The organism is Kordiimonas lipolytica, from assembly GCF_042651265.1.
Taxonomy (GTDB): Bacteria; Pseudomonadota; Alphaproteobacteria; order Sphingomonadales; family Kordiimonadaceae; genus Kordiimonas; species Kordiimonas lipolytica.
Genome location: NZ_JBHSCR010000001.1, coordinates 680,845 through 730,599 on the forward strand (window position 1 = coordinate 680,845; position 49,755 = coordinate 730,599).

Below are 49,755 nucleotides of genomic sequence, written 5' to 3' on the forward strand. Positions count from 1 at the left end.
GTAGCGGATGATTATGGCGGGATCAACCAGCGCCTGAACCGTCTCAGGCCGTGCCTGCAGGATATATAGGCGACCGTCGCCAGCGTCCTTGGCCCACTCGATGTCCATGGGCGTTGCGTGGCCATAGTGGTCGCTATAGTGCCGTTCGATTTGTACGGCGGTCTCGGCAAGCGCGATAATCTCGTCATCCTGCAGACAGAAGCGAAGCTGCAGGCTGTCTGGTACAGGAACCGTCCGTGTGTCCATGGTTGCGTCGGTACCCGTAACCACTTTCTGGTGCTTGCGGCCCAGTTTATGCTGGAATACGGCTTTATATCCGGCTGCAAGGCGGCCTTTATGGACATAATATTCATCAGGCTCGACAAGCCCCTGGACGATGGCTTCACCACAGCCGTAGGCCGCGCTGACAAGCACGCAGTTACGGAATCCCGTTTCCGGGTCCAGCGTGAACATCACGCCGGAACAGGCTTCGTCTGAGGCGACCATACGCTGCACACCAACCGACAGCGAGACCGTCATATGGTCGATCTTATGATCGATGCGGTAAGAAAGCGCCCGGTCGGTATAAAGGGAGGCATAGCAGCGCTTAACGGCATCCAGCAGGCTTTCAACCCCGGTGACCGACAGAAAGCTGTCATGCTGTCCGGCGAAGGAAAGCCCCGGCAGGTCTTCCGCCGTTGCGCTTGACCGCACAGCAACAGCGCATGCTTCGCCTTTGTCATTTGCCAAAGCCCTATAGGAATTCGAGATGGCGACAACCAGATCGTCCGGAAGGGCTGCTTCAAGAACCAGATTTCTGATGGCCTGGCCTATTTCAGCAAAGGTGTCCAGGTCCTGTTTTTTTAGCTGTTTGATCAATCCAGAGATCTGGGGCACTAGCCGGTTTTGGCTGAGGAAGTGTTTGAACCCTGCGGTGGTAATGGCAAACCCGTCCGGCACCGAAATGCCGGTTTCTGGCAGGCTTCGGGCAAGCTCACCCAAGGACGCGTTTTTGCCGCCAACGAGCGGGAGATCTTTGAGGGACAGGCGGTCGAAGGGCAACGTGAAACGGGTCATGGTGGGCTCCGATGTGTTTGGATGGCTGACATGGCCCTGTATCTTAGGTGAAGAGCCATGCTCTACCATTGACAGGGATCAATATTCAAATCTGGAGGGGGATGCGCCCCAGGCCAATGGCACCTGGAATTTAGAATAGAAAATATACGGTACCCGCGATCCACTTAGCATCCAAGCCAGAGTTTCCTCCTGCCGGTCAGCGTCGTGGGTCGCGGGCCCGTTCACGATAGATCATCACGTTCCTGATCCGACAGTCCAATCGGTGCCTTGACAGACACTTTCATGAAGAGTTTTTCAGGCCTCGCTCCTCACCGTGTCCAGCCACGATAAGCTGACCTTGGAGCAGTTTCATTGATTTTAATCAATGGATGATTTTTTCATCAGGCAGATGGCCTTCTGCAATCTTTTGACAGTCTGCTGTCGCCGATTGGCCCCGCTTGTCCCTCTGGAGCCTCTCTTTTTGACTGATCAATTTGCCCAAAACTGATCAGGATCAATGTGGGCTCCGATGTCGGGGCATAAAGTCTGCCATTGTCCACCGATTAAGAGGAGACCGTTATGGCCACAAGTAAGAACCTGACCCCGAGCGGAAATGGCGGTCGTCGCCTTTCCTTTTGGAACAATGATCCTTTTGAATCTCTTCATGACGATATGGATCGGCTTTTCAGCCGCTATCTGACCCCGTCTCTCCTGCATCGTCCGTCAGCTTTGCTGGGCAGTGACATGTCGGCCCAGAATTACGCACAGATGGACGTGCGCGAAAGCGATGAAGCGATTGATATCAAGGTTGATGTGCCTGGCATGGATGTCGATGACATCAACGTGACCTTGACCGACAAGACGCTCTTGACGATCCGGGGCGAGCGGAAGACAGAATCTGAAGAGAAGCTGAAAGACTTTTACCGTGTCGAACGCGCGTACGGCAGCTTCCTGCGCCGTATCGACCTGCCGGCGGAAGTGGACGAAAACAAGATCGATGCCTCTGTCAAACGCGGCGTCCTGAGCCTGCATTTGCCCAAGACGGCGCAGGCCAAAGCGCATGAGAAGAAAATCAAGATCAAAGCTTCATGAGCCTATTGCTCGACCTCCCTGAGCAGACTTGGTGGCGCTTTCGAGCGCCGCCTTTCTTTATTATATGACATTATCTGGCCAGGTGTTTTGCGATTTGCCCAAAGATCAGGGGCACGTTCAAACCATCAAGTTCCTAACCAAGTAAATGGCTTCAATCCGGGGGCAAGGTCAAGCAAAACCAAGTCGCTTTATGAGGGGCAGAAAGGCGACAATAGCCGGAGCAGCAGATCAGACCTAGTTGACGGGTATCACCTATATAGAGACGCCTGAGAGCTTAAGTTGCCGGCTGGTTGATGCTGGCCCACAATCTCGAAGTCAGCATAAACCTGCGTGGGCATTGCCATGACAACACCGTCGCTGAGAGCTTCTTCCAGCTCCTCAATTGAGAGCGAATCAGGCGGCTGAAATCCTAGGACCGCACAAAGCCTAGACGAGACATTTTTGATTGTGTCGAGATTTCTACAGCCCAAAATACAAGTATGTCAGCAGCAAAATGTGAAAGGCCCATGGGTCCATAACACGCTTCATATGTGGCGCGTAACTTTTCCCAGTCCACTGCTTACCAACTCGCAGGCAGCCTCAACAATTTTTCCGTCCAAGCGTATATCTGCATCCTTTTCCAACTCAGAAATGACCTTGCTACGACTTAACGGTACTCGATAGGTCCTTTTGCTAACCATCGCATGAATACTGTCGGCTACTGCAACAACCCTAACAGCCTCGGAAAGGAATTCGGCCTTCAAGCCTTGCGGATATCCAGACCCATCCATTCGCTCATGATGGTTGCGGGAAATGTCTGCAATCGTCTGGCTAAACCCTAGCCCCTCTAGTATCGACCATCCATGCTCTACATGTGTTTGTATAAGGCCATACTCTGCCGGTAAAAGCGCACTTGGCTTAGAAAGCAGTTGGGAAGGAATGGCATTTTTCCCAATATCATGGAGCAGAGCACCAAGATAGATTTCTTGAACATATGACTTTTCGAATCCTAGTCGTTCGCCAATCGCCTTGGAAATATCCGCTGTTCCTCTTAAATGATATGCCGTGTATGGATCCCGCATGTTTAGCAGAGAAACGAATGACCAAGCTATCTGTTCAGTTTTATACATCACGGTTCCAATTTTCATGGTTTGGCCAGCTTGATACCTTGATCACCTGCTGATCTGACCAACTAGCCAAAATTCAGTATCACGCTATTGAACGACTGATCGATGCATCATGCGCCTCTTTAGTTGGATGGCGAAAAAACTGCTCCAGAGCAGACCATGTCGACCCCTGACCCGTCTCAATCTCGATTCCAGACGAAACTATCTCGAATATGGTTCCATGCATGGTGAACACGAAATGGTGGAGCAAACTTGGGCAGTCATATTGATGGATTTCACTGTCCGCTAATCTGCGGCGAATAATCTTAATTAGTTCCGATTTTTCAACCTCATAATGGCTAAACGGCTTTAGACCCAACTGCGAGAGCCTATGTTTGGAAACTGTGTCATCCTCATAAATTTCAGACGAAAAATGCATGACGTGCCGAAAGCGGAGTAAAGCATATTTTTGTCGCTCTAATGCGTCCGTCGGATTTGCCGCAAACCGTTCAGACCAGCCTGTTTCATCTGTATGAGCATAATACGAAAAGAGCAGATCATTTCCGATGGTTGCATAGACGGGAGCCTGAAACGTGCGATTTGACGCTGGCACCCTTGATAGGGGTTTAAGTGTCTCGCTGGTTCCGAATCGAATAGTCATTTCTGCTCCAGAATATAACTTAAGAGAGATATTTCACGACCAACAATAGATTCATTTTCAGCAAGCCACAAGTAATCATCCAATGGCCATCGCCTTGTTCCTGGCGTGAATTGCCACAGCAATTGAACTTCCTATCTAATGGAGAAGAAATGCAGTAGTATTCATTCGATGATGTGGTGAAGGCAGAGTTTCGTATCAAGTAGTTGTCGCCTGTTGAAATGATGGGGTGGACTAATGCGCTTGATAAAGTCGGTTTCGATTCTTCTTATCATCTTCATCCTCGGCACACCTTCATCTTCGTCTGGTACCCCCTTGAAATCGGAGGCGGTCATTTTCGGGGGTGATGCCATGTACCCCCCTTTTGAGTGGCTGAGGGGCGAGAAGGCAGCAGGGTTTCATGTTGACCTTGCCCTCGCCATTGGTGAGGTGAGCGGACGCAAGATCGACTATAGGCTCGGGAGCTGGCCCGACATGGTGAAGGCCCTGGAGGCCGGGACAATAGATGTCCTGCCCATGCTTGTGTCGGAGGAGCGGAAAGCAAAATTTCTGTTCTCCTCAACCATCCACAATCTGGAACATGCTTATTACGCCCACCCCGGTGCCCCGACGGTACAATCTCTGCAAGACCTTCAAGGCAAAAGAATCGCCGTGGAAGATCTTTCTTATGCCCAAGCTAAACTGATGGGCAGCGATTTCGATCTTGTTCTGACCGATAGTACCCTGGATGCTCTCAAGACTGTATTATCCGGAAGTGCCGACTATGCCATCCTGGCAACAGCTACAGCGGATTACCTTTTGGACAGGGAACGCATCGGCCTTGTACGTGTCGGGTTACCGTTCTGGCCACAGGAGTATGCGTTTGCTGTTCGGAAAGACAGGCTGGATTTGGCTGTTTGGGTGCAGGACAGCCTCAACCGTGCCATCAGCGAAGGCCTTTACCAGGAAGTCTTTGATCGCTGGGAGGACCAGATCACTCCGTCAGCAACGACCTTTTCCGAAGCATTGGAAAGGGCTGCGATCATTCTTGTTCCGCTGGTTATGGTTGCTGGCCTTGGCTGGGCTTGGATCGTTCTGCTGCGGCGTACCGTTAGGGCCCGCACCCATGACTTGCAGAGTGAGCTCAAGAGGCGTGAGGAAGCGGAAGAACAGATAAGATATTTTGCTGATCACGACACCCACACAGATCTGCCGGAACTCCACCATTTCGTGGCACTGGCCAAGGAGCGCCTGTCCAATGAAACCGAGGCTTCAGATGCGAGGGAGGTGGCACTGCTCAAGTTGGCGGAACTGGAAGACGTGATTCAGACATTTGGCTATAACACGGAACAACAATTCGTAAGTATTTTCGCGCAAAGGCTCAGAGAGGCGAACTTTGAAGGAAAGGGATATCTGGGGCGCGGCATATTTATCGTGATGTGCCAAGCCGGCAAGCTGAAGCGCCGTCTCGACGCGCTATCAGGCCAAATTCAGATCGGTGACTTGAATATATACCCTCAGCTCATAGTAGGAGCGACTCGCTGGCCTGATCACAGTAGCAACTTCGAAAAGATCGTTCAGCGCGCGGAAACAGCACTCGCTGTCGCTAAGGCCCATAATCGTGACTGGGTGATGTATGAAAAAGCTTTCGAGCCAGATGAGTTGTCGATCAGGCTGGTCACGGATTTTCGGGATAGTGCGGGAAAGGAAATTTTTCCTGTTCTCCAGCCACAGGTGGACCTTAATACTGGCCGGGTCGTTGCTGCAGAGGCCCTTGTTCGCTGGCAGCATCCCGAGCTTGGAGTGGTGTCGCCAGCCAAGTTCGTGCCCGTCCTTGAAAAAGCCGGGCTGATTGGGCAGATAACCCGCAAAATGATCGAGAACTCGGCAAGGCTCAGCAGAAACCTGGCTGAGGCGGGGATAGACTGTATCATCAGTGTGAATGTGTCCGCTCAGGACGTGATTGCCGATGGGTTGGTTGACTTTTTGACGGACGAACTCGCGCGCCACGCTGTTCTGCCACGTGTCCGTCGTCAAAACATTTGGCACAAGTTGGGTCGCGGCTTAGCGGAGTATGGGCCTCGTCTTGGTGTTGATATTAAGCGGCGTGCATTTGGTGTTGCAAGCGCCGATGTTCGATGGTCTGTCGTTTGATCCTTTCGCGTTGTTTGATGATGGTCGCGGCCCTGCCGAAGTAGGCGTCGGCAGGGGTCACATTGTTCAGGCTCTCATGGTAGCGCTGGTGATTATAATGCTCGATGAAGGCCTCGATCTGGGCTTCGAGGTCGCCGGGCAGGAAGTAGTTTTCCAACAGGATGCGGTTCTTGAGGGTCTGGTGCCAGCGCTCGATCTTGCCCTGGGTCTGGGGATGCAGTGGTGCGCCCCGGACATGGCTCATGCGCTGCGCCTCGATATAGTCGGCCAGCTCGCCTGCAATATAGCTGGGACCATTGTCGCTGAGCAGTCGGGGTTTGTGGTGGATATGGGCCTGATCACAGCCTGAGGCCGCAAGCGCCATATCCAGCGTGTCGGTAACATCCTCGGCCCGCATGGTGGTGCAGAGCTTCCAGGCGATGATATAGCGCGAGAAGTCGTCGAGGATGGTGGAGAGATACATCCAGCCCCAGCCGATGATCTTGAAGTAGGTGAAGTCCGTCTGCCACATCTCGTTCGGTCGGGTCGTTTTGGTGTGGAAGGCTTCGGCGGCCTTGATCACCACATAGGCCGGGCTGGTGATCAGGTCCTGGGCCTTCAACAGGCGGTAAACCGTGGCTTCGGAGACGAAGTAATGCTTCTCGTCGGTGAAGCGCACGGCCAGTTCGCGCGGGCTGAGTTCACTATGTTCGAGCGCCATCTCGATGATCTGGTCCCGGATGTCGGCACCGATGCGGTTCCAGACCCGGCCCGGCGCCGAAGGCCGGTCCTCCAAGGCTTCCGGACCGCCATCGAGATAGCGGTCGTACCAGCGGTAGAAGGTCCGGCGGGCGATGCCGAGCCGGTCCAGCGTGCGTTTGGCAGGCAGGTGCGACTGCTCGACGAGCTTGATGATCTCAAGTTTTTCGGGTGCGGGATATCTCATGCCTCGTCGTCCCCATCCGCGATCATGCTTTTTTTAAGCAGGCGGTTCTCCAGCGTCAGGTCGGCGACGCATTCCTTCAGGGCACTCGCTTCGCGGCGCAGGCCCTTGACCTCATCAGTGGTGGCGGCACGGGCGGTATCCCCCGTCAAGCGCCGCTTGCCGGCTTCCAGGAATTCCTTCGACCAGGTGTAATACAGGCTCTGGGCAATGCCTTCCTTGCGGCACAGTTCGGCAATGCTGTCATCACCGCGCAGGCCTTCCAGCACGATCCGGATCTTGTCTTCCGCTGAGAAGTGCCGCCGGGTCGCGCGGCGAATGTCTTTGACCACCTTCTCGGCGGTCGCTTTGGGCTTGGAGGATTTGGCTCTCATCTTCGTTCCTTCGTCTCTACGACGAGACCCAAATCCTCCTTAACTTGCAACCCTAATTCTGTGCCATAGGCGCTGACGGGGGACACAGGTCCTGAATGTCGTCCTCAGGGCAGTCATATCGGAAGTAGCCAACGGAAGCCGTGGGTTCACCATCAGTGTTTCTAAGCGGCAGAAGAAGGCCACTATAGCGCACCTTTTCGCCCTTGGAAGTCTCCACCATCTCATCGGTCACGCACCCCAAGCGATAATTCTTCAACGAGACAAAGAGGTCGTGGTACTTTTGCCGTAACTCTCCCGATAAGTGATCGACAAAGTTGTCAGCAATAATGTTTCGGCTCCACATTCGGTCATGAGCATTGCCCATCAAAAGAATGGAAAGCGTACCCTATGCCGTTCCTGTGCCGAGGGCTTTTGGTTTCTGCGGCTTCGGTGATTATAAAAGTAAGCAATCGATTACAAAAGCCGTCAAGGCAATCCTTGTATGCGGCGGCTGAAATGACGGTTCTTGTGGGCGGCATGCAGATGCTGGGCGCCAATCATGGGGGGCGAAGCATGGTGTGTTTACGGGCCGCGAAGGTGCCCTGACGACCGACTTCTTTGTCAATCTGACGGACATGGCCAATGAATGGGTGCCAACGGGCAGCAACCTCTATGAAATTCGTGACCGTGCGAGTGGCAACGTCAGATGGACAGCTACCCGAGCTGACCTTGTGTTCGGTTCGAACTCTATTCTGCGGGCGTATGCCGAGGTTTATGCCCAGGACGATAATGCGGAAAAATTCGTGAAGGACTTTGTCGCCGCCTGGATCAAAGTGATGAATGCCGAACGGTTCGATCTGGTCCAATAACAGGGAAATAGGGGTGCTGCTCCCAGCGGGGCGGCACCCTTTCTTGCCAAATCCTATTTATGGGCGATGGGCTTGTCCGTGAAGATATAGTCCCTGAGTTCTTTATCGAAACTAGGGTCTTTGCGCCTGATCCACTCAAGAACCATGGCTGCATGCTCTTTTTCTTCGTCGCGGTTGTGCGCCAGGATCGCCCGAAGGTCTTCATCCTTGCAGGTGTCAACCCGCTGGTTGTACCAGTCGACCGCCTCCAGTTCCTCGATCAGCGATGTGAGGGCGCGGTGCATGTCCCTCGTCTCATCGGACAGGTCTGACATGGCTTCACGGTATCCGGCTTCTGACATAGATAACCCCTTTTGTCTCAGTTTGGTTTCTTCGGTCATAGGCCTTTCATACCGCAAGTTTGACGTGTATCAATAAGACTTTGTTGAACATTGTGCTATCCTTCGCCATTCCGTGCAATTGGATAGCGCCAAAGGGCGAAACAGTTCGCCTTAAACCTTAAAGGGCGAAAAGGAAGAAACAGTGATCTCCTTTCAGCAGGCAAAAAATGACCCCGCATGCTGTTTCGACCATCCTGCGGATGTGGTGACAAGCGCAGACTTGTCAGATGAACAGAAAATCGAAATTTTGCAGCGCTGGGAATATGATGCCAGTGAGGAAGCTGTGGCTGAGGAAGAGGGAATGCGGGGTGCCAAGGAAAGCCTGTTGCGCGAGATTGTCCTGAGCCTGAATGCCCTCACGGGCGGCCTGGACCTGAACACTGTTAGCCCCAATAAACATCATGGTATTCCCGATTCCGCGATCAAATCTGTGAAGTAATTGAACAAGGTTGCGTGTTGCTGTTCAAGCTAATTGAGCGTCGCTATTTTCCCAGGAGGACAAGATGAACACACCTTTGAAGGACACTGAAATCATTCATGAAGCTGTTGGTGTTTTCCAAGGCCCTGATGAATTACAGGCTGCAATGGATGATTTGCAGGAACATGGCTTTATGCGGCAGGAGATCAGCATTCTGGCTTCGGACAAGGTTGTGGAAGAAAAACTGGGCCATATCTACCGCCGCGTCGAAGAGGCGGAAGATGATGCCGCAGCCCCGCGCACGGTTTTCGTGAGCAACGAGACTCTCGGGGAAGCCGAGGCTGCCCTTGTTGGTGTGCCGTTTTACCTGGGCGCTATGGCCGCAACAGGAGCTGTTGTGGCATCAGGAGGAACTTTGTTGACAGTGCTTCTGGCTGCCGGTGCTGCGGGTGGCGCTGGGGCCGCGATTGGTGCCCTGCTCGCCAGGCGGGTGGGGCAACACCATGCTGACTTTATCCAGGAACAGCTGGATCATGGCGGCTTGCTTTTGTGGGTGCATCTTCGGTCAGCGGAGAAAGCGGAACTGGCGAAAGAGATTCTGGAACGCCATTCCGGGCGTGACATTCATTTTCATGACGTGAAACTGTAGAGATTATGGAAACGTCATTATGGCCTCCCTTCATAGCGGCGACCCTTGCTGCGATTGTGACGACTATGGGGCTTGTGGCCATCCGACGTTTCCAGGCCTGGGCCGAAAGCTACAGCGTCTATTTCGCATCTTTCGCGGCAGGCGTGCTGATCTCCGTATCTTTCCTTCATATCGTGCCGACGGCTATCGGCATGAGCCCATATGCACCCATTTTTTTGTTGATGGGTTATTTTCTTCTCTATGCCTTCAACCGGTTCGTGGCGGGCTATGTATGCAGTCGCCCCGACTATGTCAGTGCGGGGCTCGGTCTTGTTCCCATGTTGGGTATCGGACTGCATTCCTTTATCGACGGTATGGTTTACAGCGTGACCTTTTCGGTCAGCATCTTCACCGGCAGCATGGCGACCCTTGGCATGATCTTGCATGAATTCCCGGAAGGCATTGTCACCTATGTGCTCCTCAGGAAAGGCGGGTTCGCGGAACGGTCTGCGCTGAAGTGGGCTTTTCTTGCCGCAGCGCTGACGACACCTGCGGGGATGCTTCTGTCATTCCCGTTTGTCACCGACATCGGCAAGCCGCTGTTGGGGGATTGCCTGGCCCTGTCGGCCGGCGCGCTGATTTATGTGGGTGCCAGTTACCTGCTGCCGGAAGTGGAGCGGCAGTCTCGCAGATATAGTGTCGCGGCATTGGGGGCGGGGGTTTATGCCGCGCTGTTGATAGTCCTAAGCGGCGCCTAGAGCGGCCGACTTGCTGCGATAGAGCGATCCGATCTTTATGGGTTGACCTGCCCAAGTTGCTTTGGCCGTATTGGGTCAATTTGGGTCTTTGAAATAGCAAAGGATGACGTCGGCTACGCTATAGCAAAGCCGACGTTAGAGTTTCTGGTGTATCGAGAAAAGTTTGATAGTATTTAGACGTTAAGTCATTCCTTCTTAGTTTCGGCCTGAATAAGGATTTGAGTGAACCCCTCATCCACAAAACCTTTGATTTCCCTTGGGTGCATCAATCGGAGTACTGCCTCAAGATGAGACCAAGGTAGCTCGATATGGTCCAGCGGACCTTTCACCTGATAGAGGCTGTTGGCGGTTCGTACATTGTTGCCATCAACCTCAATGACAGGCGATGACCGAAAGGCGTCGCCAGAGCGGAAGCGCTGGAATTTATCTTCAATCACGGAACCGCATAGCAGGCGCAAGTTTTTGTGATGCTCAGGAGCATCTGTAAAGGAAACAAGGCATGCGTCTTTGATGATACCATCATATATTTTGTTCATGTCTTGCCTTCCTCAAAACCAGTTTGTGGCTTCAGAGATCAATCCTGCTAGCACGAGCAGAATGTGATAACCGCCCTTTGCGGCTTGTTCAAAGAGCCACGCAATGAACTCTTTGTGGCAGGTGGTGAGATATTCGGCTGTCACTGCCTTTAGGGGCTGTGTGCCAGCGATTTTAGGCGTAGCAGTAGCGTGAGAAGCAGTCATTGGTGCCTCCTTTGGCGAGTCGTGGATAGGGGTGGTTAGTGAAGGTGGGTGGTTTTGAGCGGGTGGTGAGCCTGCTGACAAAGAACCCTGCTCACATCTTGAATGCCTTTCAGGCCATGGCTGAGCATATGATGGAGTGGACTTTGATCCTGAAAAGCGGGATTGTTCGACTTGAGCCACCGGACGGCTGAAGTGGTCGTGGTGCCCAATAGCTTCAACTGCCGATTTACTTCGATGACGCAAGCAAGGCGAAGATAGGTCTCCTTGCTCAGCTCAGTGAAAGCCCGCTGTTGCCATAACTGAAAGGTATATTCGTCTTTGAGGCCGGTCAGTGTGAATTGCTCGCTGTCAGACAATGCCCAACCGCGCATGATTGTGAAGGAAAGTTCAATGGCAAGTTTCTGATGGAAAGGGTCTGCCGGCAACAGTTTGGGGGCTGTTTGCTTTGCGTATTTCATCCGGGTCATTTCTTATTCCTTGTCTGTCGTGGCTCGTGGGTGGTTGAATTCAGCCTTCAATAGCCGCTCGAAAGCTGAACCGTCTTTTCGGGTCAGGTTGGGGACGTAGCGGCTGTAGACTTCGAACAGCATTTTGGTGTTGCTGTGGCCCATCTGGCGGGCAATCCATTCGGGGTTCTCACCAGCGGCAAGCCAGAGTGTGGCGGCGGTATGGCGTGTTTGGTAAGGGCGGCGCGAGGTTAGGTTGAGATGTCTCAACAGGGGATACCAAACACGTTGTGTGACATTTCGATTGTGGAGTGGTGTTCCCTCGCGAGTCGCAAAGACGAATCCCGAAGTGTTGGCAGTTTGCTCATATAGGGCTTGCAGGCAGTCATAGACCTGTGAACACATGTCCACTTCACGGGACGATCCATCCGTCTTCGTATCAACGAGCTTGCCCTGTACCAGCGCTTGCCGGACGAGAATTTGCCTCCTATCAAAGTCCACATACTGCCATTGCAAACCATCGATCTCACTAGAGCGTAGACCTGTAAAAAAGCGCACTGTGTAGTAAGTTCGGAAGTCGGCTCTGACTGTTTCAAGAATCGATTGAACTTCCTGCAGCGTAAAGGGGTCGACCTTTGGCTTTGTCTCCCGCAGTCGCTTGATGTTGACCCAGGGATTCTTAAAATCATGTCGGTCAGCGGCTTCCATCAGGATCATCCTGAGAGGGATCAGAATATGATTGACCCGCGATGCCGATAAAGTCTCTGATTTGTGGCCGGGCTGTTCCGCAAGATAAGCCCGGAATTTCAGGATTAGGGCTTTGTCGATTTCGTCGAGTCTTTTATCCCTGAAATAGGGGATAATGTAGCGATCCAGTGTCAGGCGGGTGACGTCCCGATATGACTGACGCCACTCGACCTCTTTTTCTGCAAACCATATATCTGCAAACTTTTCGAAGGCATAAGGTGCTGACCTTTTCTCAGCCTGCCTTTGTTGTTGAGCGGCAAATTTTGCTGCAGAGCGACCATCTGGGAAATAGTTGAGATAATTAAAGGTGCCGAGTGTCATTTCAGCTTCCATGCGTTTGAGGAGCTGTTCGGCCTTTCTTCGATTGGCCGGCGTATCTTGCACGCCTGTGTATTCTTTGTATCGGGCCCCTCGATATCTGAAATCGATATACAGGCGACCACTACGTGATCCGATCGTTGCCATGCTACACCGCCAGGCTAGAAAAGTTGGTGGGCACGCTTGGTTGGGCACACATGTCTTTCTCGATTGTTTCCCAGAGATAGAGAATCTTGCGGCCGCCAAATGGTCTGATGTAATGCACACCCTCAAGAAGAACGCTGTCCTTCAAGCGTTCACGAATGGTGCGGACGTCATACTTGATTCTGCTAGCCAATTCTTCTGTGGTTAAGTATGTTGGGCTCATCTTTTGGAACTCCCACGCTTGAAATGATGTCTGTACGCATCAAAATATGAAGCGTGTTGATGCTTGTCAACATCAAATGATGTTCAAACACATCATTTGATGAACAAAGGTGCGCAATGATTCGGTTTCGCTTAAGGGAATTGATGGCAGACAAGGGCTTTAACGAGGATCGCAAGATCACGTTTGAGGAAGTGTCGCGTGAAACGGGGATACATCGCACCACCCTGACGAAGGTGGCGAACCAAAAAGGCTATAACGCTTCAACCGACATTATTGATAAGCTATGTAGCTACTTCCAAGTGCCTGTACAGAAGATTATTGAGCATGTTCCAGACAGGGAAGGCTAATGAGTATAGGGCTCATTTTCGTTGGGCTAGATTTATCACTTGATTAGAGACGGGTCCCAATATGGTCCCTTTTTTGGTCCCACAAAGGAAAAGGGCCTAGGAAATGCTTCCTAAGCCCTTGTAAAATTTGGTGGAGCCGAACGGGATCGAACCGTCGACCTCTACACTGCCAGTGTAGCGCTCTCCCAGCTGAGCTACGGCCCCGTGTCTGGGTGCCCGGGAACCCCGGAACGGCGCGGACTATAGAACTGGCCCAAGGTCCGCGCAAGCAAAAAAACAGCGCATTGGAAATCAGCTTCAGAGGCCCCAGACAAGAGGCCTCCCGCCGGGCTGTTTTTAGGAATCGTCGTCCGCCAGCGATGTATCGACCATGGAGCTGACTTCATCGTCATCATCGTCGTCGAGGCTGACATCCGACAGATCGTCGTCATCAACGTCGAGATCATCATCGTCGTCGTTTGCTTCTGGCTCTTTTTCTTTCTCTTCGGCGACCGGCAGCGGCTGCTTGGTCTTCAGAATTGGCTCAGGTGTCCATTCGTTGCCGCAGTCGATGCAAACCACCGGATCGTCTTTTGTCAGGTCGTAAAAGCGTGTGCCACATTTTGGGCAAGTGCGCTTAGTGCCCCATTCGGGTTTAACCACGATTCTCTCCTTCGCGTTCATTTGCCGCGTCAGCATTTCTCTATCGGCCCTTGCGTTTTGAATGCAATTCGGCCAAGAATTCGGCGCTTCCCTTGCCATGATCGGTGGCGCCTGTCAAAGCTTTTACTCTTCGAACCCTGTCTATAGTTGGAAATGCTCCGTGCCAAGTCTTAATTCCAAGCCGAACGAACCGCTCACCGGGACAGTCAAGGTACCCGGCGACAAGTCGATCTCCCACCGGTCGTTGATGCTGTCTGCGTTGGCGGTGGGTGAAAGCCACATTACGGGGCTTCTTGAAGGTGAAGATGTGCTGGCGACGGCGGATGCCATGCGCGCCATGGGCGCAAAGCTTGAGCGACTCGGCGACGGTGAATGGCGGGTCCATGGTGTGGGTGTCGGCGGTCTGATGACACCGGACGATATTATCGACATGGGCAATTCAGGCACCTCAACGCGCCTGATCATGGGGTTGATCGCAAGCCATGACATCACGGTGACCATGACCGGCGACGCAAGCCTGCGCGGCCGCCCGATGGGCCGGGTGATGGTGCCGCTTGCGGATGTTGGTGCCACGTTTGCGGCCCGCGAAGACAAGTTCCTGCCGCTGACGATCACCGGGACAAACGACCCGATGCCGATCGATTACACGCCGCCGATGGCCAGCGCGCAGGTGAAATCTGCCGTGATGCTGGCGGGGCTCAACACGCCAGGAACCACCACTGTGCGCGAGAAGGTGGCAACGCGCGATCACACGGAACGCATGCTCAGCGCCATGGGTGCGGATATCAGCGTGACGGAGGAGGACGGCCTCCGGGTTGTGCGCCTGAAGGGCCAGCCAGAGCTGAAGCCAATCACGCTTGAGGTGCCGGGCGATATTTCGTCTTCCGCTTTCCTTTTGGTGGCGGCTTCGATCATTCCAGGGTCTGATGTGACGATTGAGAATGTGGGCATGAACCCCTTGCGCACCGGCATTGTTGATGCGCTGAAGGCCATGGGCGGCAATATTGAAATATTAAACGCTCGCACGCTGGGCGGTGAGCCCGTGGCGGATCTGCGGGTGCTGTCGGCGACCCTCAAGGGCGTCACCGACCTGCCGGTTGACCCGTCGACCATGATTGACGAATTCCCGGTGCTGTTCTGCGCCGCTGCTGTGGCCGAGGGCACGAGCCGGTTTACGGGTCTTGAGGAGCTCAGGGTCAAGGAATCGGACCGACTGGCCGTGATGGCAGCTGGCCTGAAGGCCAACGGGGTGGACGTGACAGAATTTGAAGACGGGCTTGAGATCAAGGGTGCTGGCGGCAAGGTGCCGGGTGGCGGCATGGTCGAGACGCATCTCGATCACCGGATCGCCATGGCTTTCTCGGTGTTGGGGCAGATGGCGGAAAGCGCCATCACCATTGATGACGCTGCCCCCATCCAGACCAGCTTCCCCAGCTTCATCGACTTGATGACCGGCCTGGGCGCGGGCATGAGCTTATACTCAGACAGATAGATAGTCTTTTTCGTCCAGATGATTCGACAGGTGTTCTGCAAAACCACCCCATGTCAACCAACCCGATGTTTGCGGATGAAGGATTCGGCTAATTCTGAATTGGAAACTGATGGAGGTGAAGTCGGTAGGAGATTCGGATCTGGCGAAATCCCAAAGGCTTTGAATTTGCAGGGAAATTTCTACAAAAGTAGTAGCTGAAATAAAGTAATATTTTAGTTTTTCATCGGGCGTGTAATCGCTAGGCCAGCGTCGATTTTCTCTTCCAACATATTCCGAAATTTCGTCAGAAAGTCGAGACTTGCCGACTTGGATATTATTCAAAAGAGACATCATTCTTGACCGCGGTTGATTAGGCGCGAATTCAATGCAAGCTTTTACGGTACGTATTGACTCCATGGGCAGAACTGGAGGCTCGGGTCTAGAGGTGTTGTTACTTGCCATGACTTTGGCTTGCTCGAGGCACAAATTGGCATATCCGCTAAGATCATCCAGCGCATGAGCAAGTATAGAACGTTCTGCATCAAGCCGACCTTGTCGTTGTTGCTCCTCATGTAGTCCATTTTGACGAATCTGCAGATGCAGATACAAGACTGTTGAGGCGGCAGCAATAGCAGCGATCAAAGAACCAGCTAGGGCCTCGTGCTGGTAAATCCAATCCAGCAAACCTGATTTGGTACCAAATAAATAGAGGACACCGGAGAGCACTATCCCGGTAAAGATGCCGAAGATATAAAAGTGTATGTTGTCTAAAAGCTTTTTCACAAGTGCCCCCTCTTGTTTGCCAACAAGTGGAGGCACATCGCTATTAGATGTCAACCCTAGCTTCAGTTTTCTGCCTTGAACTCTGCGAAGGTTACAATGTGGCCGCCGGGCTCCCGGTACCCGATCTCGGTCGCGCCATAGAATGTCTCTCGCCGCGACATCACAATTTCAAAGCTATCGCCCAGCGCTTTCGCGACGGCATCGATATCCGGCACGGTAACAAACAGCAAAACGGGCGACCCGCCTTCGATGTCCGTATCTGCCGCAATGCTGGTTCGGGTCTGATACATAAGGTCAATCTTGCCGTCTGAGATGATCGCAAATCCAAGGTGGTCTTCTTCCGGCACTTCGGTGGTCACCTTGAAACCGATTTTTTCAAAGAAGGTGATGGAAGGTTCGATCCTGTCCACGGGCAGGACGGGGGTGATGCTGTCGATCATCGGGTCGGCTCCATATGCTTGTGTGGCACCAGTTGTCAAAAGGCCTGCCAGCGCCAGTAGAATGATTTTCAAATTCATCTAAATGTTCCTGTTTTGTTCACTTATATCAGCAGGCGAAAAAAGAGTCGAATCCTTTGTGCCAAACTTTTTCATGCTGGCGCAACGGGGCCATTATTCCTATAAACCGGCGAACGCAGGAAGGGTGATTCGCAGTGATTATTGCAATTGACGGCCCGGCAGCAGCCGGAAAGGGTACTTTGGCGCGGCGGCTGGCGGCCGAGTTCGGCTTTGCCTATTTGGACACGGGCGCGCTTTACCGGGCGGTTGGGCTGACGCTTCTGAAACGCGGGATTGACCCAGCAGATACCACGGCCGCGGAAGACGCTTCAGCCAACCTTGACCTCAGTCTTTTTGATGATCCTGAGCTGCGGGCAGAAGCTACGGGTGGGGCGGCATCCAAGGTTGCGGCCATGCCCCGCGTTCGCGCTAACCTTCTGGATTTTCAGAAGAATTTCGCTGCGAATCCGCCAGGCGGGAAAAAGGGGGCGGTGCTGGACGGCCGGGACATTGGCACCGTGGTGTGCCCGGACGCTGATCTGAAGCTGTTTGTTACCGCGAGCGCAGAGGTGCGCGCGGAGCGCCGCAGGCTTGAGATGGAAGGCCGTGGCCAGGCGGCCGATTTTGATGCTATACTCGCTGACGTTCGCGCACGGGACGAGCGGGATATGGGCCGAAAAGATGCCCCTTTGAAGCCCGCCGAAGATGCCCTCTTGCTTGATACAAGTAATTTGGATATAGACGCCGTGTTTTTACGGGCGGCCAATCTTGTCAAAGACAGGTTGACGCCCCAATAGCCGAAGACGCTTCCACGCGGTCCCGATGGTCAGGCCCCAGGGCTTGCCCGAGCGGGATCATTTTGTTGTTGGTGTTAGAGGCTTCCGAAGTTCATGAAAAAGGTGGGATGGTCCTGTCTTTAGATACCCCTTCGGAAGAAGACCGCCGGAGCCAACCGGCAGGCAAAGAAATATATATGTTGAAAGGAAGACATACATGTCTGAAGCGGCAAAAATGCCGAGCGTTTCCGATTTTGAAGCGCTTCTGAATGAAACTCTGCCAACTGAAGACGAAGGCTTTGAAGGCCGCGTCGTAAAAGGCACCGTCGTTTCCGTTGAAAACGACTTCGCAATTGTGGATATCGGGCTCAAAGCTGAGGGCCGCGTTCCACTCAAAGAATTTGCTCCGGCCGGTAAAGCTGCTGAGATCAACGTTGGTGACACTGTAGAAGTGTACGTTGACCGCGTTGAGAACGCTCTTGGCGAAGCGATCCTGTCTCGCGACAAAGCCCGCCGTGAAGAAGCCTGGACTGAGCTTGAAAAAGCGTTTGAAGGCGATGCCCGCGTTGACGGCGTTATCTTCGGCCGCGTTAAGGGCGGCTTTACCGTTGACCTCAACGGTGCTGTTGCGTTCCTGCCAGGTTCTCAGGTTGATATCCGTCCGATCCGTGACGTAACGCCTCTGATGAACATCGAGCAGCCGTTCCAGATCCTGAAAATGGACCGTCGTCGTGGCAACATCGTTGTTTCCCGCCGTGCCGTTCTCGAAGAGGATCGTGCAGAGCAGCGCGCTGAACTGATGGGCAAGCTTGAGGAAGGTGATGCTGTTGAGGGTGTTGTTAAGAACATCACTGACTACGGTGCCTTCGTTGACCTGGGCGGCATTGACGGCCTCCTGCACGTTACCGACATCAGCTGGCGTCGTGTGAATCATCCTTCTGAGGTTCTCTCCATCGGTGAGACCGTGAAGGTACAGGTTGTTCGCATCAACCCAGAAACTCAGCGCATCAGCCTTGGCATGAAGCAGCTGGCTGCAGACCCATGGGAAGGCATCGAAGCCAAATACCCAGTGGGTGCCAAGTTCACCGGTACAGTGACCAACATCACCGACTATGGTGCCTTCGTTGAGCTCGAGTCCGGCGTTGAAGGCCTCGTACACGTTAGTGAGATGAGCTGGGTTAAGAAAAACGTACACCCTGGCAAGATCGTATCCACCAGCCAGGAAGTGGAAGTTATGGTTCTCGAGGTTGATCCTGCGAAGCGCCGTATCTCCCTCGGCCTCAAGCAGTGTGGCGAGAACCCATGGGAAGCGTTCGAAGGCAAGTACCCACAAGGTACTGAAATCGAAGGCGAAGTTAAGAACATCACCGAATTCGGTCTGTTCATTGGCCTCGACGGCGACGTTGACGGCATGGTTCACCTCTCGGACCTCGATTGGGAGCGTTCCGGTGAAGAAGCCATCCAGGACTACAAGAAAGGCGACACTGTTAAAGCCGTTGTTCTGGACGTTGACACCAAGAAAGAGCGTATCTCCCTTGGCATCAAGCAACTGTCCGGTGACCCATTTGCCAATGTTTCTTCCAAGAAGAAAGGCGAGCAGGTTACCTGTGTTGTTAAAGCCGTTAACGACAACGGTATCGAAGTTGAAGTTGGCGACAGCGGCGTAACTGCCTTTATCCGTCGTTCCGACCTCGCTCGTGACCGCGCTGACCAGCGCCCAGAGCGTTTCGCTGAAGGCGACAAGGTTGATGCCATGGTAACTGGCATGGACAAAGGTTCCCGCAAGATGAACCTGTCCATCAAGGCCCTCGAAGTTGCAGAAGAAAAAGCTGCTGTTGAGCAGTATGGTTCTGCCGACTCCGGTGCCAGCCTCGGTGACATCCTTGGTGCTGCGCTTGAGAAAGCCAAAGAAGACAAGTAATCGGATTTCCCTTCGGGGACCTGATTTGAAGGCCGCTCCATTTGGGGCGGCCTTTTCTTTTGCCTGCTTGCTGCCTTTACTGAAACCGGGTCTGGTTTCAGGTATCAGGAACGGACAAATCCGTGTCCTGATTATGTGTCGAATCGATTCTTCTTGTTAAAAACTCTTTTAATTGAAAGGCTTATCTTGACGACAGCGTCATCAGATGGCACTTTTGGAAAAAGCACATTAGGTACCCGGGTTTTGAGTGCACAAGATTTTGGCCCCCAGGGGAGGACGCAGATGATCAAATCTGAGTTGATTGCAAAAATAGCTGAAGCCAACCCCCATCTCTATTATCGGGATGTTGAGCGCATTGTTTCCAAGATTTTCGATGAAATTACAGCAGCCCTTTCGCGCGGTGATCGTGTGGAACTGCGCGGCTTCGGGGCATTTTCCGTAAAGGAGCGCCCAGCCAGGGTTGGTCGCAATCCTCGCACTGGTGAAAAGGTGGAAGTTGCCGAAAAGCGGGTTCCTTATTTCAAGACCGGTAAAGACCTTCGCGAGCGCCTGAACTCCTGATCAGGGCGCTCAAACCACACCCACAGATGTATGAAAGACTGACATGGCACAGTCGCTCGCCAGCTTGATTCGCCGCCTTTTCTGGATTTTGCTGGCGCTTTTCCTGATTCTTTTCTCGGTCAACAACCGGGGCCCGGTGCAGCTTAGCTTCGAGCCTTTCGAATTCAATTTCCCTGTTCCGGCCTTCCTGCTGGTTTTTGCCGGAATCTTTATCGGCCTGATGCTCGCGGCCGGGGTAACGGGGTGGCTGCGGCTTAAGGGGTTTGCCAGGCGCAGGCAGGCCGAACGCCGCGCGTCTTTTCTTGAAGATCAGGTTTCTGCGCTTTCGGAAGACGCACACAAGGCGAAAGCCGGTGAAGCACACAAGGCTGCGGCAATCGGCGCAGGTGGGAATGACAGTGAAGCCTTGCCAAACCGGGTGAAAGACGAGTAAGTCCTGCATCCATCCCCTGTCTGCCGGTGACCGAAGAAAGGATGCCCCATGAAGCCAAGTGACCGCATTTTCTGTGCCCTTGATACAACCGAGACTGCATCTGCGGTGGCGCTTGCAAGAAAGCTTCAGGGAACAGTCGGCGGCGTCAAGCTAGGGCTTGAGTTTTTCTGCGCCAATGGGGCTGATGGCTTCAAAGCTGTGGCTGAGACAGGCATGCCGATCTTCCTTGATCTCAAGTTTCATGACATTCCCAACACGGTGGCCGGTGCCATTCGTGCCGTTGCGCCCCTTGGTCCCAAAATCCTGACGATCCATACCCAGGGTGGGCCTGAGATGATGCGCCGCGCGGCTGAGACAGCGGCTGAAGATGCAGAAAAGCATGGTCATGACAAGCCGTGGGTGGCCGGTGTGACAATCCTGACCAGCATGGACGATGATGACCTTAAGGCAATCGGGGTGAACGACCCGGTTGCTGATCAGGTGGCGCGTCTTGCAGCCCTCGCACACAAAAGCGGGCTAGACGGTATGGTATGCAGCCCGCGGGAGATCGCCCTGGCGCGTGCGGCAACATCAACGGATTTCAAACTGGTGGTGCCGGGCATCCGACCGGCTGGCAGTGCGGCAGGCGACCAGAAGCGGGTGATGACACCTTCGGATGCGGTTTCGGCAGGCGCTGATGTACTGGTGATCGGGCGCCCGATCACCCAGGCGGACGATCCGGCTGAAGCCGCCCGGTCCATTGCCGCAAGCATTAACAGCTAGCGGGCCTGACGTCATGGTGCGCGTGAAAATCTGTTATCTGCACATAGGGGCCGAAAAAACCGGCTCCACCAGCATACAGGCTTTCCTTCAGGCAAACCGCCGCCGACTCGCAGACCTTGGGTATCTGTTTCCCCGCACGCCGGGCGATGACAACCAGCCTGCATTGGCGGCTTACGCGATGGCGGATAGCAGCCGCCAGAACCTGATGGCCCAGGTGCGTGTTAAATCAGATGAAGAGCTGGAAGCTTTTCGCGCGCATTTTAGCGCCGCCCTGAAAGCGGAGGTGGCTGACGCGGCACCAGAGCGAATAGTGCTGACCAACGAGCATTGCCATAGCCGCATTGAAACGGCGGAAGAGCTGCAGCAATTGGCGGACCTGTTGCATTCTCTGGCTGAAGAGGTCCGCATCGTCTTCTATATCAGGCGGCAGGATCAGGCGGCTACCAGCCTCTATTCCACGGCGCTGAAGGTTGGCCAGTACCGCAAGAAACCCGACCTGACGATCAAAGGTGATCTGCCTGTCGCGTTTGATTATTGGCGAACCTGCCGGCTCTATGCTGATGTATTTGGGAAAGAGGCCATGCGGGTCCGGCTTTTTGACCGGAAGCGGCTGGTTGGCGGCGACCTGATCACCGACTTTTGCGAGATTCTTGACTTGCCTTCGGAACAGGGCTGGTCCCTGCCCGCCACAAAAAACCGGTCGCTTGGCAGACTGGGGCAGCGATTCCTCGCGGCCTTCAACCAGAAACGGCAGGACCGATTCGGCGAGCAGTCGGAGCATTATCGCATGGCACTGGTTCGTATGCTGGACAAGCATTTTGCCGGCCAGGGCATCAAGCCTTCCCGGGGCGCCGCCGCGGCATTCCTGGATCATTTCAAAGAGGGCAATGAACAGGTCAGGGCGACTTATTTTCCCGATCTTCCTGCGCCCCTTTTCGGTGATGATTTTTCCATGTACCCGGAAAAGGAAGATGCCTGGATGCCAGGACCCTTTATGGCCTTTGACGCTGGGGCGCGTCTGTTTGTGGAACAGCAGAAAGAAATCGACCGGCTGAAGGCCGAAATCGCGGCTCTCAAGTCAGAAGACAACAGCTAGGGTTTTCCCCTTTATTGGACCCGTTCCAGAAACTGGCGCTGCTGCGAGAGAAACATAATCAACGACTTGTCGCCAACCACATGCGCTGTGCCGACGGCGACAAAAAATCTGCCTGGTTTGTTCATCAGGGCGGTCAGTTGGCGCGCCCAATCTTCGTTGCGACCGTAAAGCAGATGTTGGCCCAGGCCTTCCTTTTTCATCAGTTCGCCATTCAGCAAATTATCCAGCGTGGCTTCGTCACCCTCAAGCCAGGCGCTCTGAAGCTCGGTCATATAGGCTTTGACATTGACAGACTGCCGGAGCGCATCCACCAGCAGAGCTTTGTCCTGTGCGGGCGTCAGTTTGGCAAACAAACCTGCTTGTTGGGCCGCGGTTTCAATGCCGAGAATCGGTTTCCGTAGGCGAAGAGCCTCGCTGATCAGCGTCTGGTCAACGCCGCTTGCGGGGTCGTATCCCATTTTGGTGAGGCTAACGATGGTTAGCGACATGCCGGCATACCAGGGCCTGACATTCTGAAATGTGTCTGCCGGCAGGTCCATCTGACGTGCCAGTCGGCGAACGTCATTATAGATGCCGTCGCCGACAATCTGCCGCATGGTCATCCCCAGCGGTAACTTGCCAGCATCCTGAAACAGTGGCCCGGCCTTCTCAAGCTCGCGGTCGTCAAGCTCTACCACAAGGGCGTCGGATGTGCTGAACGCGTTGGTAATACCGGCATTGGCCCAGGTTGTGCCTTCCTGGAGCATATGCAGCGTGCCGAAAATATAGACTTCCGTGTCGTCATCCGCCACGCGCCACAAGGCAGGCGCGGCCGCCGCCTGAAGGCTCAGACCAAAGATGGATATAAGGATGAGAACAAGTCGTTTCATGGTTACTCCTGATGACACGATTGGATTCTATCTTCCCATGGTGTTTCAATAGATACAAGCAAGCCCTATACCGAATCTGAACAGAGCCATGAATCTGCTTGCAAACGGCAGCTTTCGGCGTTATACAGCGCGCTTCATCGAACCGTCCGGCCAGTAAAGGGCTGCCGTGGCTGTTCAGTTATGTCGGAACTTTTAGTTTAAGTAAGGACAAAAAATGCCCAAGATGAAGACTAAATCGAGCGTTAAAAAACGCTTCAGCTTAACCGCTTCTGGTAAAGTTCGTGCCAACCAGGCTGGTAAACAGCACGGTATGATCAAGCGCACCAACAAGCAAATCCGTAACCTCCGTGGCACCACTGTCCTTTGTGACGCTGACGCTACGATCGTTAAGAAGTTCATGCCCTACGGCTAAGCCGTATCGGGCCCTTCAGGTTTAGGAGAAATATACCATGGCACGTGTTAAGCGCGGTGTAACATCGCACGCTCGTCACAAGAAGGTCCTCGAGGAAGCTAAAGGCTACCGGGGCCGTCGCAAGAATACCATCAAAGTTGCTCGTCAGGCTGTTGAAAAAGCCGGCCAGTACGCATACCGCGACCGCAAAGCCAAGAAGCGTAACTTCCGCGCTCTCTGGATCCAGCGGATCAACGCCGGTGCGCGCGCTCTCGGCCTGCCATACGGCCAGTTCATGCATGGTCTGAAGCTCGCTGGTGTAGAGCTGGACCGCAAAGTACTGAGCGACCTTGCTATTCACGAACCAACAGCTTTTGAAGCGCTTGTGGATCAGGCTAAGGCCGCCCTCGCCAACTAAGGCTGGTTTGCGACAGCAAACACCAAGACTTTAAAGAGGGCCTGGCCGTTGGCGGGGTCCTCTTTTTATTTGCTTGTCTCCCCATTATGGGCCAAGTGAAACAAACCTTTGTTTTAAAGATTTGATTGCTCGAAAAAGCGGAAGAAAAATGCAGGAACAGATTTCAGCGCTCAAGGAAGAGATCGCGGCCCAGATTGCTTCGGCCAGTGACCTGAATGCGCTCGAGGAAGTCCGGGTCTCCACACTCGGCAAGAAAGGCAGCGTGTCCCAGCTTATGAAGGGCCTTGGCGGCATGAGCCCCGAGGAACGCAAAGAGATGGGTCCGGCGCTTAACGGCCTCAAGAACCAGGTCGCGGACGAGATCGCCGCCCGCAAGGATACTTTGGAAGAAGCCGCGCTTGACGCGCGCCTCCGTGATGAGCGCGTAGACGTAACCCTGCCGGTCATGGAGCATGCGTGTGGCAGCGTGCACCCGATCAGCCAGGTGATGGACGAGATTGCCGAAATCTTTGCAAGCCTCGGCTTTGATGTTGCCGAAGGTCCGGATGTGGAAACCGACTTCCATAACTTCACCGCGCTGAATATCCCGGAAGAGCACCCAGCCCGTCAGGACCATGATACTTTCTATCTGAAGCCTGATGCGAACGGCGACCGCAAGGTTCTGCGCACGCACACAAGCCCTGTGCAGATCCGCACGATGCTGTCGAAAGAGCCCCCAATCCGCATTATCGCGCCGGGACGTACTTACCGGTCGGATTCTGACGCCACGCACACCCCCATGTTCCACCAGGTGGAAGGTTTGGTGATCGACCGCGATACGCACCTCGGTCACCTCAAGGGTACGCTCGAGGCCTTCCTGAAGGCTTTCTTTGAAGTGGACGCCGTGACCCTGCGCCTGCGCCCCAGCTATTTCCCGTTCACCGAACCGTCCATGGAAGTGGACGTGCAGTGCAGCTTCGACGGCGGCACCGTGAAGATTGGTGACGGCAATGACTGGCTTGAGATTTTGGGTTCCGGCATGGTGAATACCAAGGTTCTGGAAGCCTGTAACCTTGACCCCAATGAATATCAGGGCTTTGCCTTCGGCTGCGGCATCGACCGCCTTGCCATGCTGAAATACGGCATGAATGACCTGCGCGCTTTCTTCGATGCCGATCTGCGTTGGCTCCGTCATTATGGGTTCCGTGCCCTTGATCTTCCCACGCTCGCAGGAGGGCTCAGCCGATGAAATTTTCCCTAAGCTGGCTCAAGGACCATCTGGACACGGATGCGAGCCTGGATGAAATCGTTGCTAAATTGAATGCCATTGGCCTTGAGGTCGATACGGTTGAAAACCCGGCTGAAAAGCTTGGTTCCTTCACGGTCGCTGAGGTGCTTTCGGCTGAAAAGCACCCGGACGCTGACAAGCTGAAGGTCTGCAAGGTGTCGAATGGCACCGAAGAAATGCAGATTGTTTGCGGGGCACCAAATGCACGCGCCGGTATCAAGGTGGTGCTGGGGCGTCCTGGTGATTATGTGCCGGGCCTGGATGTCACGCTCAAGAAAGCCAAGATCCGCGGCGTGGAAAGCATCGGCATGATGTGCTCCGCGCGCGAGCTTGAGCTGGGTGACGACCATGACGGCATTATCGAACTGCCGGAAGACGCACCTGTTGGCACGTCCTATGTGGACTATGCCCAGCTTGACGACCCGGTGATCGATATCGAGATCACACCGAACAGGCAGGACTGCCTGGGTGTATATGGCATTGCCCGCGATCTTGCTGCTGCCGGGCTCGGTACGCTCAAGCCGCTGGCTGTTGAAAAGATAGAAGGCACGTTCGAAAGCGACGTTAAAGTCTCTATCGATCTGCCGGAAGAGGCTAAAAGCGCCTGTACCCAGTTCCTTGGCCGCCGGTTCAAGGGTGTGAAAAATGGCCCAAGCCCACAGTGGCTGCAGGATCGCCTGAAGGCGATTGGCCTTCGCCCGATCTCAAAGCTTGTGGATGTCACCAACTTCATCACGCATGACCTCGGGCGTCCGCTTCACGTTTATGACGCGAACAAGCTGAACGGTGACCTAAAGGCACGCCTTGCCGAAGCGGGTGAGAAATTCACAGCACTCGATGACAAGGAATATGTGGCTAAGGGCGGTGAGACGGTGATCGCGGATAGCACCGGCCCACAAGGGTTTGGCGGCATCATCGGCGGACTGTCCACAGGGTGTTCTGAAGAAACGACCGACGTGGTTCTTGAAGCCGCGCTTTTTGATCCCAAGCGTACGGCCTTCACCGGCCGTGACCACGGCCTGATTACAGATGCCCGCTACCGTTTTGAACGCGGTGTGGATGAACTGTTCATCCGCGACGGTATGGAAATCGCCACCAAAATGATCCTGGATCTGTGTGGCGGCGAAGCCAGCCATGTTTTTGAAGCAGGCGAAGATACCGTCTGGAACAAGACCGTGCCGTTCCGCAGCGAACGCGTTCTGACCTTGGGCGGTGTCGACCTGCCGGCGAGCGAAAGCGTTGCGATCCTTGAAAAACTTGGCTTCAAGGCTGAAGGCAATGACCCTTACACCGTCCATGTGCCTTCTTGGCGCGTGGATGTGGAAGGCGAGCCGGATATCGTTGAAGAGGTGCTGCGCATCTATGGCTATGACAATATTCCTAGTGTCCAGCTGCCGGCAACGGATCATAAGGCAGGCACAACCCTCAGCCCACGCCAAAAGCGCGCACGCGCGGCCAAGCGTCGGCTTGCGGGCGTTGGCATGCATGAGGCAGTAACCTGGTCCTTCATGACGCGGGATCACGCTGTCCTCTTTGGTGGTGGTGATGAGGCCCTTGTGGTCGACAATCCGATTTCCAGCGAGCTTGACTGCATGCGCCCATCCATTCTGCCAAACCTGATGCAGGCGGCACAGCGCAACCGGGACCGCGGGGCGGACGTTGTCGCTCTGTTTGAAGTTGGTCCTGTATATGAGAATGATACCGAAAAAGGCCAATTGCTGGTCGCGTGCGGATTGCGAGCGGGTCAGAATGCCGAGCGGCACTGGTCGGCAGTGAGCCGCACTGTGGATGTGTTCGATGCCAAGCGCGATGCACTTGCGGCTCTCGAAGCTGTAGGCGCGCCATCGGGCCTTCAGGTGTTTGATGAAGCGCCGGACTATTATCACCCTGGTCGTTCCGGTACGCTACGCCTGGGCCCGAAGAACATTCTGGCGAGCTTTGGCGAGTTGCATCCGAAAGTTCTGAAAGCCCTTGATGTGGACGGCCCTGTTGTTGGCTTTGAAGTGTATCTGGACCGTGTTCCGGCGCCGAAGAAATCCGGCGCTGCAAAAGGGGCGCTTAAAGTCTCCAAGCTGCAGTCAGTCGAGCGCGACTTTGCCTTCCTGATGGACCGTGATGCCAAGGTTGCTGATCTTGTGCGGGCCGTGCAGGGGTCTGACAAAGCCTTTATCTCGGATGTCAGCATTTTTGACGTCTATGAAGGCAAAGGCGTGCCCGAGGGACAGAAGTCAATCGCAGTGAGTGTCTTGCTTGAGCCGAAGGGCGAAACCTTCACCGAAAAAGATATCGAGGCAATATCTTCCAAGGTCTGTGCGGCGGCTGAAAAGGCCGTTGGCGCTGTTCTTCGAGGCTAAAGGCGCAAAAATCTGCATGAAAACTGTCGATCGGGGCTTGCAAAATGTTCCCGATCGGTTTTCATATTGGTATCGGGAGGAAAAGGTATGCGGCTTTGGCCGCGCCTTTTGTAGTGCTTGGGTGTGAGATTTGGCAACGAAACAGAAGAAACCTGATGCGAAGGTACCACTGAAGCTGCGCCTTAAGGCTTGGTGGGAAGGTTACGACACAGACGATATCAAGAAGCGTCTGAGTGAGCGCGTTGGTGCGCCCGAGCAAGACCTTGGCGAAGAATTCAAACCCGAGCAGCCTAAAAATCTGAACGCCGAAAATCTTGATCCATGGGATGCAGCAACCGTCGATATCGCGCAATATATCTGGGGCAAGGGCTTCTGCGGCCCCGGAGGTCCGGACTATATCGTTTCCCTGTCAAAGCTTTTGGCGCTGAGCCCTGAAATGTCCATGCTGCAGATCGGCGCTGGCCTGGGTGGGCCTAGTCGCGTTCTGGTGGACCGCTTTGGTGTCTGGATCACCGGCTTCGAAGAATCGGAAATGCTGGTTGAGAAAGGTCGCAAGCTTTCCAAGATGGCGGGCCTGGAAAAAAAGGCCCAGCTTGAGCAGTATCAGCCGGAAAATTTTGAAGGCTTTGATCGGAAATATGATCGTGCTCTTTCCAAGGAAGCGCTGTTCACGATCGAAGACAAGTCCAACATGATCGCCAAGATCGAGGAAAAGCTGAAACCGGGCGGCCTGTTCCTGATGACGGAATATGTGATCGGTTCCGACGCGGTGCTGGGCAAAGACAAATATAAGGAATGGGTTGTAGGCGAACGCCGGCACCCCTTCCCTGTTCTCGCGGATGAACTTGTTGACCTGATGAAGAAGCATCACCTGCAAGTGCGAGTGTCCGAAGATATCAGCATGCAATATGTTGACATGATCAACCATGCGTGGGCCGGGGCCGACGAAGTGGCTGCCAAACTCGCGAAGCGGGAAGACGGCACAATGATGATCCAGACATTGATGCGGGAAGCCGAGTTCTGGACACGCCGCAAGAAACTTCTGGAAACAGGCGACCTCAAGCTTTGGCGTATTGTGGCGAACAAGAAGTCGGGCGGACCGTCGATGATGTCTGACTGGTAATCAACCAGCCGCTTTCATGATTTGCTGTCGTTTGCTTTGCCGGGCGATCCATATGCCGACCAGGACCGCGCTTGCTCCTGCCATATGAATAGGCCCAAGAGCCTCGCCAAAAAGCCACCATGCCCACAGGGCGGAAATCACTGGCTGGATCAAAAGACAAAGGGCACCCAGCGCCGCAGGCACATGCGCCAGCCCATAGACAATCAGGCTCTGCCCCAGGACGTGAGCGATCAGCGCAAGACCGATCAGCGGCGCCCATCCTTCGCTTGAGACAGGAAAGATGGGGCCGTCCACCCAAAGAAGCGGCAGGCTCAAGAGAATGCCGGACACCATGGCGGTGCCGGCCATCAATAGCGGCGCGTCCAAGACCTGTCTGGCGCGGGCCGCGCCGACAATATAGCCGCCATAGAGTACGGCGGTCAGGAGGCCGAGCATATCGCCGGGAATATAGGCTGGGTTCAGTTCCGCGTTGCGCCCCATCAGCAGCGCCGCGCCCCCAAGAGCGAGCACCATGCCGCCAAGGAAGCGCCCGTTAAAGCGTTCGCCAAACAGCACGAAGCTATAGAGCGCGGCGAATATGGTGGCCATATTCGCGAGCAGCGTTGAATTGGCCACGGTTGTCTTGGCGACCGACCAGTGCCAGGTGAAGAGTTCGGACGCAAACAGCAGTCCGACTAGCAAGATCCAGCGGCCTTCCTCCATAGAGGGCAAGAGGGATATTCTGCCTTTCTTTCGGGCGGTTAACCAATAGATGAAAATCAGCACAGGAGCGGCCATTGTCAGGCGCCAGAAAGCGGAAGCTGCTGGCGTTACGTCGGCAAGACGCATGAAGATAGCTGCGGAGCTGATGCCGATGGCACCGCAAACACAAGCGATAATGCCTCGCGTCGTCTGGTCTGGCATGCTGGTCATGGTGGGGAAGATAGCGTATTTTTCCGATTGAGCTAGGCCAAAAGCTACAAGCGAAAATACCGGAGCCTTACCCTGTGGGGGGACTTGCAACTGTGCCGCTCAGGGTGCATGATCGCCATTGCATTTATTGGAGGGAGTAGGCAATGAGCGAGCATTTCGTTTTTCCAGTACCAGCGTCGGCGCTTGAGGGTACGCACTGCACCAAGGAGCAATATGACGCTCTCTATGAGCAGTCCATCAACGACCCGGATGGGTTCTGGAAGGACCAGGCCGGTCGTATAGACTGGATGAAACCATTCACCAAGGTGAAGAACGCCAGCTTTAGCGGGGACATCTCCATCAAATGGTTCGAAGATGGCACGCTCAACGCGTCCGCCAACTGTATCGACCGTCACTTGCCGGAACGCGCGAATGATACCGCTATCATCTGGGAAGGGGACGATCCTGCCGACAGCAAGCACATCACCTTTAGCGAGCTTTATGAGCAGGTTTGCCAGTTTGCAAATGTGCTGAAGAAGCGCGGTGCAAAGAAGGGTGACAGGATCACCATCTATATGCCGATGATCCCGGAAGCCGTGTATGCGATGCTGGCCTGCGCGCGTATTGGTGCCGTGCATTCGGTCGTGTTCGGCGGCTTCTCGCCGGACGCCCTTGCTGGCCGTATCCAGGATTGTCAGTCCACCTTCGTGATCACCGCAGATGAAGGCCTGCGCGGCGCAAAGAAAGTGCCGCTGAAGGCCAATGTTGATACGGCGCTTGAGCAGTGCCCGGATGTTTCCAGCGTTGTGGTTGTCAGGCGGACTGGCGGCGAGGTTGCCTGGTCTGAAGGCCGCGATGTCTGGTATCACGAGGCTGCAGCGACTGTGCCTGCCGAATGCCCACCAGAAGAAATGAGCGCCGAAGACCCGCTTTTCATTCTGTATACGTCCGGCTCGACCGGCAAGCCGAAGGGGGTCCTCCATACCACCGGTGGCTATATGGTTTGGGCGGCCATGACGCATGAGTATGTGTTTGACTATAAACAGGGCGATATCTACTGGTGCACTGCAGATGTGGGCTGGGTGACCGGCCATACCTATATCGTTTATGGTCCACTCGCGAACGGTGCCACGACCCTCGTGTTTGAAGGTATCCCAACATACCCGGACGCTGGCCGGTTCTGGCAGGTGTGCGAAAAGCACAAGGTGAACATCTTCTATACCGCGCCAACGGCAATCCGGGCGCTTGAGCGGCTGGGTGACGAGTTTGTAACCAAGCATGACCGGTCATCAATCCGGCTTCTGGGGACGGTTGGCGAACCGATCAACCCTGAAGCCTGGCTATGGTACCACAAGGTGGTGGGTGAGGAGCGCTGCCCGATTGTTGACACCTGGTGGCAAACGGAAACAGGCGGCGTGATGATCTCGCCACTTCCCGGCGCCACAGACCTGAAACCGGGCTCCGCCACCAACCCGATGTTTGGTGTGAAGCCCGCCCTGGTGGATCAGGACGGCAATATTCTTGAGGGTGCGACATCAGGCAACCTCGTGATCACCGACAGCTGGCCGGGGCAGATGCGTTCTGTATTTGGGGATCATGATCGGTTCAAGCAAACCTATTTCTCTACATACAAGGGCATGTATTTCACGGGCGATGGATGCCGCCGCGATGAAGACGGCTACTATTGGATCACCGGACGGGTGGATGATGTGATCAACGTGTCCGGTCACCGCATGGGGACGGCTGAAGTGGAATCGGCCCTTGTTGAGCATGATCTGGTTGCGGAAGCCGCCGTGGTGGGATTCCCGCACGACATCAAAGGCCAGGGCATTTATGCCTATGTCACGCTTTTTGAAGGTGCTGAGTCGTCGGAAGAGTTGCGCAAAGAGCTGGTGGCGCTTGTTCGCCAGGAAATCGGCCCGATTGCGACGCCTGACTTTATCCAGTTCGCCCCTGCTTTGCCGAAGACGCGCTCTGGCAAGATCATGCGCCGGATTCTTCGGAAGATCGCTGAGAACGAATTCGGAAATCTGGGGGATACATCCACGCTCGCGGACCCGGGCGTTGTCGATGACCTGATCGAGAACCGCCAGAATAAATAGTGGATCCGGACAAACAGCGAATCCAGGGGGGCTTCAGGCCCCCTTTTTTCATGATGCCGAAAATGTGACTGGCTTGCCGCTTTAAACTTGTGCGGCAGGGCCTATCTTCATTGGCAACACGGAGAATGCGACACATGATCACCTTTTACACAGCTGCCACACCGAATGGCTACAAAGTCTCAATTGCGCTTGAAGAACTGGGCCTGCCCTATGAAATGAAGGCGATCGACCTGTCATCTGGTGCACAGAAAGAAGATTGGTTCACGGCCATCAACCCCAATGGCAGAATTCCTGCGATTGTTGACCATGATGCAGATGATTTTGCGGTTTTTGAATCCGGCGCCATTCTGATGTACCTGGCTGAAAAGACCGGCCAGCTGATGCCCCAGGATAGCAAGGGACGGTCATTGGTGACCCAATGGCTGATGTTCCAGATGGGTGGCCTTGGGCCGATGCAGGGGCAGGCGAATGTATTCTATCGCTATTTCCCTGAGAAGATCCCGGCAGTTATCGACCGCTACCAGAATGAAACGCTCAGGCTTTATGGCATTCTGGACCGACGCCTGGCGGAAAGCCCCTATCTGGCCGGAGACGCCTATTCCATTGCCGATATTGCGTGCTTCCCCTGGGTCATGGCCCATGGCTGGGCTGGCCTGTCGCTGGACGGGCTTGATCATCTGCAGGATTGGACGGAACGCCTCAAGGCTCGGCCAGCTGTCCAGAAAGGGCTGACAGTGCCGCCCCGGCCGGACCTGAATAAAGATGACAACAGCAAGAAGTTCGTCGAAGCCGCACAGAAGATGCTGCAGCGCTGAAGCTCCGGCGCTGGGGGTGCCAGCGCCGCTTTACCTATAAGGTTGCGGCGAAAGTGGCGATCGCATCCATGGCGGTGGCCCAATTGCCTTCTTGTGTGTAACCGGACGCCTTTCTGGGGCTCAGGTCATGGTTGCCGTCAGGGGCCCAGTGAACGGTGACGTTTGAAGGCAGGGAAAGGTTCTTCAGAAGCGCTGTGCCACCGAATGGGTCGCGCTCGCCCTGAATGATCAGGGTTGGTACTTCAATATCGGGAAAATGGTCGGTACGAACCTTTTCTGGCTTGCCGGGCGCATGAAAGGGATAGCCCAGGCAAACGAGGCCGTCGATGCCCAGCTGATGGTTCTCTGCGGTGAGCATACTCGCAATTCGGCCGCCCATGGACTTGCCACCAATAATCAGCGGCCTGCCTGCGGTCTCCACACCCCTGACCGCACCTTCATATGCCTCAAGAAGCTTTGGCGCCCTGTCTGGCGGCCGCTTTTTGCCGTCCTCCATGCGTTTGATCATATAGGGAAAGTTGAACCGAACGACCTGGAATCCTTTTTGCGCCAGGCCTTCAGCGAAGGTTGCCATGAAAGGATGTTCTGCACCTGCTCCAGCCCCGTGGGCAAGTACAATGGTTCCCTTTTCAGCCTGTCCGTCGATCATAAGCATTATGCCCTCCCTTTTTGCTGCAGCCTGTTTAGCAGGCCTGCTGCCTAGATCAATGCCTGCTGCGGCCAGGCGCTGTCGTTTCCCTGCATTTTTCTGGGCCTATCAAGGCAAACTTGTTCGTGCTTTCGCGAATTTGGATTAAGCTTTCGCGGCTTTGAAAAGGTCTACCCAACTTGGTGCTGATCCCAATGAAAGGATGCTTGATGGCCAGATTATATCTTCTAAGGCACGCGAAGTCCGATTGGGGCGCTGGACTGCCGGACCATGATCGGCCGCTCAATGACCGGGGCCGGCAAGCTGCGGCGCAGATGGGGCGTTGGCTATCGAAGGACGAAAACTTACCGAAGCTGGTCATATGTTCCACGGCGCAGCGAACGCGGGAAACTCTCGAAACCCTATCTGAGGCAGGGAACCTCTCATTTGATGTCCTCTATGAACCGTCTCTTTATGGTGCCGGCACAGAGACCATTCGCCGGATTATCAAGGCGGATGCCGGACAGCATCAGGCTGTTCTTTTGGTGGGCCATAATCCCGGATTTCAGGATATGGCAATCAGATCGGCCAAAACGGGCGACAGTTCGACTGTTCGTCAATTAAGGATCAAATACCCCACCTGCGCGCTCAGCATTTTCGAATTTGAAGCGCCCACCCTTGAACAGGCCGATCTCGACCGCGGTAATCTGCTGAAATTTGTCCGGCCAAGAGATCTGGATTAAGCCAAACGAAGGCTTAGTTGTCTCCATTCGTACGCCTGTGTGATACTATAACCAATCGGTCAAGGACGCTTCGCTGATGCACTATCCCGGTTCAGCCGGAATTGTGGTAAGATGAAACATCTGATCCGTTGATCGGTAGGGGGAAAACGAAAGGAGATCGTTATGCGGACTACTTTTCGCTACCTGCTGGCTGCAACTGCGGCACTGGCGATTTCGGGCATGGCCAATGCCTACACCTATAACATCGTTCTCAAGGCTTCGGATTTGCTGAAAAAGGGCCGAGAGATGATACAGGTGGGCAATACGGAGAAAGCGCGTGTGATTTTCACTGCTGCGCTGGATCGGGACCTGACAGATTGGCAGCGTGCGCGGGCCCACAACGGCATGTGCGTTGCGCTCATTATGGAAGAGGCCTGGTCAGAGGCTCTGGATCATTGCAACACAGCCATCCGTATCGTGCCCAATAACTGGCGCTTCTACAACAATCGGGGCAATATCTACCTTGAAACGGGTGAGATCGATCTGGCGCTTGAGGAATACAGGCGTGGGCTTGAAATGGCACCCCAGTCTTATGTGATTAAACGTAATATCGAACTGGCCAGCCTGCGCGCAAAAGACTCCGGTGCGGATCATCCGCAGACCATGCGCCCCACCTAAGGGCGGTTACCGGAAATTTAGCTGCAGGAGCAGGGGCTTGATAAGCTAAAGTTTGTTCTGGTACGCCATCAGGCCACTTCCCACCGGACGATGGGGGTGCTAAGAGGGGCATTGACGTTTTTTGGGGAGTAATTGCGTGTGCCGATGAAATTGCGCTATTTGCTACTGCTGCTGTTACCCATGCTTGCAGCGTGCGACCCCATTGCACAGGCGCCGTCTTCCCCACCAGCCGTCGTAGGTACGCGCGCTGTTATCCAGCGCCACCGTCAGGAAATCTACGCAGAAATAACCGCTGTCACCGGCAAACTGGTGACGACCGAAATGTATATTCGGGGCGAGCCTATTGCCGAGTTCAGCGCATACCGCGGCCTGTATCCGGTAAGTGGCCGCGAATCTCACTATCAATATGAAGCAGATTTCGATGAAGCGATCCTGGAGCAACTGTTTCCGCTTGCTGTTGGCAAAGAGGTCAGTTTTTCAGGCAATATCAAGCGCCTGGATCGTGGCACAGCTTATAATTTCTGGTCTCATATTTCTGTTGTCGGGGAAAAGACGCTGAACCTTTCGTCTGGCGACAGGAAGGTCTTTGTTGTTGATATCGTGACAGAAACCAGCAGCAGCAGTCGCACCAAGCGCAAGACCCAAACAGTGTATTTCGACCCGGAGCTTTCGATGGTGCTCAAGTCTGTCCAGCATGAGGACGGATACAAGGACTATTGGTTCGTGATCTCGGTGGAGCGCCCGGGTGAAGGCACAAACCGCACGGCTCCGCCGCAACCGCGCTCAGGCACCGTCATCATCTGACCTGAAGATACGCTAAAGCGAATACAAGCCACCGTCCCTGACCTCAAAGGCGACGGCGCGCAAGTGATCGCCCTTGCATGGACCACGCACGCACAGCCCGGTCAGCGGATCAAAAAGCGCGCCGTGCGTTCGGCAGATCAGCCGCTTGTTGGTCGTATCCAGAAAGCGGTCACCGAACAGGTTGAGCGGCGTGCCGGCATGGGGGCACCGGTTTTCATACACATGGAATTGCCCATCAAAACGCTGGACCAGAAGCTGCAATCTGTGTGTGCCTTCCCGGAAAACGATATCCTTGCCGCCATGCTCGGGCAGGTCGTCCAGTTTCACGAGAAGCGTTCCAGGAGGGATGCCGACGGCCGTGTCCTCTAGGGCAAGCGGGGGCGGTGCTCTCATCAGTCCAATCCGGCCAGTTTCGTCAAGACCTTCCAGGCCTCTGGGTCAATCGGCATTACGGATAGCCGCGGCTGGCGGACGAGCGCGAGGTGGCTGAGATCTGGGATTGCCTTGATGTTGGCAAGGCTTATGGGCGTTTTGGCTTTGGCTTTGGCGCGCAAGTCCACCAGACAGAATTTGCCATTTGGGTCATCCGGGTCTGGATAAGGCCCCTTCGCGACTTCGCACAGCCCAACAATTTCGCGCGCTTTGCCGGAATGGTAAAACAGGACCAGGTCACCTTCCGCCATTGCCCGCATGTTGTTTTGGGCCTGATGGTTGCGCACACCTGTCCAGGGCTCGCTCTCTACCCCGCATTGATCCTGCCAGGACCAGTCTTCGGGCTCAGATTTTACCAGCCAGAAAGCCACGGCAGCCCCCTAGGCCGGGATCCAGTCGCCGGCCACGGCTTTCCAGGGCTTGATCTCGACCGCTTCAAACAGCCCCGCAGTGGCATAAGGGTCATTTTCGGCGAAAAGCCGCACCGCGCCTTCGCTGGCGGCATCGATGATGATCATGCTGCCCACGGGTTTGGGGTCGTCGCCGGGGGACAGGATCGGGCCCGCAACTTTGATGCGGTTACCCGCTCCCTTGATATAGTCCAGATGGGCGGGCCGGTTGGCCATGCGCAGGTCGACGCTGTCGGGTTTGTCGTGGGCGAGGATCATGAACAGCATGGCTGTCTCCTATCAGCTTTCGGATGTGAAAGGGCGGGAAAGAAGGGTTTCGGTAATGGTGCGTACGTCCTGCCCTTCCTTGAGAATCTGGTAAACGGCGGCGGTGATAGGCATATCAAGGCCTTTCTCCGTCGCAATTTTATGAACGATTTCAACGGTATGGGCGCCTTCGGCTACTGACCGGCGCTCTGCCATGATATCGGCGAAGGTGCGGCCTTCGCCGATGGCTTTGCCAAGCGACATGTTGCGCGACTGAGTCGACGAGCAGGTCAGGATCAGGTCTCCAAGGCCGGACAGGCCCATCAGTGTTTCCCGCTCCGCGCCGTAGAGCGCGCCAAAGCGCATGATTTCAGCCAGCCCCCGGGTGATAACAGCCGCGCGGGCGTTCTCGCCAATACCAAGCCCCGCCACGATGCCGGTCGCGATGGCCAGTACATTCTTGATGGCGCCGCCAATCTGTGCGCCCACCACATCATGGTTATAGTAGGGGCGGAAGGTGGGCTGGCCGATGGCTTCAATCAATTGGTTTCCAACCGTGTTGTCTGCTGCGGCAAGCGTGAGCGCACACGGCATGTTGCGCGCAACCTCAATCGCGAACGTGGGGCCGGAAAGTACAGCCACGGGGTTTTCCGGGCATTCCTCGGCCACAGCTTCGGAGAGGAGCTTGCCGGTCGCGACTTCGATCCCCTTGGAGCAGATCACAAGCGGCACATGGCTGCCAATATGCTGGCCCAAGTCCCGCACCATGGTGCGCAGATGCTGCGCAGGCGCAACAAGAAGAATGGCATCACGGTCGCCCAAATCCGCAAGGTCTCCGGTGGCCTTCAAGGCAGGGTCAAGGTCGGCATCCGGTAGGAAAAGGGTGTTTATGTGGGTGTCGTTGATTGAGGCCACAACTTCCGCTTCCCGCGCCCACAAAAGGGTGTCGCGCCCGGCCCGCGTTGCTGCTGCTGCCAGTGCTGTGCCCCAGGCACCGCCGCCAAGTACACCGATTTTCTGCACCTGTCTCTCCCCAAAAACTCATAGCTTATTCTGATGAAAAAGGCATGCGCCCAGATTGCCCGGCAATTGGCGGGGAGGCAAGAAGCTTATGCCTTTGCGCCCTTTTTTCCTTTACCCACCATAGGCTTGGCATCGTCATCGAGCGGCCAGCGCGGCCTTGGCGCTTCATCCATATCGTTGATAGCCGGATCCACCAGGAAGCGCTCAAGCCCAGCCCAGGCGATCATGGCGCCATTGTCTGTGCACAGGCTCATAGGCGGCGCGGAGAAACGCATGCCTTCCTGTTCCGCCAGCGCCTCAATGCGGCCGCGCAGGTAGCTGTTGGCTGCCACCCCGCCGGCGACAACAAGCGGAAAGGCGCCGCTTCCTGCGGTTTCGCGGAACATCGCTATGGCATTCCTGAGCCTGTCGATCAGGCAGTCCCCCAGCGTCTGTTGAAACGCGGCGCAGATATCGTTGCGGTCCTTGATGGTGAGCACGCCTTCGACCGCGACGCATTCTTCGGCCAGACGCCGCACGGCGGTCTTGAGGCCGGAGAAGGAAAAATTGCAGCCCGGCTTGCCCACCATGGGCTTCGGAAGCTTGAAGCGGCCTGCCCGCCCTTCGCGTGCCGCGGCCTCTACCGCCGGGCCGCCGGGATAGCCCAGCCCCAGTAATTTTGCTGTCTTATCAAAGGCTTCGCCCGCCGCATCATCGATGGTTGTCCCAAGCCGCGTGAACTCACCAACCCCGGTGACGGCGAGGATCTGGCAGTGTCCGCCGGAGACCAGCAGCAGCAGGTAGGGGAAGCTGACATCTTCCACCAGCCGCACTGTCAGCGCGTGGCCTGCCAGATGATTGACGGCGACAAAAGGCTTTCCGCTGGCGGTGGAGATTGCTTTGGCTGTCATGACACCGACCATCAACCCACCCACCAGTCCCGGCCCGGTAGTGGCGGCGATGGCGTCCAGGTCATCAAAGCCGAGATCAGCATCTTTCATAAGGGATTCCAACAACTTATCCAGATGGGAGATATGCTGGCGCGCGGCAATTTCCGGCACCACGCCGCCAAATTCGGCATGGTCATCAATCTGACTCAGTACCCTGTGCGCAAGGACCTGCCGGTCCGCGCTGACGATGGCGGCGGCGGTTTCGTCGCAGCTGGTCTCAATCCCCAGAACAAAGGGGCGCTGCGCCTGTTTTGCCGTGCTTGACTTGTCTTCCACCACTGAATTCCTGTTCGGCCCAAAAAGGGCACATATCATGCTCTCGGTGTGCCCTAATGGCACAAAAGGGCACACCCATAGGGCCCAAAAGTGCCCCAGAAGTGTCCAATGGGCGGGGCATATTGTCTCAGCTCATGTGCTACTTGGGCATCTTGCCCCATTTGGGCTTTAGCCTGATAGCAGAAAGTTCTATAAGCCAGAGAATGATCACGCGGTTGATCACCCTCAGCCGCGCCCGCAATAGCACCAGAAGAGGCATCCGTGCAAGAAGCGACCAGCAGCAAAAAGACCCTCAGGATTGGAACCCGTGGCAGCCCGCTTGCGCTGGCACAAGCCGAAGACGTGAAAGCGCGCCTTGTGGCGGCCCATGCGCACCTTAGCGAGGACAATGTGGAAATCGTGGTAATCAAGACCACCGGCGACCGCATCCTGGACCGGCATTTGATGAATGCGGGCGGCAAGGGCCTGTTCACCAAGGAAATCGAAGACGCGCTCCTATCGGGTGATATCGACTGCGCGGTGCATTCCTCGAAAGATATGCCGACTCACCTGCCGGAAGGCCTGGCGCTGACCGTGTTCCTGAAGCGCGAAGACCCGCGCGACGTGTTCATGAGCGCAAGCGTCAACCGTTTCGGGGACCTGCCCAAGGGCGCAACGCTGGGTACGGCGTCACTCCGCCGCCGGGCGCAGGCGCTGAGGCTGAGGCCAGACCTGAAGGTGGTCACCTTCCGCGGCAATGTGCAGACCCGGCTCAAGAAACTGGCTGCGGGCGAGGCTGAAGGCACCTTTTTGGCGCGCGCCGGCCTGAACCGCCTGGGCATGAGCGACAAGGCGACCGAGACACTGCCTGTCAGCGATTTCCTGCCGGCGCCTGCACAAGGCGCGGTGACGGTTGAGGTGCGCACCTCTGACGGCGCGATGATTGCCCTTCTGAAGCCGCTGCACTGCGTTGAGACAGCGCTGGCGGTGACGGCTGAGCGCGCGTTCCTGAGTGCGCTGGACGGCAGTTGCCGCACGCCCATCGCGGCGCATGCCAGCCTTGATGGCGGCCGCCTGACGCTGAAGGCGCAGCTTTTGTCGCTGGACGGCACCCAGGTATTTGAAAAAACGGGTGACTGCGCCGCAGAGATTGACCGCGCCGCCGACCTCGGTAAAGATATCGGGGCACAGATACGCAAAGATGCGGGTGAAGCCTTTTTTGAGGATCTCGCCCGCGCCATCGAAGCGGAGATAGAATGACCACAGTCCTGATCACGCGCCCCATGGAAGAAGCCACGCCGACCGCAGAGAAGCTGGAGGCGCTTGGCCACCGGGTGATCATCGCGCCGATGATCCAGATCGACCCTGTATCGTTTGAAATCCCGGACGAAGACCGCAGCCTGATTGTAACCAGCAAGAACGGCGCCCGCCTTGGCCTGGCCAACATTGGCAACAAGGACCGCCCGATTTTCGCGGTGGGTGAGGAAACGGCCAATCAGGCCCGCAAGCTTGGTTTCACCAATGTCACCGCTGGCCCGGGCACCGCGCGCCAGCTGGTGCCGATCCTTCTGGACGAGGGGCTTTCCGAGAAGCGCAAATATACGCACCTGGCGGGTAACGTGATCAGCTACAATATCACTGACGTCCTGCGCGGTGAGGGAATTGATGCCGACACCCGTGTGACGTACCAGTCGCGGCCGCTCCGGTCCTTTTCTGCTGGTGTGCAGGAGTCTCTGGAAGAAGGTGAAATCGATGTCGCCCTCTTTTATTCGCCGCGTACAGCCACCACATTTGAGGAAGCGGCGGCAGAATATGGCCGGTCCGACTGGCTTTCGAAGATAGATGCGGTGGCGCTTTCAACCCGCGTTGCCCAGAACCTGATCGGGCCTTGGCGGTCTGTCCGCTATGCCATCATACCCACCGAAAAGGCACTCTTCAGCCAGATCGAAGACTAAGGGGACCCCAAACGGGGCATGCTTGTGAGCGACAAAGATACAGACAAGGCGCCTGACGCCGCTTCTGATAAGCCAGACGAGCCCGAGATCATCGAGGCTACCATCATCGATGAGACACCTGAGCCAGAAAGGGCGTCTCAGGGAAAATCATCTGATACCTCAGCAGCCAAGTCATCTGGCACGACTTCGCCAAAAAAAGCCGACATGGGTACTGGCACCAAGCTGGCTTGGGGCCTTGTCGGCCTGATGGGTGCTTTCGGCGCGGGTGTCTATTTCGCCCCCCGGTTCGCGCCTGGGCTGGCCAGCCTGGGGATCAATCTGGCCCCACCACCAGCCAATACTTCTGCCCAGACGACTTTTGATAGCAAGCCGCTTGAAGATGCGGTGGAAGACCTGAAGGCGGCCTTTGCCCGCCAGCAGGAGATTCTGGCGCAGCAGGCCGAAGACCTGAAGGCTGCCAGCGCGGCGCGCGATGCCCTGCAGGCTGACCTGAACCAGCTGGCGGCTGCGGGTGCCGGTGGCACGGCCGCGCCTTCGGTTGCCCCTGAAAGACTTGCTTCGCTGCAGGCGGAAATCACCCGGCTGACGGACGATGTGGCGCGGCTTTCGACCCTTTCGAATGAAGCTGACCCGGGTGTTGTGGAACTCAAGGGCGCGCTTGCGCTTGCGCGCAGTGAGGCCGCAAGCCTCAAGGCACGACTGAAGGCGGTTGAGGATACGCTTTCAAGCGTGCAGGCCGGGGCGCTGGAAGCATCCCCGCGCGGTCGGATCGTGCTGGCGCTTGGCCGCATGCGGGACCGGGCGCTCACAGGCCAGCCGTTTGGCGCCGACCTTGGTGCGCTCAGGCCCGATTTTGCCGCCCTGCCGGCCCTCGATCAGCAGATGATCGGCGCTGACATCGGTTACCTTGAAAGCCATGCTGGCGGCATCGCAAGCTATGACACCTTGGTCGCGGAGTTCGACGGTGTCGCGGCCGCGGCGGTCAATGCAGCAGACAAGGCGGAAGGCAGTTTCCTTGCGAACCTTTTCTCAAGCCGCCGTACGGATGCGGGCGCAACTGGACTTGACGCTGAACTGGTGAAAGCCGAACGACTGCTGCTCGCGCGCGATGTTGCGGGGGCGGCCAAGGTACTCGCCGGCCTTGAAGGCCCCGCGCTTGAAGCCACAGCCACGTGGCGCAGCCGTGCCGAAGCCTATGCGGGCGTGAGCCGGGCATTCGACCGCCTGATCGCGCGCGTGTCGTCATCGACCGTACCCCTTCCAATCGGACAAATGACCGGGGGCGGCCAATGATCCGCCTGTTCCTTTGGGTGGCTGCGATCCTGCTTGTGGCGTGGGCCGCTGCCCTGCTTGCTGATAACCCTGGCGCCGTGACCATCGATTTCGCCGGGCGGCGGGTTTACACCAGCTTTGCCTCCATGGTGCTTTTTGCTGCCATAGTGGCGTCGGTAACGGCCGGGACGGTATGGCTTGTTGGCTGGATCAGGCGCGATATGCCTGTTCTTGGCAAGAATGCGGAAATCAAGCGCCAGGGCCGGGGGCTTAAAATGCTCAACCAGTCGCTCGTTGCGCTTTCGGCTGGCGATCACAAGCTCGCGAAAAAGCTGGTGGAACAGGCCGAAGTGCTGCTGCCGCCCCAACCCATGGTGCATCTGATCGCGGCAGAGGCCGCCACCCGCGGCGGCGACCATAAGGCTGCCCAGGCACGCTATCAGGCGCTGGAGAAAACCGAAGACGGGCGCTTCCTGGGGCTTCGCGGTCTTGTGCAGGAAGCCCGCAGGCTGGGGCGTGAAAACGAAGCGCTTCGCCTTGCGCGTACGGCCTTTGCAGAAAACAGGAAAAGCCCCTGGGTGCTCAAAACCCTGTTTGCGCTTGAAGTCGCAGCCGGCAACTGGGTGGAAGCCGAAGATGCACTTTCGAAGGTTTCACGTGAAAAACTTCTGGAATCAAAGGTGGTTAGCCGCCACAAGGCTGCGCTCGCCTTTGCCCAGGCCACAGAGAAGAATCTGAAGGGTGACCGCGACGGTGCCCGCAAGGATTTCAAGAAAACGCTGCAGCTACGGCCCGATTTTGCGCCTGCGGCTGCTGCACTCGCCAAGCTTGAATATGCAAGCGGCAACAAGAAGCGCGCGGAGAAAATCATCAGGGATGTCTGGTCCCGCACGCCGCACCCAACGCTTGCCCGCGTTTTCAAGGAACTGGACGCAGCCGAAAGCGGCGCAGACTGGCTCAAGCGCGTGCGCTCGCTTACAGATGCAAACCCCGATGACGCACAGTCCTTGCTGTTGCTGGCCGACGCGCTGATGGACGCGCGCGACTATGACGCTGCCAAGCCGGTGCTGGAGAAGCTGACGCGTGAGGCACCAACCCGCGCGGCCTGGCAATATCGGCTCGCGCTCGCGCACGCGCTCGGCGAAAACCCCGATCCGATCGAGGCCGCGCTGGCCCACGCGGAAGATGGTGCGCGCTGGGTCTGTTCCGATTGCGGCCATACGCCCAAAGGCTGGGCGCCGCTTTGTGGCAGCTGCGGCGGGTTTGACAGCTTCCGCTGGCACGCGGGCGAAGCGGTCGCGCAGGCGAAAAAAGACCCGGGCGAAGCCCCGATCGCCATGCTGGTGGGCTCCAATGGCCCGTCGGCGGACGCGGTGCTGGATGGGGATGAGGCCGAGCGTTTGGGCGCCTGACACGCCCTTCGCCGCGCCTAAAAATACTTGTCTCGCCTTTTGCCATCCGCTATATACGCCGCCTGTACGGGGCTCCCTGCCCTGGGGACATTGCTTGATGCAAGGGCCGCTTTAGCTCAGTTGGTAGAGCACATCATTCGTAATGATGGGGTCACGTGTTCGAGTCACGTAAGCGGCACCATTTCCTCCCTGCCTCCACGGCAAAGGGCTCGCGTGTTTTCCTGCCTCTGAACGAAATTTTCCGTTTTTTTCGGTAAATCAATTGATCGTTCTATCAATTAAAATAAATTTAACACAAATCCGATACCCCTTGGTTTGAAGGCAGGGTGGGGAACCTGTTAGCGATTGGGATGCATTATGTCAGTAAAATCAGGCGTGGTTCCTGTTGATGAGGAAATCACGTTTCCAAGTAACGAGATTATCGTCTCGAAAACCGACCTGAAGGGTCGGATTCTTTATGCCAATGATGTCTTTTGCCGGGTGGCGGAAATGACCACCAGCGATGTGATCGGCCAGCCGCACAGCATCATCCGGCATCCGGATATGCCGCGCGCCGTGTTCAAGCTGTTGTGGGACCAGATCTCTAACGGTCATGAGATTTTCGCCTATGTGAAAAACATGTCCGCCACCGGCAAATATTATTGGGTGCTGGCACATGTCACGCCTTCCCTGGCGCCGGACGGCAGCATTGTCGGCTACCATTCCAATCGCCGCGTGCCGCCAAAGAAGGGGCTTGAGGCCATCAAGCCGCTCTATCGGGAACTTCTGGACATTGAGAAGTCGCACAAGAACGGGCAGGAAGCGCTGGCGGCCTCAACCGCGCGGCTACAGGCCATGCTCTCTGGCGCGGGGCAGGACTATGACAGCTTTATCTGGAGTGTGGCGGCATGAGTTGGCTTGGAAAACTGAAGAAAAACGGTGGCGCTGAGAGCAGCCGCATTGCCGAGCTTGAACGCGCGCTCGAGGAAGAGCGGGTGAAGAACGACATGATGAGTGCCGCCTGCAAGCGCCTGACCGAGGTTGCGCGCGAGGTTGCATCGGGCAATATGGAGGCCCGGATCACCGATTGGGACAAGTTCGGCCCCATGTCTGGCGCGCTGACGGATTTCAACCGGATTCTGGACCTGACAGACGCCTATATCCGGGAATCGGACGCGGCCCTTCAGGCTGCCTCCGAACACCGCTTCTACCGCCGTTTCCTTGAGACCGGCATGGCGGGCGCCTTCGGGGCCGGCGCGCATCATATCAACGAAATCTGCGACAAGATGCAGGCTGCCGAAGCACGCGAGCAGGAGCACCGCGAAGAAGTGGCGTCGTCGTTCGAGGCCAGCGTGATGGGTGTCGTGACATCGCTTACGAGCGCGGTCGAGCAGGTCCGCGCCACCGCGCAGCAGCTGACCCGCTATGCCGATGAGAACCAGTCCATGGCCACGGGCGTGGCGGCGGCGGCCGAACAGGCGACAATGAATGTACAGACCGTGGCGGCAGCAGCAGAGGAGCTGACAGCATCGGTGGAAGAAATCGCGCGGCAGGTGAACACATCTTCGGCCCGGTCGGGCGAGGCGGCTGTCGAGGCAGGCGAAGCGTCAGAGACCATCAATTCACTGAAGACGGCAAGCGACACCATCGGCGACGTGATCCGCCTGATCAATGACATTGCCGAACAGACCAACCTCCTGGCGCTTAACGCCACCATCGAGGCCGCGCGCGCAGGCGAGGCGGGCAAGGGCTTTGCCGTTGTGGCGAACGAGGTGAAGTCGCTGGCATCGCAGACCGCCAAGGCCACCGGTGACATTGGCACCCAGGTGCAGTCGATCCAGGCCAACACCGACACCACGGTGACGGCCGTGAGCCATATCGCGGACAGCATCCACTCCCTCAATGAAATCGCGGCGGCCATCGCGTCGGCAACCGAGGAACAGTCGTCCGCGACGATGGAGATCAGCCGGAATATCCAGGAAGCGTCGCAGGGCACGCAGGAAGTGGCGCGCAATATCGAGCAAGTCAGCTCGACCGCCGAGCAGACCCACACAGCCGCAGGCGAACTGTCGCGCGCGGCGGATGACCTGGCGCAGACCGTAGAGACCCTGAAGGCGCAGTCCGATGCCTTTGTTGCGAGCGTGCGCAGCACTTAGAACCCACGCCCCGCGCCGAAGATTGCAATTCGGGGCGGGTGCGCTATGGTCGCTGCATGCTTGAAATTGCGCCCCATATCCAGATTGACGAAGCTGAGATCCAGCTGACGGCCAAGCGCGCGTCGGGCCCGGGCGGCCAGCATGTCAACAAGGTCTCGACCGCTGTTGAGCTGCGGTTCAACGCGCGGGCGTGTGCGGCCATCAGCAATGAGATGTTCATCCGGCTGAGGAAGATTGCGGGCCGGCGCATGACAGCCGCCGGCGAGATTGTGCTGATGTCAGACACGCATAGGAGCCAGATCGACAACAAGCGCGCGGTCACCAAACGCCTGACCGACATGCTGAAGGCGGCGACCAAACGCCCCAAGTTCCGCGTGGCAACCAAGCCGTCGAAAGCCTCAAAGGAACGCCGCATCACCGCCAAGAAAACCATGGGCGACCGCAAGAAGATGCGCGGCAAGCTGAAGCTGGTGGACTAGCGGCCTTCCTTGGCCGCCACGTCCGGATCGTCATGGGCGTGATAGTCGCGCATGATCTCCGCGATCCTCCCGCGCTCATGCAGCTTGAAGAAGGCGTCGATCACATCGGGGTCGAACTCACCGCCGCGCCCATTCTTCAGAAGGCCGAGCGTTTTCTCGAGCGGCCAGGGTTCCTTGTAGGGGCGCTTCGATGAGAGCGCATCGAACACGTCCGCCACCTTGGCGATGCGCGCCGAAAGCGGTATTTCATCCGCCTTCAGGCCCTTCGGGTAGCCGCTGCCGTCCCAGTTTTCATGGTGGCCGCCCGCGATTTCGCGCGCCACCTGATAGAAGGCGTTTTCGCCCAAAATGCGCACGCCGTTATCGGGGTGCTGGCGCATCACGTCCCACTCGTCCGCGTCCAGCTTGGCGGGCTTCTGCAAAATCGCGTCCGGCACAAACAGCTTGCCCACGTCATGAAGGATGCTCATCACCCCCATATGCTTCGCGGTGTCGCCGTCTATGCCCAGTTCAAGCGCCAGCGCTTCGGTATAGTGCTGCACCCGCTGCACATGATAGCCCGTGTCTTCGTCCTTGCCCTCGCACGCCACCGACAGCATGGTGATGGCGTCTTCATAGGCCTGCTCAAGCTCGGCTGATGTCATCTTCAGCTGCTGATCGAGCGCCAGCGCCTCAAGCGCGCGCACCACCGTCAGGCGTAGCATCTCCGGCTCCCACGGCTTGGTGATATATTTGTAAATCTGCGCGTCGTTGACGCAGTTCACCAGCGCTTCGATGTCTGAGTAGCCGGTCAGCAGGATACGCACGGCATCCGGCTGCTGTTCGCGCGCGACCGCCAGCACCTTGTCGCCGGTCACATCCGGCATGCGCTGGTCGCAGATGATCAGATGCACGGGCTCGGACTTGATGATGTCGATGCCCTTCTGCCCGCCATCTGCCTTCAGAATGCGAAATTCCTTGCGGAAGGCCCGCCACAGGCTGTCGAGGATGTCGGGTTCGTCATCAACGAACAGAAGTGTGAATTTGTCTGCATTCGGGGGCGAAAGTCTGGTCATGCGTCGTCATCCTTTGCATGAATGGGCAGGGTGATGGTGAAAGTGGTACCTTCACCGGGCGTGCTTTCCACTTCAAGCGTGCCGCCGTGTTTTTCAATGATACCATAGGAGATGGAGAGCCCGAGCCCCGTGCCTTCGCCCACTTTCTTGGTGGTGAAGAAGGGATCGAAGATGCGCTCGATCACGCCTTCAGGGATGCCGGGGCCGGTGTCCGCAATGCGGATCACTGCGTTTTCCCCGTCGCGCTTGGTCACAAGCGTGATCTTGCCGCTTTCGCCCATCGCCTGGACGGCATTGAAGATGATGTTGGTGAACACCTGGTTGATCTGGCCTGCGTGGCAATCCACCGGGGCGCTGAGGCCATAGTCTTTTTCAACCTCGATCCCGCCCTTAATGAAATGGTTGAGGATCGCCAGCGTGTCGTCCAGGCCCTTCTCAAGGCTGACGGATTTTTTCTCGGCCTCGTCAAGGCGGGAGAAGCTCCTGAGCGCCAGCACAATTTCCTTGATGCGGGACGCCCCGGCCATGCCGCTTGAGACGATCTTCTTCAGGTCTTCGCGCACTAGGTCGATGTCATGATCGTCAATTTTGCCCTCAATGACGGCCTTGGCGTCATCGGGCATGGGCACGTGGCGGATTTCGTCCAGCAGTGCCAGAATCTCGTCGGCATATTCCTCAATGTGCGGGAAGTTGGCGTAGATGAAGCTGATGGGGTTATTCAGTTCGTGCGCCACACCAGCCACCAGTTGGCCGAGGGACGCCATCTTTTCAGATTGCACCAGCTGGCTTTGGGTGGTCTTGAGTTGCTCGAACGCTTCCTGCAATTGGGCGTTGGCGCCGGAAAGCTCGGCCGTGCGTTCCTCGACGCGCTTTTCCAGTGTCAGGTTCAGCTTCTCAAGCCGCTCCAGCACATCTTCGCGCTCACGCGAGGTTTCCTGCAGGCTTTCCGCCATGGTGTTGAAAGCGCGGGCGAGGCTGCCGATCTCATCACCCGCCTGCACATTGGCCCTTAGCGACAGGTCGCGCGCGCTGGTGATGCTGCTGACTGTCTTTTCAAGCGTGTTCACGGGGTCAGTCAGCCGCCGCGCCATCCAGCGGATGCCGAAATGGATGGGCACATAAAGCGCCGCGCCAAGCGCCAGAAGCTGTAGCGCCACACGCGTGATGGCGGCACTGATGGTGGCTTCCGGTTTGGCGGAAATCACTGCCCATCCGGTCAGGCTGCCGGTCGCGGCATCGGCGTGCCCGGTAATATAGCGTTCGCCCCCCAGCATCAGCGCCCTGAGGCCCGCGTTATCGGTGGGCAGGGCCGTATCAGGCATGGGCAGGTGGGCTGCAAGAAGCGGTGTGTGGGTTTCCTCGCTCACCAGCAGGGTGGGCAGGCCGTCTTCCGCCATGATGGTTTCCACCACATGCCAGGGCACGGTGGCCACCAGCGTACCAATGGGGGCCTTGCCGCCGAAGCGTGCCGCAATCGGCGCCTTGAGCGCCACGATCTCCCCGGTGTCTGCACCGCCCGCAAGAGGCATCGGCCCCTTGCCCTCAAACCGAAGCGGGTCGCCCGCTTCCAGCCGCCAGGCGTCGGGGATCGTCAGCTCCGTATCCACCGGGTGGGACGCGGCCACGATGAAGCCTTCGGCGTCAAATACATAAACGTCACCCTCAAGGGCATATTGGTCATGCAGTTCCGCCAGCGTGCGGCTGATCCTTTTGTCTATGTCGGCAGAGAAGATATCGTTCATCACCTCAAGCCGGGTCCAGGCCGTAACATTGGTGGCGAGCGACTGGAAATAAGCCTCAACCCGCCCGAGCTTCTGGCTGGCGATCTGCCTAAGCGCGCCTGCTTCCGTGTCCTGCAGGCTCCCACGTACGCTGGTGAGTACCACGGCCGCCGTCAGCGCGTAGGTCACGATGAAGATGCCGATGAGCGACAGCATCAGCTTGCGCCGGATCGAGCTGTCCATCCATTTGATCACGGGATTTCCCCCAGCACGCGCACACCTTCGGGGACCTTATCGGCCACCACATAGCCGATGGCTCCGTCCACATTGCGCACAAAGGCGGCCATGGCGGCGTCGGATTCCTGCACCACGGGCGGCATGAAGCCCTTGAACTGCATCTGGTTCCAATAGTTGGCCAGCGATCGCATGCTGCGGCCCAGCACTTTTTCTGTGAATTCCCGCCGCGCAGGGCTGGAGGCCTCGCGGTTCACGGGCACCACGGGGCTGCCGTCCGGCCACACCTGGCGCTTGAGCATGAAGATGCGGTTCAGCTCTTCAAGCTCCATCGCTTCCACCGGCACATTCTTGTTGGCGATGATCAGCATCTTTTCCTCGGCTGACGCTTTCGCGCTCAGCATCAGGGATGCCATGACCACCATCAGGGCTCGTGCCGGGGAGCGGTATATGAAGGCGCGCTTCACTGTGGCACCCCCTAAAACAGGACCGCGAGCGAGGCCTTGAAGCCCTGCTCGATGTCCAGTTCCTGCCCCCACTGGGTGACATATTCAAGCTTCCACACCACCGGTGGTTTGGGGCGGTAGCTGAAACCGAAAAGCGCATTTTCGGACGCGTTTACAAAATCGCGGTCCTTGAAATATTCATACCGCGCATGGAGCGCCCAGCGCTCATCAATATTGTAGCTGGCTTGCCCGTATACGCCGAATTCGCTGTCGCGCACGCGCATCGCCTTGGGGCTATGGAGCCAGGTTTGCGTCAGCTCTGACCTCAGTTCCACGGGGCCGAACACCAGGTGCGCGTCGGCGCCGATCTGAACCGCCCCGGGATTGCCGGAGGCTCCAACTTCTGAGTAAAAGGAGCCATTATGAGCAAGACCACGAACAAATTTTCACC

The 49,755-nt window shown here is 56.4% G+C and carries 56 protein-coding genes, 2 tRNA genes and 1 pseudogene (1 of these 59 only partly in view); 32 read left to right on the forward strand and 27 right to left on the reverse strand.

Features of this window, described 5'->3' with window-relative positions:
* Positions 1 to 1,056, reverse strand: partial view of a phosphoenolpyruvate synthase gene (ppsA, locus tag ACFO5Q_RS03230; RefSeq protein WP_068147919.1) — the 5' portion only. 1,371 nt of this gene lie to the left of the window's left edge; 1,056 of the gene's 2,427 nt are visible here — the first part of the coding sequence; it begins with the start codon at positions 1,054 to 1,056; the stop codon falls past the left edge of the window.
* Positions 1,057 to 1,614: 558 nt separating this feature from the next.
* Between ppsA and ACFO5Q_RS03235 the strand changes: the two genes are divergently transcribed.
* Positions 1,615 to 2,127: an Hsp20/alpha crystallin family protein gene (locus ACFO5Q_RS03235; protein ID WP_068147922.1), complete on the forward strand. Its 513-nt coding sequence runs from the start codon at positions 1,615 to 1,617 to the stop codon at positions 2,125 to 2,127.
* Between the two features lie 524 nt (positions 2,128 to 2,651).
* Here ACFO5Q_RS03235 and ACFO5Q_RS03240 read toward each other — a convergent pair.
* Positions 2,652 to 3,254 carry an HD-GYP domain-containing protein gene (locus tag ACFO5Q_RS03240; protein WP_082719884.1) on the reverse strand — a complete coding sequence of 201 codons (603 nt, stop codon included), beginning with the start codon at positions 3,252 to 3,254 and terminating at the stop codon, positions 2,652 to 2,654.
* A gap of 61 nt (positions 3,255 to 3,315) precedes the next feature.
* Positions 3,316 to 3,873: a hypothetical protein gene (locus ACFO5Q_RS03245; protein ID WP_068147928.1), complete on the reverse strand. Its 558-nt coding sequence runs from the start codon at positions 3,871 to 3,873 to the stop codon at positions 3,316 to 3,318.
* Positions 3,874 to 4,107: 234 nt separating this feature from the next.
* On the opposite strand from ACFO5Q_RS03245, the gene ACFO5Q_RS03250 reads away from it, so the two are divergent.
* Positions 4,108 to 6,003 (forward strand): EAL domain-containing protein, encoded by a 1,896-nt coding sequence (locus ACFO5Q_RS03250; RefSeq protein WP_068147929.1) that lies wholly within the window; start codon positions 4,108 to 4,110, stop codon positions 6,001 to 6,003.
* Here ACFO5Q_RS03250 and ACFO5Q_RS03255 read toward each other — a convergent pair.
* Both ACFO5Q_RS03255 and ACFO5Q_RS03260 read right to left on the reverse strand, forming a co-directional pair.
* A protein-coding gene (locus tag ACFO5Q_RS03255) for an IS3 family transposase (protein ID WP_156431959.1) occupies positions 5,948 to 7,299 on the reverse strand; the annotation gives its coding sequence in 2 pieces (ribosomal slippage) (positions 5,948 to 6,963 and positions 6,963 to 7,299; 1,353 coding nt in all). The two genes, ACFO5Q_RS03250 and ACFO5Q_RS03255, sit on opposite strands and share 56 nt — an antisense overlap.
* A gap of 52 nt (positions 7,300 to 7,351) precedes the next feature.
* Complete coding sequence (locus ACFO5Q_RS03260) at positions 7,352 to 7,531, reverse strand: hypothetical protein (protein WP_156431960.1); 180 nt, start codon at positions 7,529 to 7,531, stop codon at positions 7,352 to 7,354.
* Between the two features lie 254 nt (positions 7,532 to 7,785).
* On the opposite strand from ACFO5Q_RS03260, the pseudogene ACFO5Q_RS03265 reads away from it, so the two are divergent.
* A pseudogene (locus tag ACFO5Q_RS03265) lies at positions 7,786 to 8,147 on the forward strand (catalase-peroxidase); the annotation flags it as partial.
* A gap of 53 nt (positions 8,148 to 8,200) precedes the next feature.
* Here the strand turns inward: ACFO5Q_RS03265 and ACFO5Q_RS03270 are convergent.
* Positions 8,201 to 8,488 carry an encapsulin-associated ferritin-like protein gene (locus ACFO5Q_RS03270; RefSeq protein ID WP_068147942.1) on the reverse strand — a complete coding sequence of 96 codons (288 nt, stop codon included), beginning with the start codon at positions 8,486 to 8,488 and terminating at the stop codon, positions 8,201 to 8,203.
* 181 nt (positions 8,489 to 8,669) lie between these two features.
* On the opposite strand from ACFO5Q_RS03270, the gene ACFO5Q_RS03275 reads away from it, so the two are divergent.
* The 3 genes from ACFO5Q_RS03275 to ACFO5Q_RS03285 all read left to right on the forward strand — a co-directional run bounded on the left by ACFO5Q_RS03275 (position 8,670) and on the right by ACFO5Q_RS03285 (position 10,331).
* Positions 8,670 to 8,966, forward strand: coding sequence for a hypothetical protein (locus ACFO5Q_RS03275; RefSeq protein ID WP_068147945.1), 297 nt, complete (start codon positions 8,670 to 8,672; stop codon positions 8,964 to 8,966).
* Between the two features lie 64 nt (positions 8,967 to 9,030).
* Positions 9,031 to 9,594, forward strand: coding sequence for a hypothetical protein (locus ACFO5Q_RS03280; RefSeq protein ID WP_068147948.1), 564 nt, complete (start codon positions 9,031 to 9,033; stop codon positions 9,592 to 9,594).
* 5 nt (positions 9,595 to 9,599) lie between these two features.
* Entirely contained in the window at positions 9,600 to 10,331 is a 732-nt protein-coding gene (locus tag ACFO5Q_RS03285) for a ZIP family metal transporter (RefSeq protein WP_068147951.1), read from the forward strand.
* Between the two features lie 185 nt (positions 10,332 to 10,516).
* On the opposite strand, the gene ACFO5Q_RS03290 is transcribed toward ACFO5Q_RS03285, so the two are convergent.
* Genes ACFO5Q_RS03290 through ACFO5Q_RS03310 form a run of 5 tightly spaced genes read right to left on the reverse strand, consistent with a single transcriptional unit; the run spans position 10,517 to position 12,949 of the window.
* Complete coding sequence (locus ACFO5Q_RS03290) at positions 10,517 to 10,867, reverse strand: hypothetical protein (RefSeq protein WP_068147954.1); 351 nt, start codon at positions 10,865 to 10,867, stop codon at positions 10,517 to 10,519.
* A 12-nt stretch (positions 10,868 to 10,879) separates the two neighbouring features.
* Complete coding sequence (locus ACFO5Q_RS03295) at positions 10,880 to 11,071, reverse strand: hypothetical protein (protein ID WP_380084281.1); 192 nt, start codon at positions 11,069 to 11,071, stop codon at positions 10,880 to 10,882.
* Positions 11,072 to 11,106: 35 nt separating this feature from the next.
* A complete protein-coding gene (locus ACFO5Q_RS03300; protein ID WP_380084282.1) occupies positions 11,107 to 11,538 on the reverse strand; it encodes an antitoxin Xre/MbcA/ParS toxin-binding domain-containing protein in 432 nt (143 codons plus the stop codon).
* 3 nt (positions 11,539 to 11,541) lie between these two features.
* On the reverse strand, positions 11,542 to 12,729 hold the full coding sequence (locus ACFO5Q_RS03305; protein ID WP_068147122.1) for a tyrosine-type recombinase/integrase: 1,188 nt from the start codon (positions 12,727 to 12,729) through the stop codon (positions 11,542 to 11,544).
* A 1-nt stretch (position 12,730) separates the two neighbouring features.
* The gene (locus ACFO5Q_RS03310; RefSeq protein ID WP_068147118.1) at positions 12,731 to 12,949 is read right to left on the reverse strand and encodes a hypothetical protein; all 219 of its coding nucleotides are present in this window, start codon (positions 12,947 to 12,949) and stop codon (positions 12,731 to 12,733) included.
* Between the two features lie 143 nt (positions 12,950 to 13,092).
* Between ACFO5Q_RS03310 and ACFO5Q_RS03315 the strand changes: the two genes are divergently transcribed.
* The gene (locus tag ACFO5Q_RS03315) at positions 13,093 to 13,296 is read left to right on the forward strand and encodes a helix-turn-helix domain-containing protein (protein ID WP_197421030.1); all 204 of its coding nucleotides are present in this window, start codon (positions 13,093 to 13,095) and stop codon (positions 13,294 to 13,296) included.
* A gap of 128 nt (positions 13,297 to 13,424) precedes the next feature.
* Here ACFO5Q_RS03315 and ACFO5Q_RS03320 read toward each other — a convergent pair.
* Both ACFO5Q_RS03320 and ACFO5Q_RS03325 read right to left on the reverse strand, forming a co-directional pair.
* Positions 13,425 to 13,500: transfer RNA gene (locus ACFO5Q_RS03320), tRNA-Ala, on the reverse strand.
* 132 nt (positions 13,501 to 13,632) lie between these two features.
* Positions 13,633 to 13,938, reverse strand: coding sequence for a TIGR02300 family protein (locus ACFO5Q_RS03325; RefSeq protein WP_068147133.1), 306 nt, complete (start codon positions 13,936 to 13,938; stop codon positions 13,633 to 13,635).
* Positions 13,939 to 14,098: 160 nt separating this feature from the next.
* Here ACFO5Q_RS03325 and aroA point away from each other — a divergent pair, with 160 nt between their 5' ends.
* Entirely contained in the window at positions 14,099 to 15,430 is a 1,332-nt protein-coding gene (gene aroA / locus ACFO5Q_RS03330; RefSeq protein ID WP_068147114.1) for a 3-phosphoshikimate 1-carboxyvinyltransferase, read from the forward strand.
* Here aroA and ACFO5Q_RS03335 read toward each other — a convergent pair.
* Together ACFO5Q_RS03335 and ACFO5Q_RS03340 are read right to left on the reverse strand one after the other, a co-directional pair.
* The gene (locus ACFO5Q_RS03335) at positions 15,419 to 16,192 is read right to left on the reverse strand and encodes a hypothetical protein (protein ID WP_068147112.1); all 774 of its coding nucleotides are present in this window, start codon (positions 16,190 to 16,192) and stop codon (positions 15,419 to 15,421) included. The genes aroA and ACFO5Q_RS03335 overlap by 12 nt on opposite strands.
* A 62-nt stretch (positions 16,193 to 16,254) precedes the next feature.
* Positions 16,255 to 16,710: a VOC family protein gene (locus ACFO5Q_RS03340; RefSeq protein WP_068147108.1), complete on the reverse strand. Its 456-nt coding sequence runs from the start codon at positions 16,708 to 16,710 to the stop codon at positions 16,255 to 16,257.
* Positions 16,711 to 16,844: 134 nt separating this feature from the next.
* On the opposite strand from ACFO5Q_RS03340, the gene cmk reads away from it, so the two are divergent.
* The 6 genes from cmk (at position 16,845) to ACFO5Q_RS03370 (ending at position 22,238) form a co-directional block, all read left to right on the forward strand.
* Entirely contained in the window at positions 16,845 to 17,486 is a 642-nt protein-coding gene (gene cmk, locus ACFO5Q_RS03345; protein WP_068147106.1) for a (d)CMP kinase, read from the forward strand.
* Between the two features lie 196 nt (positions 17,487 to 17,682).
* Positions 17,683 to 19,386 (forward strand): 30S ribosomal protein S1, encoded by a 1,704-nt coding sequence (gene rpsA, locus ACFO5Q_RS03350; RefSeq protein ID WP_068147103.1) that lies wholly within the window; start codon positions 17,683 to 17,685, stop codon positions 19,384 to 19,386.
* Positions 19,387 to 19,668: 282 nt separating this feature from the next.
* A complete protein-coding gene (locus ACFO5Q_RS03355) occupies positions 19,669 to 19,947 on the forward strand; it encodes an integration host factor subunit beta (protein ID WP_068147101.1) in 279 nt (92 codons plus the stop codon).
* Between the two features lie 43 nt (positions 19,948 to 19,990).
* Complete coding sequence (locus ACFO5Q_RS03360) at positions 19,991 to 20,380, forward strand: hypothetical protein (protein WP_068147099.1); 390 nt, start codon at positions 19,991 to 19,993, stop codon at positions 20,378 to 20,380.
* A 48-nt stretch (positions 20,381 to 20,428) separates the two neighbouring features.
* Positions 20,429 to 21,142, forward strand: a complete 714-nt coding sequence (gene pyrF, locus ACFO5Q_RS03365; protein WP_068147096.1) for an orotidine-5'-phosphate decarboxylase — start codon at positions 20,429 to 20,431, stop codon at positions 21,140 to 21,142.
* 13 nt (positions 21,143 to 21,155) lie between these two features.
* The gene (locus ACFO5Q_RS03370) at positions 21,156 to 22,238 is read left to right on the forward strand and encodes a hypothetical protein (RefSeq protein ID WP_068147094.1); all 1,083 of its coding nucleotides are present in this window, start codon (positions 21,156 to 21,158) and stop codon (positions 22,236 to 22,238) included.
* 11 nt (positions 22,239 to 22,249) lie between these two features.
* Here the strand turns inward: ACFO5Q_RS03370 and ACFO5Q_RS03375 are convergent, their stop codons facing one another.
* Complete coding sequence (locus tag ACFO5Q_RS03375) at positions 22,250 to 23,107, reverse strand: TraB/GumN family protein (RefSeq protein WP_068147090.1); 858 nt, start codon at positions 23,105 to 23,107, stop codon at positions 22,250 to 22,252.
* A gap of 214 nt (positions 23,108 to 23,321) precedes the next feature.
* Between ACFO5Q_RS03375 and rpmI the strand changes: the two genes are divergently transcribed.
* From rpmI to ACFO5Q_RS03400, 5 genes are all read left to right on the forward strand, one after another.
* Positions 23,322 to 23,519, forward strand: coding sequence for a 50S ribosomal protein L35 (rpmI, locus tag ACFO5Q_RS03380; protein WP_068147087.1), 198 nt, complete (start codon positions 23,322 to 23,324; stop codon positions 23,517 to 23,519).
* A 37-nt stretch (positions 23,520 to 23,556) separates the two neighbouring features.
* Positions 23,557 to 23,916, forward strand: a complete 360-nt coding sequence (gene rplT / locus ACFO5Q_RS03385; RefSeq protein ID WP_068147084.1) for a 50S ribosomal protein L20 — start codon at positions 23,557 to 23,559, stop codon at positions 23,914 to 23,916.
* 148 nt (positions 23,917 to 24,064) lie between these two features.
* A complete protein-coding gene (pheS, locus tag ACFO5Q_RS03390) occupies positions 24,065 to 25,144 on the forward strand; it encodes a phenylalanine--tRNA ligase subunit alpha (RefSeq protein ID WP_068147083.1) in 1,080 nt (359 codons plus the stop codon).
* Complete coding sequence (gene pheT / locus ACFO5Q_RS03395) at positions 25,141 to 27,537, forward strand: phenylalanine--tRNA ligase subunit beta (protein WP_068147080.1); 2,397 nt, start codon at positions 25,141 to 25,143, stop codon at positions 27,535 to 27,537. The genes pheS and pheT overlap by 4 nt, the downstream gene beginning before the upstream one ends.
* Before the next feature lie 130 nt (positions 27,538 to 27,667).
* A complete protein-coding gene (locus ACFO5Q_RS03400) occupies positions 27,668 to 28,660 on the forward strand; it encodes an SAM-dependent methyltransferase (protein ID WP_068147078.1) in 993 nt (330 codons plus the stop codon).
* Here the strand turns inward: ACFO5Q_RS03400 and ACFO5Q_RS03405 are convergent, their stop codons facing one another.
* Positions 28,661 to 29,563 carry a DMT family transporter gene (locus ACFO5Q_RS03405; RefSeq protein ID WP_231727208.1) on the reverse strand — a complete coding sequence of 301 codons (903 nt, stop codon included), beginning with the start codon at positions 29,561 to 29,563 and terminating at the stop codon, positions 28,661 to 28,663.
* 152 nt (positions 29,564 to 29,715) lie between these two features.
* On the opposite strand from ACFO5Q_RS03405, the gene acs reads away from it, so the two are divergent.
* Complete coding sequence (gene acs / locus ACFO5Q_RS03410; RefSeq protein WP_068147072.1) at positions 29,716 to 31,653, forward strand: acetate--CoA ligase; 1,938 nt, start codon at positions 29,716 to 29,718, stop codon at positions 31,651 to 31,653.
* A gap of 134 nt (positions 31,654 to 31,787) precedes the next feature.
* Entirely contained in the window at positions 31,788 to 32,468 is a 681-nt protein-coding gene (locus ACFO5Q_RS03415; protein WP_068147069.1) for a glutathione S-transferase family protein, read from the forward strand.
* Between the two features lie 34 nt (positions 32,469 to 32,502).
* On the opposite strand, the gene ACFO5Q_RS03420 is transcribed toward ACFO5Q_RS03415, so the two are convergent.
* Entirely contained in the window at positions 32,503 to 33,123 is a 621-nt protein-coding gene (locus ACFO5Q_RS03420) for an alpha/beta family hydrolase (protein WP_068147065.1), read from the reverse strand.
* A 203-nt stretch (positions 33,124 to 33,326) separates the two neighbouring features.
* Between ACFO5Q_RS03420 and ACFO5Q_RS03425 the strand changes: the two genes are divergently transcribed.
* The 3 genes from ACFO5Q_RS03425 (at position 33,327) to ACFO5Q_RS03435 (ending at position 35,300) form a co-directional block, all read left to right on the forward strand.
* Complete coding sequence (locus ACFO5Q_RS03425) at positions 33,327 to 33,839, forward strand: SixA phosphatase family protein (RefSeq protein ID WP_068147060.1); 513 nt, start codon at positions 33,327 to 33,329, stop codon at positions 33,837 to 33,839.
* Between the two features lie 162 nt (positions 33,840 to 34,001).
* On the forward strand, positions 34,002 to 34,496 hold the full coding sequence (locus ACFO5Q_RS03430; protein WP_068147058.1) for a tetratricopeptide repeat protein: 495 nt from the start codon (positions 34,002 to 34,004) through the stop codon (positions 34,494 to 34,496).
* A 138-nt stretch (positions 34,497 to 34,634) separates the two neighbouring features.
* On the forward strand, positions 34,635 to 35,300 hold the full coding sequence (locus ACFO5Q_RS03435) for a hypothetical protein (RefSeq protein ID WP_156431933.1): 666 nt from the start codon (positions 34,635 to 34,637) through the stop codon (positions 35,298 to 35,300).
* A 12-nt stretch (positions 35,301 to 35,312) separates the two neighbouring features.
* On the opposite strand, the gene ACFO5Q_RS03440 is transcribed toward ACFO5Q_RS03435, so the two are convergent.
* From ACFO5Q_RS03440 to tsaD, 5 genes are all read right to left on the reverse strand, one after another.
* Positions 35,313 to 35,693 (reverse strand): Rieske (2Fe-2S) protein, encoded by a 381-nt coding sequence (locus ACFO5Q_RS03440; RefSeq protein ID WP_068147053.1) that lies wholly within the window; start codon positions 35,691 to 35,693, stop codon positions 35,313 to 35,315.
* A complete protein-coding gene (locus ACFO5Q_RS03445) occupies positions 35,693 to 36,103 on the reverse strand; it encodes an EVE domain-containing protein (protein WP_068147050.1) in 411 nt (136 codons plus the stop codon). The genes ACFO5Q_RS03440 and ACFO5Q_RS03445 overlap by 1 nt, the downstream gene beginning before the upstream one ends.
* 9 nt (positions 36,104 to 36,112) lie before the next feature.
* Positions 36,113 to 36,409 carry a YciI family protein gene (locus ACFO5Q_RS03450; RefSeq protein ID WP_068147047.1) on the reverse strand — a complete coding sequence of 99 codons (297 nt, stop codon included), beginning with the start codon at positions 36,407 to 36,409 and terminating at the stop codon, positions 36,113 to 36,115.
* A gap of 12 nt (positions 36,410 to 36,421) precedes the next feature.
* A complete protein-coding gene (locus tag ACFO5Q_RS03455; RefSeq protein WP_068147044.1) occupies positions 36,422 to 37,411 on the reverse strand; it encodes an NAD(P)H-dependent glycerol-3-phosphate dehydrogenase in 990 nt (329 codons plus the stop codon).
* Positions 37,412 to 37,497: 86 nt separating this feature from the next.
* Positions 37,498 to 38,616: a tRNA (adenosine(37)-N6)-threonylcarbamoyltransferase complex transferase subunit TsaD gene (gene tsaD / locus ACFO5Q_RS03460; protein ID WP_068147129.1), complete on the reverse strand. Its 1,119-nt coding sequence runs from the start codon at positions 38,614 to 38,616 to the stop codon at positions 37,498 to 37,500.
* 261 nt (positions 38,617 to 38,877) lie between these two features.
* On the opposite strand from tsaD, the gene hemC reads away from it, so the two are divergent.
* The 8 genes from hemC (at position 38,878) to arfB (ending at position 45,848) form a co-directional block, all read left to right on the forward strand.
* A complete protein-coding gene (gene hemC / locus ACFO5Q_RS03465) occupies positions 38,878 to 39,855 on the forward strand; it encodes a hydroxymethylbilane synthase (protein WP_068147042.1) in 978 nt (325 codons plus the stop codon).
* Positions 39,852 to 40,550 (forward strand): uroporphyrinogen-III synthase, encoded by a 699-nt coding sequence (locus tag ACFO5Q_RS03470; RefSeq protein ID WP_068147039.1) that lies wholly within the window; start codon positions 39,852 to 39,854, stop codon positions 40,548 to 40,550. Before hemC ends, ACFO5Q_RS03470 begins: the two co-directional genes overlap by 4 nt.
* A gap of 24 nt (positions 40,551 to 40,574) precedes the next feature.
* Positions 40,575 to 41,843 carry a hypothetical protein gene (locus ACFO5Q_RS03475; protein WP_156431932.1) on the forward strand — a complete coding sequence of 423 codons (1,269 nt, stop codon included), beginning with the start codon at positions 40,575 to 40,577 and terminating at the stop codon, positions 41,841 to 41,843.
* Positions 41,840 to 43,234 (forward strand): heme biosynthesis protein HemY, encoded by a 1,395-nt coding sequence (locus ACFO5Q_RS03480; RefSeq protein WP_068147035.1) that lies wholly within the window; start codon positions 41,840 to 41,842, stop codon positions 43,232 to 43,234. The genes ACFO5Q_RS03475 and ACFO5Q_RS03480 overlap by 4 nt, the downstream gene beginning before the upstream one ends.
* A 105-nt stretch (positions 43,235 to 43,339) precedes the next feature.
* A tRNA-Thr gene (locus ACFO5Q_RS03485) sits at positions 43,340 to 43,415 on the forward strand.
* Positions 43,416 to 43,591: 176 nt separating this feature from the next.
* A complete protein-coding gene (locus tag ACFO5Q_RS03490; RefSeq protein WP_068147029.1) occupies positions 43,592 to 44,125 on the forward strand; it encodes a PAS domain-containing protein in 534 nt (177 codons plus the stop codon).
* On the forward strand, positions 44,122 to 45,369 hold the full coding sequence (locus ACFO5Q_RS03495) for a methyl-accepting chemotaxis protein (RefSeq protein ID WP_068147026.1): 1,248 nt from the start codon (positions 44,122 to 44,124) through the stop codon (positions 45,367 to 45,369). The genes ACFO5Q_RS03490 and ACFO5Q_RS03495 overlap by 4 nt, the downstream gene beginning before the upstream one ends.
* A gap of 56 nt (positions 45,370 to 45,425) precedes the next feature.
* Positions 45,426 to 45,848 (forward strand): alternative ribosome rescue aminoacyl-tRNA hydrolase ArfB, encoded by a 423-nt coding sequence (gene arfB, locus ACFO5Q_RS03500; RefSeq protein ID WP_068147024.1) that lies wholly within the window; start codon positions 45,426 to 45,428, stop codon positions 45,846 to 45,848.
* On the opposite strand, the gene ACFO5Q_RS03505 is transcribed toward arfB, so the two are convergent.
* The 4 genes from ACFO5Q_RS03505 to ACFO5Q_RS03520 are packed head-to-tail and all read right to left on the reverse strand — an operon-like array spanning position 45,845 to position 49,639.
* Positions 45,845 to 46,903, reverse strand: coding sequence for an HD domain-containing phosphohydrolase (locus ACFO5Q_RS03505; protein ID WP_082719835.1), 1,059 nt, complete (start codon positions 46,901 to 46,903; stop codon positions 45,845 to 45,847). The two genes, arfB and ACFO5Q_RS03505, sit on opposite strands and share 4 nt — an antisense overlap.
* Positions 46,900 to 48,879, reverse strand: coding sequence for an ATP-binding protein (locus tag ACFO5Q_RS03510; protein WP_068147019.1), 1,980 nt, complete (start codon positions 48,877 to 48,879; stop codon positions 46,900 to 46,902). Before ACFO5Q_RS03510 ends, ACFO5Q_RS03505 begins: the two co-directional genes overlap by 4 nt.
* On the reverse strand, positions 48,876 to 49,325 hold the full coding sequence (locus tag ACFO5Q_RS03515) for a type 2 periplasmic-binding domain-containing protein (RefSeq protein WP_068147016.1): 450 nt from the start codon (positions 49,323 to 49,325) through the stop codon (positions 48,876 to 48,878). Before ACFO5Q_RS03515 ends, ACFO5Q_RS03510 begins: the two co-directional genes overlap by 4 nt.
* Positions 49,326 to 49,336: 11 nt before the next feature.
* Entirely contained in the window at positions 49,337 to 49,639 is a 303-nt protein-coding gene (locus tag ACFO5Q_RS03520; protein ID WP_156431931.1) for a hypothetical protein, read from the reverse strand.
* Between the last annotated feature and the right edge of the window lie 116 nt (positions 49,640 to 49,755).

Coding starts and splice junctions, on each gene's coding strand:
- ACFO5Q_RS03235 (WP_068147922.1), top strand. CDS start 1,615: ATGGCCACAAGTAAGAACCTGACCCCGAGCGGAAATGGCGGTCGTCGC.
- ACFO5Q_RS03240 (WP_082719884.1), bottom strand. CDS start 3,254: ATGAAAATTGGAACCGTGATGTATAAAACTGAACAGATAGCTTGGTCA.
- ACFO5Q_RS03245 (WP_068147928.1), bottom strand. CDS start 3,873: ATGACTATTCGATTCGGAACCAGCGAGACACTTAAACCCCTATCAAGG.
- ACFO5Q_RS03250 (WP_068147929.1), top strand. CDS start 4,108: ATGCGCTTGATAAAGTCGGTTTCGATTCTTCTTATCATCTTCATCCTC.
- ACFO5Q_RS03270 (WP_068147942.1), bottom strand. CDS start 8,488: ATGTCAGAAGCCGGATACCGTGAAGCCATGTCAGACCTGTCCGATGAG.
- ACFO5Q_RS03280 (WP_068147948.1), top strand. CDS start 9,031: ATGAACACACCTTTGAAGGACACTGAAATCATTCATGAAGCTGTTGGT.
- ACFO5Q_RS03285 (WP_068147951.1), top strand. CDS start 9,600: ATGGAAACGTCATTATGGCCTCCCTTCATAGCGGCGACCCTTGCTGCG.
- ACFO5Q_RS03290 (WP_068147954.1), bottom strand. CDS start 10,867: ATGAACAAAATATATGATGGTATCATCAAAGACGCATGCCTTGTTTCC.
- ACFO5Q_RS03295 (WP_380084281.1), bottom strand. CDS start 11,071: ATGACTGCTTCTCACGCTACTGCTACGCCTAAAATCGCTGGCACACAG.
- ACFO5Q_RS03300 (WP_380084282.1), bottom strand. CDS start 11,538: ATGACCCGGATGAAATACGCAAAGCAAACAGCCCCCAAACTGTTGCCG.
- ACFO5Q_RS03305 (WP_068147122.1), bottom strand. CDS start 12,729: ATGGCAACGATCGGATCACGTAGTGGTCGCCTGTATATCGATTTCAGA.
- ACFO5Q_RS03310 (WP_068147118.1), bottom strand. CDS start 12,949: ATGAGCCCAACATACTTAACCACAGAAGAATTGGCTAGCAGAATCAAG.
- ACFO5Q_RS03315 (WP_197421030.1), top strand. CDS start 13,093: ATGGCAGACAAGGGCTTTAACGAGGATCGCAAGATCACGTTTGAGGAA.
- ACFO5Q_RS03340 (WP_068147108.1), bottom strand. CDS start 16,710: ATGAATTTGAAAATCATTCTACTGGCGCTGGCAGGCCTTTTGACAACT.
- rpsA (WP_068147103.1), top strand. CDS start 17,683: ATGTCTGAAGCGGCAAAAATGCCGAGCGTTTCCGATTTTGAAGCGCTT.
- ACFO5Q_RS03355 (WP_068147101.1), top strand. CDS start 19,669: ATGATCAAATCTGAGTTGATTGCAAAAATAGCTGAAGCCAACCCCCAT.
- ACFO5Q_RS03360 (WP_068147099.1), top strand. CDS start 19,991: ATGGCACAGTCGCTCGCCAGCTTGATTCGCCGCCTTTTCTGGATTTTG.
- pyrF (WP_068147096.1), top strand. CDS start 20,429: ATGAAGCCAAGTGACCGCATTTTCTGTGCCCTTGATACAACCGAGACT.
- ACFO5Q_RS03370 (WP_068147094.1), top strand. CDS start 21,156: ATGGTGCGCGTGAAAATCTGTTATCTGCACATAGGGGCCGAAAAAACC.
- ACFO5Q_RS03375 (WP_068147090.1), bottom strand. CDS start 23,107: ATGAAACGACTTGTTCTCATCCTTATATCCATCTTTGGTCTGAGCCTT.
- rpmI (WP_068147087.1), top strand. CDS start 23,322: ATGCCCAAGATGAAGACTAAATCGAGCGTTAAAAAACGCTTCAGCTTA.
- rplT (WP_068147084.1), top strand. CDS start 23,557: ATGGCACGTGTTAAGCGCGGTGTAACATCGCACGCTCGTCACAAGAAG.
- pheS (WP_068147083.1), top strand. CDS start 24,065: ATGCAGGAACAGATTTCAGCGCTCAAGGAAGAGATCGCGGCCCAGATT.
- pheT (WP_068147080.1), top strand. CDS start 25,141: ATGAAATTTTCCCTAAGCTGGCTCAAGGACCATCTGGACACGGATGCG.
- ACFO5Q_RS03405 (WP_231727208.1), bottom strand. CDS start 29,563: ATGCCAGACCAGACGACGCGAGGCATTATCGCTTGTGTTTGCGGTGCC.
- acs (WP_068147072.1), top strand. CDS start 29,716: ATGAGCGAGCATTTCGTTTTTCCAGTACCAGCGTCGGCGCTTGAGGGT.
- ACFO5Q_RS03415 (WP_068147069.1), top strand. CDS start 31,788: ATGATCACCTTTTACACAGCTGCCACACCGAATGGCTACAAAGTCTCA.
- ACFO5Q_RS03420 (WP_068147065.1), bottom strand. CDS start 33,123: ATGCTTATGATCGACGGACAGGCTGAAAAGGGAACCATTGTACTTGCC.
- ACFO5Q_RS03425 (WP_068147060.1), top strand. CDS start 33,327: ATGGCCAGATTATATCTTCTAAGGCACGCGAAGTCCGATTGGGGCGCT.
- ACFO5Q_RS03430 (WP_068147058.1), top strand. CDS start 34,002: ATGCGGACTACTTTTCGCTACCTGCTGGCTGCAACTGCGGCACTGGCG.
- ACFO5Q_RS03440 (WP_068147053.1), bottom strand. CDS start 35,693: ATGAGAGCACCGCCCCCGCTTGCCCTAGAGGACACGGCCGTCGGCATC.
- ACFO5Q_RS03450 (WP_068147047.1), bottom strand. CDS start 36,409: ATGCTGTTCATGATCCTCGCCCACGACAAACCCGACAGCGTCGACCTG.
- ACFO5Q_RS03470 (WP_068147039.1), top strand. CDS start 39,852: ATGACCACAGTCCTGATCACGCGCCCCATGGAAGAAGCCACGCCGACC.
- ACFO5Q_RS03480 (WP_068147035.1), top strand. CDS start 41,840: ATGATCCGCCTGTTCCTTTGGGTGGCTGCGATCCTGCTTGTGGCGTGG.
- ACFO5Q_RS03490 (WP_068147029.1), top strand. CDS start 43,592: ATGTCAGTAAAATCAGGCGTGGTTCCTGTTGATGAGGAAATCACGTTT.
- ACFO5Q_RS03495 (WP_068147026.1), top strand. CDS start 44,122: ATGAGTTGGCTTGGAAAACTGAAGAAAAACGGTGGCGCTGAGAGCAGC.
- arfB (WP_068147024.1), top strand. CDS start 45,426: ATGCTTGAAATTGCGCCCCATATCCAGATTGACGAAGCTGAGATCCAG.
- ACFO5Q_RS03505 (WP_082719835.1), bottom strand. CDS start 46,903: ATGACCAGACTTTCGCCCCCGAATGCAGACAAATTCACACTTCTGTTC.